Consider the following 56,497-nt stretch of genomic DNA (forward strand, 5'->3'; position numbering starts at 1 on the left):
GAATATGCGGGGCATGTCTGGGCCTACGATTTTGTCGAGGGGCGCACCCACGATGGTCGGAAATTCCGCATCCTCACTATCATCGACGAATTCAGCCGGGAGTGCCTGGCCCTGATCGTCGCTCGCAAGCTCAACCATGAGGATGTGCTGGCGGCCTTGGCGGAGCTGTTCTTCTGGCGTGGTCCGCCCGCCCATATTCGTTCGGACAACGGCAGCGAATTCATTGCTGGCGAGGTCCAGAAATGGCTCGGCAAGATCGGCGTAAAGACGCTCTATATTACGCCGGGCTCGCCTTGGGAGAACGGCTACAACGAGAGCTTCAACGGCTCGCTGCGCGACGAGCTGCTGAACGGCGAGATCTTCTACAGCCTCGTCGAGGCCAGGGTGCTGATCGAGGCCTGGCGGCGCCACTACAACACCATCCGGCCGCACAGCAGTCTCGGCTATCGCCCGCCGGCCCCCGAAACGACGACGCCGCCATGGCCGGCCTCCGGTTCCGCTTCGCTCCACCTCCGTCCGGCCATGGCGAAGGAAGCGATCATGCACTAACAATCAAGCCGGTCCACCCCGTGGGGGCTGCTCAACATGTTCGGCGTGTTGAAGCCGACACCACGCAATGTGTAGATCGGCGGGCCGCGGAAGGATTTGGCGACCGTGAAACCCGGTACCAGCGTTGCGATATCCGAAATTGTATTGATGTTCTGCTGTTTCAGCTGATCGCCACCTATGGCAGTGATCGAAAGCGCGATGTCTTGGGTGCGCTGACTGCGCTTCTGGGCCGTCACGACAATATCGCCAAACGTTGTCGCGTCCTGCGGCGGGGCCGCGACCTGTTCCGTTGACGCAGGCTGCTGCGATTCCGTCGGCGGGGTTTGCGCCATAGCTGGAACGCTAAGCGAAACAGTGGCGAGCAGCGCTGCTCGCAGCGCGCCCCTGCGGACGCGCGTAACCTCATACTTCATGAGCATCTCTCCCTTTCATGGTCATCCTCCGGAATTTTTTCTTTTATCCGTGCGAATCATTAAACGTCCGCCCGGTCAATTAATCAAGCGAAAATCGATGTCTCCTTTCCGTTTGAAGCAGGGAATGTTGGCACTTCCAACCGAACGCAAACAAGGCACCGTACGGTCAGCGCGTCAGCCGACGCCTGGACGATCGCGCTCTCTCAAATAGGTCTTGCCAACTCCGGCTTGATCAAAAGTGGAAGCTGATCCCGCCCGTGACGATGAGCGGGTTAATCTTGATCTTGGCGTCAGCGGGTGCCCCGCCGACAGTGCCCGTTGCGGTGGTATCAAGAATGACCTGCTTGGCATCGACGAAGAGTCCGAAGCGCTCGTTAATCATGGTTTCAGCGCCAGCCTGGAACGTTACGCCGACCGGGCTCTTTACCCGCAAGTTCTGCACGGCACCGTCCTTGTTATCCAGCACGATCGTGTAGTTGACGCCGGCCCCGACGTACGGAATGAACTTTGGCCCAAAGGCTGTGAGATGATACTGTATGGCCGCGACCGCAGGGCCATAAGTGATTTTCCCGAGGGTCAGGCCCTCAAGCGGCCCAGTGCCCTTCAAAGTAGCGGTAGGCGGTCCACCGATGGTCAGCGAAACGGATACGTTCGGATTGAAATAGTAGCCCGCCTCAAGTTCGGCAGTGAGGTTGTTTTTTGCCGTGACGCTTGCCCCGGGGATAGTCTGCCCGCCAACGCGGATCTTGGCGCTCTCGTCGTAGATCACGCCTGCTGGCCCCACACGGACGAACCAATGCTTGAACGAGGCCATGTCCTGGTCTTGCGCCATGGCGGGTTCGGCAACGCAAGCGCAAGCTAACGCCGCGCCTAGCAACCGTATCACTTTCATAAATAGTCCTTCCAACCACGCGATCAAATTGACTCCTCACAGGAGTGATCGAAATCCGAAATCTCAGCGGCGAGCCTCTCTCAATGCCTGCCAGCCGATCGCGAACAGCGCGATCATGACCAGGACTCCGAAGAGATAAGCCGGAGCGAGGGCGAGAAAACTGAATATATTCGCTTCACCAAAACGGTTGGCCGTGAAGTTAAGACCGCGGTTGGGCGCGAAGTTTCCGAAGAAATAGAACCCTGTATTGGACCAGCCATCGCATACCACGATGAGCCCCCAAATTCGGGCCCATTTGGGCGAAAAGGAGAGCAGAGGCAGGCAGAATGCAACTGCGATCACCATCAGGCCGTTCAACACCGGACCGGTATGGGCTCGGGCCCAGCCTTCAGCCGTCCCAGGAAGCTGGAAGCTCCAGTCAACACCGGGAAACACCGGAATGAGACCACCTATCAGGAACATCCAAAGGCCTAGTCCACCAACCAAGGCAGCGAATATCATGAGGACGCCATGTCCGATCATTCTCTTGCGAAGCGCTACGCGTTCATAGTCCGCTACCGGCGCGATGTCCGTCGCACCCGCTGTGGGCGCTGCCACCAGAGTTGCCATGACCTTCTCTCCTAGTCGTATCGTTTAGCTTGTACTTATGCTGCCCGGGCTACGGGCAGGACATGGAACTTGCCACCATGGAAGATGAGGGGCGGATTTTCATCGAAATAGGCGCTCTCGATAATACCGAAGAAGACAATGTGCGTACCTGCTTCGACAGATTTATCAACGCGGCACTCCAACGCCGCTAAAGCGCTCGAAAGGATGGGCAACCCGCGCTCGTCGCCCGCGATCCAGTCGCCATGACCGAAGCGTTCGTCGCCCTGAAGACCGCCTCTGCCTGCGAATATCTCGGCAACAGGCTGATGGTGTTCCGCCAGCAAGTTGACGGCGAAATGACCTGCTTCCTTGATCATCTGGCAGGTACCGGTGGCGGTGTTGACGCAGACCAGGATGGTCGGCGGCGCAGCGGAGACGGAACAGACGGCGGTGGCGGTGACGCCGCGACGTTCACCGTTGTGCGCGGTCGACACGATGCTCACGCCCGCAGCCAACCGGGACAGCGCCTGCTTAAACATTTGGTCGGGAACCATCGATTTATCCTCTCACTTCGGTGAGATTGCCCCCCAAAGGGGGGCAACCTATCACTTATTCTGCGGCGACAAGTTCCTCGGCATCGTTGGCGGGCGTGCCGAGCCGGGCCTGGATCCACGCCTGCACGCGCTCCGGGCTCGAAAAACAGTCCCACTGCTTCTCCGGGAAATTGAAGTTCTCCGTGAACTCATCGGCCAGTTTCGGATTCTGACTGACAGCCCCAATGAACTGGAGAAGATTGGGATCGAGGGTCGCGAGCGACGAAAGCATGTAGTTGGTCCAGCGCGTGGCGCTCAGCACGCGGTCGCGACGGCGGGCGTCGACCTTTTCCATGAAGCGCTCGTCGAGCACGTCATTGGCGACAATCTCTTCGCCCAGGATGATCGCCGCGTAAGAGGCCATGTTTGCCCCCTGCCCCAGGACCGGGTCGACGACGGCCTGCACATCGCCCAGCGCCACGGCGATCTTTCCGTTCGGCAGCTTGGCATAGCTGTTGCGCACAGTCGGCGTAACGCCACCCTGCAGAATGTCGAGCGGGCCATTGGCTAGATCGAACTCCTCGAGGTCAATACGCTCGTAGCAGGTTGGATAGTGCTTCTGGAGCTTCTCGAGCAGAAGTGCGATGAAGGCCTTGGGGTCGTCATCATATTTGGTCTTGGCGAGAATCTCGAGATCACCACCGATATGGTTCTCGATCACGAGCGCGTTGACCATGCCGTTGAAGGAGAGTGTCGGGATCTCGATCATCTCGCCGTGGCCGGGCGAGAAATACATTGTCACCGCACGGGTTTCGGGCTCGCGGATGCCTTTGAACAGGCCGACGCAGAGAGCGCGCTGCGGCCGATCGAACGGCGAGTAGGCCGGCTCGTGGGTGAACATTTGTCCAAACGGACCCTTGCCGGTGCAAACTACGAGGAGATCGAATTCATCGGCAATCGCGTCGAGGTCTTCGTGCGCGATCTGCCCATATTCGATGTCGCCGCCACGATCGATGAAGTCCTGCATGAGCTGGGGTTGATAAATGCGGTAATCGACCGCGCGGCTCGGCGCGACGAGGTCGCCATAGAACTGGAGCGGCTCGGGGGTGCCGATGTAATAATAATGCCCCTTGTAGCCGGCATCTGGCCAGTGGTTCACGCCCAGCTTGTCTTCGCGCTCTACGGTCACATGATGGTGCGCCACCGTGTTGAGCAGGCGCATGCCGGCATATTCTTCCGGGCGACGATCGGTGAACAGCTTAACCTCGACACCGTTCTTGAGAAGGTGCAGGCCCAGTTTGAGCCCCGCGGTGCCCGCGCCGATAATTCCGATCTTCTTGCTCATGCCATTCATCCTTTCCTGGGGTGAAGCTTTTCTTTTCTATTTATCGACCGAGCGGTCAGGCGTAAATGGTGCAAATCCACTAAGATATATGCGAAAGAGAATAAATGACTGATCGCATTGAAGCTTACGCCGCCTTTGCCCGCCTGATGGAATTGGGGAGTTTCTCCGCAGCCGGACGACAGCTTGGAATCTCCCAATCCACGGTCAGCAAACACGTTGCAGGCTTGGAAAACAGCCTTGGTGTTCAACTATTTACGAGAACCACACGGCGTATCAGTCCGACACCGGAGGCCGCTCGAATCTACGAACATGTGCAACATATGCTTGATGCCGTTGAGACCGCTCATGCTCTCGTCAAAGGCCAGCAACCCGAGGCCGCCGGACTTTTGCGGCTGGCCTTGCCCGAATCGCTGGGACGCACCCTCCTTTTCCCTCTGGTACGTTCATTCATGGCTGCCCATCCCTTGATTAGCGTCGATGCCGTGCTGAGCGACAATGTTAAGGACATCGTCGCGGAAGGACTGGAGCTTGCCGTTACCACGGCCGCGCCGACGGAAGGATCCCTGATCACTCGAACGCTTCGCGTATTTGAATGGGTGGTAGTGGCCTCGCCGGCCTATCTCGCCGCCTACGGCGCGCCCGAGAGCGCGATCGATTTGGAGGCCCATGAGATCGTTCGCTCCACCCGAAACGCCAGCGGCCGTCTGGAGTTCGATTCGGAAAATGGCCGACAGGTTGTGCAACTTTCGGGTCGTCTGTGTACTAACAGCGACGAGGCCGCCTACCAGGCTGCGGTGGCGGGTGACGGGATAGCCATCGTGCCATCCTGGCTGATTGCTGATGATGTCCGCGACAAGAAGATCAGGCGCCTGCTGCCGGATTATTATCTGCCGCCGATAACAGTGACGGTGATCTATCCGCAAACCCGCTTCTTGTCGCGACGGGCGCGCAGTTTCATCGACCATATTGCCGCCGCGGTCGCGAGCCAGCCCCGCGACCGTGCCCCGGTCCGTCGGTCTTTTCCATCCGTAATTAGCAGAACCGTGACCGACGGAGGTCAAGCCGACCGTTGATGCTCAGTGCGCGATGCACACGGACTTTACTTCGCTATATCCATCCAGCGAATGGATGCCGAAGTCGCGGCCGATCCCGGATTCCTTATAGCCTCCAAACGGCATATTGGGGTCGATCAGATTGTGGCAGTTGACCCAGACTGTGCCTGCCTTGATCCGCGGCACGTAGTCCATCGTCTTCTTGAGATCATTGGTCCACAAGGAAGCCGTGAGGCCCATCTCCGTGTCATTGGCCAGGCGGATCGCTTCGTCCTCGTCATCGAACGGCGTCACTGTCACCAGCGGCCCGAAGACTTCCTGCCTCGATATCGCCAGATGCGGCCCGGCACCGACAACGACGGTCGGCCGGATGTAGAAGCCGGCACGTTCCGGGCCGTCGCCGCCCGCGACGATCTCGGCGCCATCCTGGCGTGCGCGCGCCACATGCTCGAGGATCTTCGCACGGTGCTGGGCCGAAACGACCGGGTTGATTTGGGCTGCGGTATCGAGGCCGGGTCCCATTGTCATGCCGTCGACCGCTTCGGCGAGCGCCTTGATGAAGGGCTCGTAGATTGCGCGGGCAACGTAAAGGCGGGAGGATGCGGCGCAGACCTGCCCGTTATTGAAAAACCCTCCGAGGATGGCGCCCTGCACCGCCTGCTCGATCGGGGCATCCGCCAGGAAGATCGCGGGGTTTTTGCCGCCCAGCTCCAGCGACGTCCGCAGTAGCCGGTCCGACGCCGAGCGGGCGATCGCCTTGCCGGTAGCTGTAGAGCCGGTGAAGGTGATTTTAGCGACCAGCGGGTGGTCGACAAGTGCCTTGCCGGCCTTGCCGTCGCCGGTGATCACGTTGAGCACCCCGGCGGGAAGGCCCGCCTCTTTAGCCAGACTCGCAAGCCGCAGGCTCGTCAGAGGGGTGACCTCCGAAGGCTTGAGCACGACTGTGCAACCAGCCGCAAGCGCGGGCATGATCTTCCACAACCCGATCATCATGGGAAAATTCCAGGGCGCGATCGCCCCAACGACGCCGATGGGCTCGCGACGCGTGGACGCCGTGAAGCGCGCGCCGGGAATGGCGCCAATCGACACATCGAAGGTCTCGCCGGTGATCTTGGTGGTGAGCCCGGCCACATAGCGCATATAAGCCGGAGCACCGCCGACATCGACGAAACGCGAGATATTGATCGACTTGCCTTGGTTGAGCGTCTCGATCTGAGCGAGTTCCTCAGCATTGGATTCCACCAGATCCGCAAATCGCAGAAGCAGCCGCTCCCGCTCCGCGGGAGCAATGGCGGACCACACGCCGCTCTCAAACGCCTTATAGGCCGCGCGCACCGCCTGATCGACGTCATCAGTCGACGCATTGGCGACCGTGGCAATCGGCTCTCCGGTTGCCGGATCAAACACATTGATCCGTTCTTGGCTCGTTGCCGCCCGCCAGTCGCCATCGATGAACAGCCCATGATCATGACCAATGAATGCGGAGACCGCACCGAGCGGCGTCACATAGGATTGCGCAGTTGCCATGATAGTCTCTCCTTAAGCTGCATCTTTATCCGTGGATTTACCGATGCCCGGCGGCTCGATGGCACCGGGATGACCGACATCCGGCCACCATCGGCCAAATGGTCCCGCCGCATAGCGCCGGATGGCCGCGAGACCCGCCTCGCCGGTCTCGCGCAAATAGAAGATGGGTCCACCGCGATGACGGGGAAATCCATAACCATTGACATATACGACATCGACATCGCCCGGGCGCGCCGCGATTCCCTCTTTGACGATCTGCAAGCCTTCGGCAGCGGCTGCAAAGATGCACCGCTCGACGATTTCCTCCGGGTCGATGGAGCGCGGTGAAACGGCAAATTCCTTGCGCGCGGCCGCTACGATGTCAGCGACGTCGGCATTTTCGCCATCGACCTTGCCGCTCGCATATCGATAGAAACCAACGGCCGTTTTTCGGCCCAGGAACCCACATGAGACCAGGCCATCGTGCACGCGAAATGCCGCCGGCTCGTAAGCACCGGGCTCCATGGCCTGCCGGCCCTTATGGCCGATATCGATCCCGGACAGATCGGCGACCGCAAATGGCCCCATCGCCATGCCAAAGTCCGTAAGAGCTGTGTCGATCTGCGAAGGCGTTGCCCCCTCAAGCAGCAACAGCCCTGCCTCGCGATTATAGGCGCGGAGCATTCGGTTGCCGATGAAGCCGTGGCAGACACCTGCGACGACCGGAACCTTCCCCGTTCGACGAGCGAAAGCTAATGCGGTGGCCAATACCGTCGGATCGGTTTCCCGCCCGCGAACGATCTCCAGGAGTTTCATGACGTTGGCCGGGCTGAAATAGTGGAGCCCCAGGACCTGACTAGGTCGGCTCGTCACGGCCGCGATGGCGTCGATATCGAGATAGGAGGTATTTGTTGCAAGGATCGCGTCCGACCGCGCGATGGCATCAAGGCTCTTGAAGATGGCATCCTTGACATCCATCGTCTCGAAGGCTGCTTCGATGATAAGATCGGCATTCGCCAACAGGTCATAGCCCGTGGCGCCGGTGATGCTGTTACGGCGCTCGTCAGCCACGTCATTCGACAGACGATTTCGGGCTACGGCCTCGCCATAAGCTCTTGCGATGCGGTCCAGGCCGGCGCCGAGGGCGGCCTCCGTCTGTTCGACAAGGACGACCGGGATGCCGGCGTCTGCCACGCTCATTGCAATCCCCGCACCCATGGTGCCGGCGCCAATGACGCCGACGCGTTCAATAGAGCGCGGCGCTTCCGCCGGACCTTTTGCCGCTTCTCGTTCAGCGAAAAAGATGTGGCGTAAAGCTGCGGCCTGGGAGCCCGACCGCAGTTCGAGGAACCGCGCGCGCTCTTCAGCGACACCAACATCGTAGGGCGACTGCAGCGCTTTCGCGACGAGATCGATAGCGACACCTGGGGCGATGGCACCGCGGGATTTTTTCACGGTCTCCGCCTTCAACAGCGCCAGGTCCTCGATCGCATCGGGCGAGGGCTCCACATTCCGTTCCGACAAGCGCCGCTCATCCAGCGGCTGTCCCGCAAGGGACCGGGCGTGACCGAGGGCCGCGACGTCGATCGGCTGGTCGGCGATCCAGTCGATCAAGCCGGTCCGCAGCGCGCTCGCTGCATCGAGAGATTTGCCGGTGGCAACCATATCTGCGGCAAGCATTGGGTCGATCAGTCGCGGCAGACGCTGTGTCCCGCCGGCGCCTGGGACGATGCCGAGGGTCGTTTCGGGCAGCCCGAACCGCGCCCCCGCCTCGGCCAGTCGATAGTGGCAAGCAAGGGCGACCTCTAGGCCGCCGCCCAGTGCCTGCCCTGCGATCGCGGCGATGACAGGTTTTGCCGAAGCCTCGATGGTCTCGACCACCTCGGGAAGATGGGGCGGTTCGGGCGGTTTGCCGAACTCCCGAATGTCCGCGCCGGCAATGAAACTTGCACCGGCGCCTGTAAGGACGATGGCATCGACGTCATCGCTCGCACCGCGGGCGATCCCCTCGATCAGGCCGCGACGTTCGATTTTCGACAAGGCATTTACCGGAGGATTGTCGACCCTCAGAACAAGGATCCTGCCGATGATATCCTGATGAACGGGCATAGTGAATCAAGCGCCCAGCGTGTGGCCGGTCATGACCGTCAAGATCCCAGGCGCAAATGCGACCGCGTCAGCGCCAACGGCAGCATTTTCATCGCTTTTCATGGCGGTTTTGAAGCTGTCCGCATCAGCGAAATAGAGCTCAGCCAGGAGAAAATTGCCCTCCTCGCCCATCAATGTGCGGTCAATCCGCGTGACTTCAGTCTTCAACAGCCCGGGTATCTTATCGACCAACGGCAGATGGACGGAATCATAGTGAGCGAAGAATGCCGTCTCATCGGCCGGAATTTTATAGAGCGCCATCAGCTTATGCATGGTCCGGATTCTCCTGGGGAAATTACGCCTTAGGCCGCAAGTCGAGCACCCGCGTGGCCTTGCCACCGGATCGCACGAGCGAACCTGCCGGTTGGATATCGACCGCGACCGTGATGCCGATCATGGTCTTGATCCGTTCGGCGAGGCGCTTGCCATCACGCGCGCATTCGTTGTCGCCGATGCCCGCCCGCCCTTCGACAAGCAGTTTCACCTGATCCATCCGGCTCGGGCGTGTAATCTCGATCAGATAGTGGGGAGCAAGCGCAGCGCAGTTGAGAATATGTTCCTCGATCTGTGTCGGAAACACATTCACCCCCCGAATGATCATCATGTCGTCGGATCGACCGGTGATTTTTGCCATACGGCGCATCGTGCGCGATGTGCCCGGCAGGAGGCGGGTGAGATCACGCGTACGATAGCGGATGACGGGCATAGCCTCCTTGGTGAGGGAGGTGAAGACAAGCTCACCCTCCTCCCCGTCAGGGACGACCTGGCCCGTCGTCGGATCGATGATCTCCGGGTAGAAATGGTCCTCCCAGATCGTGGGACCGTCCTTTGACTCAGCACACTCCTGCGCTACGCCCGGTCCCATGATTTCTGACAGGCCGTAGATGTCCACCGCGCTGATGTTGAACGCCTGCTCAATCTCGGCGCGCATCGCTTCTGTCCACGGCTCAGCCCCGAAAATGCCGGTCTTGAGCGAAGTGGTTGCAGGATCGATGCCCTGTCGCCGGAACTCATCGAGGATCGACAGCATATAGCTGGGCGTCACCATGATCAGATCGGGGCGAAAGTCGCCGATCAGCTGGACCTGTTTTTCGGTCTGCCCTCCTGACATCGGAATAACGGCGCAACCGAGGGCCTCGGCGCCATAATGGGCACCAAGGCCGCCGGTGAAAAGCCCATAGCCATAGGCGATGTGGACCTTCATTCCCGGCCGTCCGCCGGCCGCATGGATCGAGCGCGCGACGACGCCGGACCAGATTTCGATATCTCGCCGGGTATAACCTACGACCGTGGGTCTGCCGGTTGTTCCTGAGGACGCGTGGATTCGCGAAAGTCTTTCCTGCGGAACGGCGAAAAATCCGAACGGATAGGCGTCGCGCAAATCGGCTTTGGTCGTAAACGGGAAGCGGGCAAGATCCTCGAGCGAGTGAAGGTCATCGGGATGAACGCCTGCGGCATCGAATTTCGCGCGATAGCGCGGATTTCCTTCATAGGCATGACGCACCGACCAGCGAAGTCGCTCGAGCTGAAGCGCGCGCAGCTCGTCGACAGAAGCGGTCTCAATAGGTTCAAGTGCAAGCGCGGTGGCCATTTTTCCTCTCCTTCTTCTCGGCGCTCAGACCGCGTTCATCGTCAGCAGATCATAGGTCGCAACCAGTTCGTCGTCCTGGTTCGTGACATCGACGTGCCAGCGAACCTCGCCCATCTCCGGGGTCTTGAGCGACTTGGATTTGGCCGTCAGGACAGCCTTCATGCTGTCCCCCGGCTTCAGGGGTTTGACGAAACGCAGCCCCTCGAGCCCGTAGTTGGCGAGCACCGGTCCGGGTGCGGGATCGACGAACAGGCCCGCAGCGAACGACAGAATGAGATAACCATGCGCCACGCGTCCGCCGAAGATCGGGCTTTTCGATGCCGCTTCCTCATCCATGTGCGCGTAGAAGGTGTCGCCCGTGAAGTGTGCGAAATGCTCGATGTCGTCGAGCGACACCGTCCTCGCCGCGGTTCGGATGCCGTAGCCCGGCTCGATCTCGCCAAATGTCAGCCGGAATGGATGGCGATCTCCTTCGACCGTCGGCGCGCCCGGCAGTTGCTGATGGATGGCTTGGGACAGCAGCGCCGGGCTGCCCTGCAGCGCGGTGCGCTGCATATAATGTTTTACGCCGCGAATGCCGCCCATTTCCTCGCCGCCGCCAGCCCGGCCAGGGCCACCGTGGACGAGGACAGGGAGGGGCGATCCGTGCCCGGTCGACTCTTTGGCGCAGTCCCGATCAAGGAAAAGGATGCGGCCATGCCAAGCGCCGCCGGCCAGGATCACGTCTTGAGCCACGGCGGGGTCGTGGGTCACGACCGAGAGCGCGAGCGAGCCCATGCCGCGATTTGCCAACGCAATCGCATCGTCGATACCGTCATAGGGCATCAGCGTCGAAACCGGGCCGAAGGCCTCGACTTCGTGGATGGCGGTAGCCTCCCAGGGCGTATCGGTTCGCAGCAGGATGGGCGAGATGAAGGCGCCTCCACCCAAGCCTTCGCCCGCAAGAGCAACCTCGTCGGGGTTTCCGAAGACGATTGGCGCCACCTTTGCCAGCTCGGCGATTCTTGAACGTACGTCGAGTAACTGGCCGCGACTGGCGAGAGCGCCCATCCGCACAGTTTCATCGCGCGGGTCGCCGACCTTGATCTTGGCGAGCCGCGCAGACAACGCTTCTTGCGCGGCGTCGATCAGGTTGGCGGGGACAAGGGCGCGGCGGATGGCGGTGCATTTCTGCCCAGCCTTCACTGTCATTTCCTTTGCCACTTCCTTGACGAACAAATCGAACTCGGGCGTGTCGGGTGTCGCGTCGGGACCGAGGATGGACGCGTTGAGAGAATCCCGCTCGGCCGTGAAACGTACCGACTCGCGTGCGATCACGGGGTGGCTTTGCAGTAGCATGGCCGTACGCGCCGAGCCGGTGAAGGCGACGACATCCTGAGCGGTCAGATACTCGAACAGGTCGCCGGTTTTGCCCGAGATGAGCTGCAGAGCGCCCGTAGGAAGAACGCCGGATTCAATCATGATCCGGAAGGCTGCCTCGGCGATATAACCCGTTGATTGGGCGGGCTTGACGATGGCCGGCACGCCGGCGAGCAGTGTGGGCCCGAGTTTCTCGAGCATTCCCCAGATCGGGAAATTGAAGGCGTTGATGTGAACGGCAACGCCCTGCAGTGACGTATAGACATGCTGCCCGACGAACGTCCCGGCGCGACCGAGCAATTCCGTGTCACCGTCGATCAGCAGCCGCTCATTCGGGAGTTCGCGCCGCCCCTTGGACGCATAGGCGAACAGCGTCCCTGCCCCGCCCTCGATGTCGATCCAGCTGTCCGAACGTGTCGCCCCGCTCGGGTAGGAAAGCTCGTAAAGCTCTTCCTTTCGCGCCATGACCGCCTGCGCCAGCGCCTTGAGCATCGCCGCGCGCTCATGGAAGGTCATTGCGCGCAGGGCGGGGCCACCGGTTGCCCGTGCAAAACGGAGCATGGCGCTGAAATCGATCCCGTCGCTCCCGACCTCGGCGACGACCTCGCCCGTGACGGCGGAAGCGACGGCTTCGAGGCCAGTCGAACTTGTGTACCAATGCCCTTCGGCGAAACTCTGAACGGCGCGAACGGTCATGACTCGAACTCCTTCTTGACCGTCAACGGCCCGTAAATGTTGGTTTGCGCTTTGCCGAAAAGGCCGCCACGCCCTCCGCATAGTCGTGGCTTTTGCCCAGGCGGCGCATGAGATCGCGCTCGTCGTCGAGCGCGGCATCGAGCGATTTCAGCGAGGATTCCCGCAGGGCTCGCTTGGTCGCGGCCAACCCCGAGGTAGGGCCGTTCGCAAAACGTTCGGCGAGGGTAGCGACTTCGGCGTCCAAGGCGTCGTCATCGACGCAGCGCCAGATGAGACCCCAGGCCTCAGCCTGCGCGGCTGAGAGCGGATCGCCGGTAAGCGCCAAACCCAGCGCACGGGCCTGCCCTACCAGCCGCGGCAGAACCCAGGTTCCACCCGAATCCGGAATGAGGCCGATATTGGCGAAGGACTGAATGAATTTGGCGCTGCGTGCTGCAATGACGATATCGCATGCCAATGCGATATTGGCGCCTGCGCCTGCCGCAACGCCGTTGACCGCGCAAATCACCGGCATGGGCAGGCCAGCGATGGTCCGGATCAGGGGTGCATAAAACCGCTCGACCGAGTCGCCCAGATCTACAGGCTCCGATCCGGGCGCAACAGCGCGGTCGCCCAGATCCTGCCCCGCGCAAAACCCTCGTCCCGCGCCGGTCAGCACCAGCGTTCGTATCGTATCGTCGCTGGCAACGATCCCCAAGGCGTCCGCAACCTCCTCATGCATTTGCACGGTGAAGCTGTTGAGGCGCTCGGGCCGGTTAAGCGTAAGGCGCGCGAGACCGTTCTGCGCTTCGAAAAGGATAGTTTGATAAGCCATGCATCCTCCGGCGGACATGCCGTCCTTAATTCATAGAATGGCCGGTCGAACAATTATTGGCAAGTCCCATTTGCATCGCTACGATGGAATCATGTTGAGCCGATGCCACACCCCTAAATCTCCCGCCGAATTGCTTGCCTGGCGCGTCGCGGTGCATCTGCTGTCGAAAGAGGGCACGGGCGCTGCCTGGGCGTTGACGCTTGAGGCCGCCGATGAGGGCATGAGCCGGGTTTCCATGCTGCTGACGCCCGCGATGCTGAACGGCCTTGGCACGGCTCATGGGGGAATGATTTTCTCGCTTGCCGACTCGGCGTTCGCCTACGCCTGTAATTCCCGCAACATCGCCGCCGTCGCGCAAAGCTGCGCCATCGCCTTTATCGATGCCGGACGTCCCGGCGAGCGACTCGTGGCCGAAGCGCACGAGATCGCGCTGCGTGGCCGGACGGGAAGCTACGTGATCACCGTAACGGGCGAGGACGGCCGCGTCGTCGCCACCATGCAGGGCCTCAGCCGATCACTTGGCAGGCCCGTAATCGAAGGACTGCATTTCAATGACTGACGCATTCATCTGTGACGCGGCCAGAACGCCGATCGGCCGATATGGTGGCGCTTTGGCGCAGGTTCGCGCCGATGACCTGGCTGCCATTCCGATTCGCGCGCTCAAGGAGCGTAATCCGCAGATCGACTGGAACGCCGTTGACGACGTCGTATTGGGCTGCGCCAATCAGGCTGGCGAAGACAATCGTGACGTTGCACGGATGGCAGCGCTCCTGGCCGGCCTCGGCGAAGGCGCTCCCGGCACCACGCTCAATCGTTTGTGTGGTTCAGGGCTCGATGCTGTCGCCTATGCCGCGCGTGCAATCCGGGCCGGCGAAGCCGACCTGATCGTCGCCGGCGGCGTCGAAAGCATGACGCGGGCGCCGTTCGTCAGCGGAAAAGCGCAAAGCGCTTATGCGCGCGAAGCGCAGATTTTCGACACGACCATAGGCTGGCGCTTCATCAACCCGCTGATGAAATCGCAATATGGTGTCGATTCTATGCCGGAGACTGCGCAGAATGTTGCGGACGATTTTCAGGTCTCGCGGGAGGACCAGGATCGGTTCGCCGTCGAAAGTCAAGCGCGCGCCGCGCGCGCGCAGGAAAACGGCCGACTCGCCCGGGAGATCGTTCCGGTGATCATCCCGCAAAAGAAGGGGGATGCGCTTGTGGTCGATCGCGATGAACATCCACGCGCGACAAGCATGGAGGCGTTGGCCAAGCTCAAACCCATCGTCCGCCCTGACGGCAGCGTGACCGCCGGGAATGCAAGCGGCGTCAATGACGGCGCGGCTGCACTACTGATCGCTTCTAAGGACGGTGTGCAGAAATATGGGCTCACACCGACTGCCCGCATCGTCGGCATGGCCGTAGTGGGGGTCCCTCCCCGGATCATGGGAATCGGACCAGCGCCCGCGACCAAGCGTCTCCTCGAGCGGACGGGAATAGCGTTGAAGGATATCGATGTCATCGAGCTCAACGAGGCGTTTGCCTCTCAGGGCCTCGCCGTGCTGCGACAGCTCGGCCTTCCCGACAATTCGGACCATGTCAACGCGAATGGCGGAGCAATTGCACTGGGGCATCCATTGGGGATGTCGGGCGCCCGCTTGGCGCAGTCGGCGGCGATAGAATTGGCGGATAAGGGCGCACGTTACGCGTTGTGCACCATGTGCATCGGCGTGGGTCAGGGCATTGCCATGCTACTCGCGCAACCTTGATCCAACTTATTAGTTGACCGAGTGGTCGATTAATAATATGCCGTTGCTCAAGGAGAACCCAAGCCATGTATACGACCGAATTGCAGAGGGCCGATCCCACCGTTCGTAGTGTTGAGTCGGCGGAACTGACGGCTGCTTTCGAAGCGCGGGTTGCGGCGGACGAATTCATCGAGCCCAAGGACTGGATGCCCGAAGCCTACCGGCGAACATTGATCCGTCAGATCTCACAGCACGCCCATAGCGAAATCGTGGGAATGTTGCCGGAGGGCAACTGGATCACCCGCGCTCCCTCACTGCGTCGTAAAGCCATCCTCCTCGCCAAGGTGCAGGACGAGGGCGGCCATGGCCTCTATCTTTATTCGGCCGCCGAGACACTGGGGGCAAGTCGCGCGGAGATGATCGATGCGCTCCATTCGGGGAAGGCGAAGTATAGCACGATCTTCAACTATCCCACGCCGACCTGGGCCGACATCGGCGCGATCGGGTGGCTGGTCGATGGCGCTGCGATCATGAACCAGGTTCCGCTCCAGCGGACCTCTTATGGCCCCTACGCTCGTGCCATGGTGCGGGTCTGCAAAGAGGAAAGCTTCCATCAGCGGCAGGGCTATGAAATCATGATGACGCTTGCGGCAGGTACGCCTGCACAGCGCCGCATGGCGCAAGACGCTCTCGACCGCTGGTGGTGGCCGGCCTTGATGATGTTCGGGCCGCCCGACGATCAGTCCCCGAATTCCGAACAATCGATGCGCTGGCGCATCAAGCGCGACACCAATGACGAACTGCGGCAGAAGTTCGTGGACGCGACGGTTCCGCAGGCGGAACTGATCGGTCTCACGATTCCGGATGCTGATCTCCGGTGGAACGAAGCGCGCGGCGCCTATGATTTCGGCGCCATCGAATGGGAGGAGTTCTTCGCCGTTGTTCGCGGCGAGGGCCCTTGCGCGAAGGAGCGCATCGAGGCGCGACGCAAGGCATGGGACGACGGTGCCTGGGTGCGTGATGCCGCCGACGCGCATGAAGTGAAGCGGCGCCAGCGCCTCGCAGCCTGATTGGAACACGATAATGAGTAATGACTGGCCTCTCTGGGAGGTTTTCGTTCGCGCGCGTGGCGGATTGTCCCATAAACATGTCGGTTCGGTGCATGCACCGGACGCCGAACTGGCTTTGCGCCATGCTCGAGACACCTATACCCGCCGTATGGAGGGGGTGAGCATCTGGACGGTGCGCTCGACCGACATTGTCGCATCCGATCCGGCTCAAGCGGGGCCCCTCTTCGCGCCGGCCGAGGACAAGGTCTATCGGCACCCGACTTTTTATGATCTGCCCGACGCTGTGAGGCATATGTGATGGACGACGCTGTGATCGCGCGCGAGGTGCACGCGGCCTACCTTGTCGGATTGGGCGATGACGCACTGATCCTGGGCCAGCGCCTCTCTGAATGGTGCGGGCATGCGCCCTCGGTCGAGGTCGACCTGTCGCTTGCCAATCTTGGCCTCGATCTGATCGGCCAAGGGACATTGTTGTTGTCGCGTGCGGCGGAGATCGAAAATGCGGGGCGGGATGCCGACGCCCTCGCCTTCCACCGGGACGAGCTCGACTTTCGCAACTGCCTGCTGGTCGAGCAACCCAATGGGGACTTTGCGCGCACGATGGCGCGGCAATTCCTTTTCTCGACGTTCCAGAACCTGTTCTATGGCGCATTGACCGCGTCCGCGGACGGTGAGCTTGCCGCGATCGCTGCAAAGGCGGTCAAAGAGACCGACTATCATGCCGGCCTCGCGCGCGAATGGGTTATTCGCCTGGGCGACGGCACGGAGGAAAGTCGTCGGCGCATGACCGACGGACTCGATTGGAACTGGCGCTTTGTCGACGAGCTGTTCACGAACGATCCGGTGGACGAAGCGATGATCGAGGCGGATATCGGCGTCGACCGCGGCGCGCTTCGTACGCCGTTCGACATCATCGTGGCACAAACCCTGGCGGAGGCCACATTGGACGCGCCGGCGCAGCACCGTCCCGTCAGTGGCGGCCGGCAGGGAAAGCATAGCGAACATCTCGGTCATCTGCTTGCCGTCATGCAGCATATTCCACGCAGCTTCCCCGATGCGCGCTGGTGACAACCCACAGGCGAGCTTCGAAGACCGGGTGCTCGACGTCCTCTCCGATGTACCCGATCCCGAGATCCCCGTGATCTCGGTGGTCGACCTCGGCATCGTCCGGTCGGTCGAATGTATGCCGCCGACGGTACTGCTGACGCCTACATATAGCGGTTGCCCCGCCACCCTCGTGATCGAGCAGGCCGTACGAACCGCCCTCGACGGCGCCGGTTTCCATGACGTTGGTATCCGGACGGTGCTATCGCCGCCGTGGACGACCGACTGGATCAGCGATGCCGGACGGGAAAAGCTCAGGGCCTATGGCATCGCACCGCCGCCGCGGGGCGCGGCGATGTCCTCCTTGCGCAACAAGGAGGCTGCTGCTTGTCCGAGATGCGGATCGACCGAAACACATGAAGTCAGCCGCTTCGGGTCGACCCCGTGCAAGGCGCTGTGGCAGTGCGAAAGCTGCCTCGAGCCGTTCGACCGCTTCAAATGCCATTGAGGAGAGACCCTTGTCCGCCGCATTCCACGAATTGACCGTCGCCGAGATCAGGCGCGAGACCGAGGACGCGGTCGCCGTGCGCCTGACTTTGCCCGCCGATTGCGGCGAAGCATTTGCGTTCACCCCGGGACAACATCTCACCTTGCGACGCCTCTTTGAAAATGACGACGTGCGACGTAACTATTCGATCTGCGCCGCGCCCGGCGAAGGTGAATTGTGGGTCGCTATCAAGCAGGTTCCCGGAGGACAATTCTCGTCCTGGGCAAACAGCAACCTCAAACAAGGCGACTTGCTCGAAGCCATGCCTCCGCATGGCAGCTTCACCTGGAAGTTCACGTCCGCCCGCCGAGCGCAATATCTCGGCATTGCCGCTGGCTCCGGTATCACGCCGATCCTGTCACTGATCAAGACGATGCTGGCAGAGGAGCCCGATAGTAGCTTCACATTGCTCTACGGTAATCGCCACAGCGGCTCAGTGATGTTTCTGGAGGAACTTGCCGCGCTCAAGAACAGGAATATGGGTCGCCTCCAGATCCATCACTTTCTGAGCGGCGAGGAAGAAGATATTGACCTGTTTAACGGTCGACTTGATGCGGCAAAGCTGGTCGACATTTTTGAGCGTCTGGTTGATCCTTCGACGATCGAGGCGGCATTTCTGTGTGGCCCGGGCGCGATGATGGACGCGGCGCAGGCAGCGCTCCTTGCTAAGGGCGTTCTCGCGTCCGCGATCCTGGCCGAACGTTTCACGGCGGACAGGCCTACAGGCAACGCGGAACAGCGCGCGGCTATGGAGCGCCAGTCGCAGGGCCGGACGGTCAGCGTTACGCTCGATGGACGCAAACGGTCGATCAGTTTCGATAGCGCCCGCGGGAGCATCCTCGAAAATGCGCGCGCCGCTGGCATGCCCGCTCCCTATGCCTGCAAGGCCGGCGTCTGTGCTACGTGCCGCGCCAAGCTCGTGACGGGCGACGTTCATATGGAAGCGAATTACGGTCTTTCACCCGATGAGATCGCCCAGGGCTATATCCTCACCTGCCAGGCCATGCCGCTTACCGACGATGTCTCAGTGAACTTCGACGCCTGACCATCTGCTTGGCCTCGCGCGCGCCCTCTGGCATAGGTCGGTGTGAATTTGGCTTTGGAGACATATGCGTGGCGAGGACACAAGCGGCAGATTATGACGACCGGCGCGAAGCGATCGTCGAAATAGCCGCGCGGCTGTACGGTGAAACGGGATTTCTGGGAAGCTCGATCGCAGATCTTGCCAGAGCGTCGGGAATTTCCAAGTCGCTCCTCTATCATTATTTCTCGTCCAAGGAGGACATCCTCTTCGAGATCATGATCGGCCATGTTGAGGCGCTGCGCGCTGCCGCTGATGATGTTTCGGGCCTGCCAGATTCAGCCGACCGCCTGAAGGCCCTGACGCACGGGTTCATGAAGCTCTACGCCAACGCGTCCGATCGACACAAGGTGCTCATCAATGATCTCGGCAAACTACCGATCGAGCGACGCTCGGCTATCATAGAGGCGGAAAGAAGGCTCCTCGATATTGTCGACAAGATCATAGCCGAACGCGCTAGCACACTTAGGGAAAATAAGGGGAAACGGCGTGCGCTAACCATGTTGTATTTCGGCATGATCAACTGGACCCACACATGGTTTGACCCTACCGGCCCGATCAACGGCGACGAACTTGCAGATATGGTCGTCGATCTTTTTCTGAAGGGTCTGCCAAATTGACCAGAAGAGAATTGCGAAAGTGCAAGGATGCGGCCGCTCCGCTGCTGGGCGTACCCGCCTCATCAGCCTCTGGAGGAGCATCCGCCGGGAGAGTGAGCAATGGCACCAGAAGCGTTTGTGCTGGAGCGTGATGCCCAGCAACGTATTATAGTTGCTACGGTTCGAGGCTTCTGGTCCCCCGCAACTGCAGACGACTATGTCGAAGCGATGGGGACCTTGATGGCGCAGGATCGCCAGAGCTACGGTCGAGCAAAGGCGCTAATCGACCGACGCTTATCCGTCGTGCAAACCTCAGAAACAGTGGAGCGACTGCGGTTCGGTGCTGCCAGAATATGCCAACCAGCGGATCGAATGGCGATAGTAGTTGAGTCGGCGCTGTTGAAGACTCAAATACTTCGGTCCTACGATCCGGGTAATGTGAACGTGTTCCTCTCAATGGAAAATGCGCGTGAATGGCTCTCCATCACCTGATATTAGTCGTTTGGTTGTCCGTTGAACCGCAGCCTTGCCGCGGCGCGATGCGTGCCTGCACCGGGCTTCCAAACCTTCTGTACGAAACCACCAGATTTCTCCTTTTGGCCGAATACAAATCGGAGACCGGTCAAACGTAGCTCGCGTCGGCCAATCGTTCTAACCAGCGGTAAGCCGGTTCATGTCCTGCAAAGAGGTTTGTCATTTCGGCGTCGAACATTGTGACCGGACCTTTGCCAGCAGTTCATCGTCCAGAGCCACAACTCTGAATTGTCGATCGGACCAGGAGCGTGTCACCACCTTGATCATTCCTCCGGTCGGTGCGCCCGGCAGCGCGATTGCGCCGCCGAGTTCCACCGAAACGACCTTAAAAGCGGACCGTAACCGAACCGCCGAACGTGCGTGGCGTACCGGCATATCGGATCACACTGTCCTGAAGGCCCTGCACACTGGTCCAATAGTATTTGTCAGTCAAATTCTTGACAAAGAAGCTCAGCTGATATTTCGTGTCGTTTGTCTCGATGCTGACATTTGCGTCGAAAACTGTGTACGGATCGATATGGAACGATGGGTCGCTGATGAGATCGCCCTGCTGTGAACTTGTATAGCGCCCAGAACCCGTAAGCCGCGCATTAAAATTGCTGCCGACGTCAAAGCCGTAGCTGATCACGCCATTGACTTGCACCTTCGGCGTGAACGCGAAGCCTTGGCCAGCGAAATCGCCTTGCCGACCATACTGGTCAAAGCCAAAATACTCGTCGATTTTCGACTTGATGTAGGTGCCACTCAGCCTGGCCGTTAGTCCCTCCAGAGGACTGACCGACACTTCACCCTCGATCCCATACAGATGAGATTTGGGTATGTTTACTATCCTGTTGAGATAGACGAAGATGATGTCCGGTACCGCACCGAACACCTGCTTATCCTTGTAATCATAATAGAAAGCCGACCCATTGATCGTCAGTCCGCTCGTCGGCGCTAGCTTGAAACCGGCCTCGAACGCGTCGACCCGCTCCTGCTTAGCCGGTGCATATTGGGTGGCAACGTTCGCGTCGATGTTTGGGAATGCACCGGATTTGAAACCGCGGGTGAAGGACGCGTAGAGCAGGCTGTGCCGGTCGATATGAAAGTCGAGACCTACCCGGCCGGCGAAATTGTCCTGCTTGAGCTGCTGATGTGCCAGTTCCTGTGCTGGGAAAGGCAAGGTTCCGCCACTTTGTATGACTGCTTCCAGGTCACCATTATAGGTCACGCAACCGCCGGGAGCCACATTTGACGGGATGCCGTTCGCGCGGAAGAAAACGTTCCAGACCGAAGCGATGCTGTTATCACCCTGATCGAGTGTGCAGCCTACGAACCGGGCCTTATCGCGGGTGTAGCGGGCGCCGAGAGTGAGCTCGAACTGCGGAGTTATCTTATATTGCGCCTGCCCGAAAACCGATGCGGTGTCGATCCTTTGCTGGATGGTATCGGCCCAGTCAGTGAAGCCGTAGAGCACGTCCTGCTGCTGGCCGAGCGTGCCGCCCTGCGCGGCCACCGTTTGCGCCGCCAGCTGGCGCAGCGGACCGATATTGGTGCCGACCGGACTCCAGTTGGAGTTATTTTCATTGGTCTTGTCATGCGCATAGAACGCGCCTGCGATCCAGTTCAGGCTGCTGGTCTTGCCACTCAGCCGGATTTCCTGTGAAAAGGAGCTGATCCTAGCCCTGTCGATCGAGATCGCATTGGGAATATCCCAACCGGATATATCCTGGCCCTGCTCCTGACGATAATGAGAGTAAGCGGTAAGTGCGGTTAGATCGACGTTGGGGGCAATCGTCCAGTTTGTGCGCAGCGACAGAGCAAACAGTTCGTTGTTGCGGCGATAGTTGTTGATCGGAACTGGATTATAGTGATTCCCGCCCTCGGTCCCTTGAAAGAAGAACGGCTTTGTTGTCCATTTTGCTTGGCTGGCGCCCGTTGGCGTGAAGGCTTGGTTAACGATCGAGTCACCGGGAAACCCGAGTCCGTCCAGGATTGAGGCGATGCTCGCCGAATTCGCCGGCGTGACGGCGACATTGACGGCCTTGGGGAAGACCAGAACGACCTGTCCGACTTGCGTGTCCGATTTGTCGCGCCACCAGTTGCCCGCTAGCAGGAACGAGAGATCGCTGGAAGGCTTCCACTGGAGCTGAAGACGCGCCCCTGCGCGGTCTACCTCGCCCAAGCGGCTGCCATCGGAAATATTCACCTGCCAGCCTTTGGTCGATCGTTCCGTAGCAAAGGAGAAACGGGCGTTGAGCGTATTTGTGATAGCGCCATTAATCGCGCCCTCGCTGTTGTAGCTGCCGTAGTTTCCCCCGCCGATTCTCAGATAGCCGCTACTTTCCGAGGTCGGCTTCATAGCGATATTATTTACCAGCCCACCGGTGGTATTACGGCCATAAAGTGTCCCCTGAGGCCCTTTCAGGATCTCGACGCGCTCCATGTCGAATGACGGACCGGCCGTCATTGCGGGGTAAGGGTATGATACCTCATCAAAGTAGATGCCGACAGGCGATGACGACGACGCATTGGGAGTATTGAAGCCCACTCCGCGGATCGTATAGATCGGGGCGCTGCGACTCGACGGTGCGACCGTGAAGCCTGGAACGAGCGCGGCAACACTCTTAACATCGGTAGCTCCGAGTGTTCGAAGCTGATCCCCGCTAAAGGCAGAAATCGAGATGCCGACATCTTGAGTCGACTGCGACCGCTTCTGCGCTGTTACGACGATGTCGCCGAATACGTCCTCTTGGCTTTGCTGCACCTGGGGCGGCGCAGCATCGGCGACCACTTGTGCCAAAGCAGTCCCGCTGGATGCGACGCAGGCAATGGCTGTCCCCGAAAGAATCAACGCACGCACACGCATGCATTTGGCATTTGATGCCATCATATATCCTCTCCCTGTTATAAGTTTCCAATTCTTCGCCAGATAGAATGGCGCGCTTTTAGTGGTTCTGTATTTCGTTAGGCGGCGTATTGCGCCGAAGACATGCGCCGTTCTTCGACTTCGAATATCGCCTTCTTCAGTATATCGGGGGTGACTTCGAACGGCTCATTCTTCATAAAAGGGAAATTACACGCGGCTTCCACGAGCATGACGAACGTCCCATCCCCGTCCTGTACGGTGATGCCGAGATCCGAGAGGGCACGGGGTAGGCCCAAGCGGGCGAGAAGCGTATCCACACGCTCCAACTCTGCCCCGTCCCCCTCGAGTTGCAAGTGAATCATCGTCCCGACGGCCACCATTTCGCCGTGAAGAAAGCGGTGCTCGATTGATGGTACAAGGGTTAGAGCCGAGGCGACCGCATGGGCGGCCGCCAGCCCACCACTTTCGAACCCGGTACCGCTCAGCAACGTGTTGGCTTCCACAACACGTTCGAAACTTTCATTGAGAATGCCGGATTTTACTGCAGCCACTGCGTTGTCTGCATGCTCAAAAATCGTTCTCGAGCATATTTCCGCAATGGTTGCGGCGGCGATTGTGATCCGTCCACCGACCATGGAACGCGCAGCCGCATTAGCGACGCAGGTCCGCGCCTCGTAGCCGGTCGCGAGGGCGTCCGCCATACCGGCAAGGAGGAACCGCACCGGCGCCTTCGCGATTATCGCTGTGTCTACTACGACCAAATCCGGGTTGCTGGGAAGGAATTCGACGTCTCTGAAAGCGCCTTCGGCCGTGTAGACCACGGCCGCTGCAGAGCAAGGCGCATCGGTAGACGCGAGTGTGGGGCAGACAATCAGGGGCACATTGATTCGGCGGGCAATGCATTTGGCGGCATCGATCACCTTCCCACCACCGATGGCAACGAGAACATCGATAGCTGCGGCCCGAAAGGTTGCCACCTGCGAATCGATTTCTTCGAACGAACACTGGCCGCCGAACGCAGAACGGACCGCCGCGATGTCAGCGGTGGCAAATGCGGCTTCGACCGTCTCGCCGATCGCGGGGGGAAGATCGCCTGGCAGCAAGAGCCCGGGCACCCGACCGCCGACCATCGGCAAATAAGTGTCGATATCTTCGAGTACGCCTGGTCCCTGCACATAGCGGTGTGCGCAGAAAAACACCTTGGTGCTATCCAGGGACTGCGCCCCGCCAAATATCTCTATCGCTGCCTTCCGCATGCCCCTCTCCCACGACATTTTTTTGTCTGCTTGTGATTGGCTTAGAAAATGAGACTCTTGTTGACTGCCTGCCCTGTCTCTCCACAGTAATTGATGTAGAGATCGAGGAACGAGAATACGTCCATGATATTCTCGAGATTGTCGTCGTCGTCGTAGAACTCGAGGGAGCCACCGACAAAGAACAGCGTCTTTGTGCCGGTATCACTCGTCAAAGTGTGAATGACGCCGGGATTCTCTTGAACGAAGTCTCCGGTGCGGGCGACCCAATCATATTCCTCATAGCGCCACGATCCTTCCAGCGTAAACGCGGACACGGGTCCGCGATGCCGATGGCGTCCAAGACCGCCCGGTCCTTTCGACCAAAGGATCGTGACGTAGAGGTTGTTACGAACATCAAAGCGTAGAGGCTTCAGCCAGACGTCTCCAACCCAAGGATGATAAAGGGAATCCGCCTCATTGATGTATAAGTCGGGAACGCCGAACTGTTCATGCCGGCCGAGGATCCGAAGTTCGTCGGCACTCATACCGGAGGCCGCAGTCAAAATCTGACTCTCCATTATCTAGTTCCCATTCCAATGTTTTGGTTTCTTCGGCGCTTTGATATCCGCCATTCGCCCTGATTTTCTCATCACGGGAAAGCTCCGTCTATCGCGAAGACTCGCTATTTTTGGCTTAGAATGCGGTAAAATCGGAGTATTTGCGATCGCGATGGTGGCCGATCACATGGAACACACCGGTAACGCGCGCTCGTAAGGGAACGCGACTTCGATTCCGGGTCCCGGCATATCCGACCTTACCGCATCAAAGCGGATCGTTGGTCCCGTAAGGGTCAAGCTATGCAGGACTCGGTAGCAGCTGCACGGGCGGTCCGTGCACGAGCCCCTTCGGCAGGATGGTAGCGCCAAATGCAGACTGGCGTGTGGCCCCTTGGACGGCGGACAAATTGAGAGTCAGATAGTCCGACTGGACTCGCGACGACACGCGCGCCAGCCGTGGTCCCCTAGATGCAACGAACTAACGGGCACATGATATGCAGCTTTAATGGGGCGCATTCGCCGGGCCGGGTCCGTTACCGAGAAAACGCGCGTTGAGGAAGCTTGCGAGCTTGGCGTGGGACACGATCCCCAGCTTCGCACGGATATTCCTCAGATGGTGATCCACGGTGAATACGGATCGTCCGGTAGTGCGGGCTATCTCCTTGTAACTCATTCCGCGCGAAACCAGCTCTGCGATCTTCCGTTCCGCTTTCGACAATGAGTGAAGAGCAGTCAAATCCGGAGGTGCCGCCTGCTCTCCAATGGATCGCGCTGCGCCTAGAATGGGGCCGAGAAATAGTTTCGAGATATCCTCGAAGAGGTCATATTGCCATGTCGCCCATTCCGGCTCGCCTCGCTTCACCCGATCCGCGCACAGCAAGGCAAAAGGCCCCGTTTCGTCATGAAGCGCATAAGCCATCTTCGTGCCGACGCCCGCCCGCACCAAGTCGGAGCGCAACCGCGTGCCAAAAGCCCTTTCCTCGCGGATGGACCTGAATACCACCGGCTTGGGAGAATTCCAGAGTTGCCGCATACCGTCTTCTGCATTGCTGACGATGATACCGCTCAGCGATGGGATCTCCTCCAGATCGCTAAGGCTCTCACTCTGACCAGGATGATAACGTTGCTCTTGCGGTGTCGCGAAACCCCCATCAACACGTTCCACGGCCAAGATTGTGCGAAGGCGATCGGCGGCAAGCATCCAGCAAGCTTTAGAATCGTCAAGGTAAAGGAGGAGCTCACTGGCAAGATCGCGCGCCAGCGGATAGCTCTTAGCGGTCTTGGTGTCGAGCAAAGCGCCACGAAGGCGACGCTGATTTGAATAGATGATTTCTTCTCGCGATAGCGTCATTACTCCTCTCCTATTTTTTTGTTCACTTCCCAAAACACGCGCGGGCTATACTGTCAGATAACCTCCATCGACGGGAATGGTCGCCCCCGTCACAAAGGATGCGCCATCCCCGCACAGAAATGAGGCGACTTTTGCGATTTCGACAGGTTCGCCGAAGCGCGCAAGCGGCGTCCGGCCCAGGATAGCGGCGGAGATAGCGGTATCCGCTTTCAATGGTGCAAGGAGCGGAGTGTCTATCCAGCCTGGCGCGACCGCGTTCACGCGAATGCCGTCAGGCGCATAGCTCTGCGCGAGCGACCGAGTGAGCTGAACGATCGCGCCTTTGCTGGCTGCATAGGCCGGGCGGTCGCCCGATCCGAAGGTGCTGTACATCGAAGCTATTAGGACCATGGCGCCCCCCTGCCCCATACGGGGCCGAGCGAGCGTGCATGCTCGCATGACCGCCGTCAGATTGATCGCCAAGACTTTGTCGAAAATTTCGGGTTCATGTTCGCGCTGCGCGACACTGATCCCTGCGGCAGGTATCAGATAGTCGACCGACTGCAGGGTGTCGAATGCGCCGCCCAGGGCGGCCTCGTCCGTCACATCCAGTTCCTTGAGCGAGATATTTTCGACGCCTGCCAGGACTGACTGGTCGGCGCGAAGGCCCCATCCATGCACATGCGCGCCCGCCTCTGCGAAAAAGCGGCCACAAGCCTCACCAATGCCCGAGGTAGCGCCAGTGATCACGATTGTCTTTCCGGAATGCGCGCCCTTGCCTGCATCATTCATATCTCACTCCTTAGTAGTTTCTGATCAGAACCATTGCCATTCATGTGAGGACGAAGTCCCGGACTTCGGCGGCAAACTCGGTCGGTCGTTCGACATTGGAAAGATGCGCTGCCTCGAGCATCTTGAGACTCGAACCCACAATGGACTCTTTGAGCTCGACGCTTCGCTGAGGCGGGGTGGCAGGGTCCAGTGCTCCGCCGATGATATACGTCCTAACAGGAATGAGGTGCGCCGTTTTACGGAGATCCATATCGCGAATGGCAGCGCAGCATCCCATGTAACCGTCAGGGTTGGTGGCCTGGAGCATCTCCGCTATCGGTTCGATCTCTGCGGCGTGGGTCTCTTGGAACCAGGGCGTAAACCAACGTGAGATCGACGCCTCGACCAACGGCGTTATCCCCTCCGTGCGGACGAGATTGATGCGGGCGTCCCAGTTTGCAGGCGGGCCCATGTAGGCTGCCGTGTTGGCAAGAACCAGCGTCCGAATGCGCTCCGATGCATGGATGCCGAGCCATTGCCCGGTCATCCCGCCCAGCGACAAGCCGCAGAAATCGATGGTTTGAATGGAGAGCGCATCGAGAAGTTCGATCACATCGCGCCCCAAGCGATCGAGCGAATAGGCTCCAACCGGCCCATCGGACGCACCATGGCCGCGCTGATCGTAGCGAAGCACGCGGAAGTCGACGCTCCAGGCCGCTATTTGTGGCGCCCACATTTGCATGTTCGTACCGAGCGAGTTCGAAAGGAGCAGGACGGGCGCATCCTCGGGTCCGTCTAGCCGGTAGGCGATATGCGTGCCATCGCCCATCGTGATTGTCTCGGTCATCAGATGCGCTCCAGGATGATGCCGATGCCCTGTCCGACGCCGATACACATGAAGGCGAGCGCAAAGCGTCCACGAGTGCGGTGAAGTTCTTCGACAGCTGACATTGTGATGCGTGCACCCGACATTCCGAGGGGATGGCCTAGTGCGATGGCACCCCCATTGGGATTGACACGTGCGTCGTTGATCGGATCGACACCGAGGTCTCGCAGAGTGGCGATGGCTTGGCTCGCAAAGGCTTCATTGAGCTCAATGATATCCATGTCCGCTATTGTGAGGCCCGTGCGCAAGAACAGCCGCTTCGCGGCCTCGACCGGCCCCACGCCCATGATCCGCGGCGCGACGCCGGCCGAGGCCATGGCGACGATCCGGGCGCGCGGGGTGAGGCCATAGCGCTTCGCGGCGGTCTCGGATGCGACCAGCATCGCGGCCGCGCCATCGTTGAGGCCGGATGCGTTGCCCGCCGTCACCGTGCCCCCGGGCTTCGCGACAGGCTTCAGCTTGACTAGCGCCTCTAGGCTCGTCGCCCGTGGATGCTCGTCCGCAGCGAACAGGATGGGCTCATCCTTCTTCTGAGGAACGGAAACGGCCACGATTTCCGCCTCGAGACGCCCCGAAGCCTGCGCGGCTGCCGCCTTTTCCTGGCTCCTGAGACTGAACAGATCCTGGTCCTCGCGACTGACGTTCCACTGTTCGGCGACATTTTCACCGGTCTGTGGCATCGTGTCGACACCATAAGCCGCTCTCATCGCAGGGTTGACGAAGCGCCAGCCAAGCGTCGTGTCCTCGATCTTCTGGTCGCGGCCGAAAGCGCTGTCCGCTTTGCCGAGGACATAGGGCGCGCGCGTCATGCTCTCCGCTCCGCCGGCAATGATGAAATCCGCGTCGCCTGATCGGATAGCTTGCGCGGCAATACCTACCGCATTGAGGCCCGAGCCACACAGCCGATTGACAGTCATACCCGGCACCGTTTCCGGCAGGCCGGCCAGCAACACCGCCATGCGCGCCAAATTGCGATTATCCTCGCCCGATTGGTTCGCGCAGCCGATGATCGTGTCATCTAACGCGCCCCAATCCGCACTGGGGTTCCGTTTGACCAGCGCCCGAATCGGCAGCGCGGCGAGATCGTCCGTGCGAACGTTGGCCAGGGAACCGTTCAACCGCCCGATCGGCGTGCGGATTGCGTCACAGATGAATGCCTGACTCATAGGGCGGCGACTTCGGCGATTGGAGCCTCGGTTTTAGCGCGAACCTCTTCCTCGCTGATACCGGGCGCCAGCTCGACAAGGCCGAGCACGGCGTTGGCCTTATCGACGCTGAGGACAGCCAGGTCGGTAATGATGAGGTCGACGACCTGACGGCCGGTCAGTGGCAGGCTGCAGGCATGAAGAAGTTTCGGACTGCCGTTCTTGGACACATGGTCCATGACGACGACCACACGCTTGACGCCCGCGACCAGGTCCATGGCGCCGCCCATACCCTTCATCATCTTCCCTGGAATGGTCCAGTTTGCGAGATCGCCATTGGCGGCAACCTCCATCGCGCCCAGCACCGCCATGTCGATATGGCCGCCACGAATCATCGCGAAGCTGTCTGCCGAAGAGAAGAAGCTGGACGTCGCGAGCGCGGTGATAGTCTGCTTGCCCGCATTGATAAGGTCGGGGTCCGCCTCTCCCTCGAAGGGGAAGGGCCCGATTCCCAGCATGCCATTCTCCGATTGGAGCGTCACATTAATGCCCGCAGGTACATAGTTGGCGACGAGGGTGGGTATGCCGATGCCGAGATTGACGTAGAAGCCGTCTTGCAGTTCCTTTGCCGCGCGGGCCGCCATTTCTTCCCGTGTCCAGCCCATCATACGATTTCCCTCTGGCGGGTCGTTAGCTTCTCGATCCGCTTCTCATTGATGGTGGCCGACACAATTCGATCGACATAGATGCCGGGCGTATGGACGCAGTCGGGATCGAAGCTGCCCGCCTCGACGATCTCCTCGACCTCGACGACAGTGACCTTGCCGGCTGTTGCCATGTTCGGATTGAAGTTGCGCGCAGTCTTGCGGAACATGAGATTGCCCGCCGGATCCGCTCGCCACGCCTTGATAATGGAGAGGTCGGCGCGCAGCCACGTCTCACGAACATAGTCTTGGCCTTCGAAGGTCTCGATGGGTTTGCCCTCAGCAACGATGGTCCCCACCCCGGTCTTAGTATAGAAAGCGGGAATGCCGGCGCCGCCGGCGCGGATGCGTTCGGCGAGCGTTCCCTGCGGGTTGAGCTCTAGCGCGAGCTCGCCGGAAAGGTACTGGCTTTCGAACAATTTGTTTTCGCCCACATAGGAGGCGATCATCTTGCGTATCTGCCGGCTTTCGAGCAGCATCCACAAGCCAAAGCCATCTGCGCCGGCGTTGTTCGAAATGACGGTGAGGTTCTGTACGCCTGACGCCCTTATTTCCGGGATCAAGCTTTCCGGATTGCCGGAGAGGCCAAAACCTCCAGACATGATCGTCATGCCGTCGAAGAGCAAGCCCTCAAGCGCCGCGGCTGGTGAAGTGTAGATTTTGGACGACATCTAGATTTGCAACCTTCCTAATGGGCTCGGCGTGCAGTTTAAGAGCCGGCAAACGACCGACTGGCCGGCATGATTTGCGGCCTGCTTCGCGTAAAAATGGGGCGGCGGTACCACGATCGGCGTATTCACGTGGATGCCGACGCCGATGCCGGAGGTCGCGCCAACAACGATCGCAGTCTTCATGGCGCCCGACTCAGCCAAGGTCGCCGCCAGCCACGGGTAGAACCGATCCGGTGATATAGCTTGCCTCGTCCGAGGCCAAGAACAGGATCGGCGCCACCTGCTCCTCTAAGGTTCCATATCGCTTCAGAAAACTCGAGCTCTTCACCTGTTCGACCACATCCGCCATCCAACCCTGCTCCGCGGCAGTGTCGCCGGCAGCATTGCGTGGAATCCGGCGCGGCGGGGCCTCGGTGCCCCCAGGTGCAGTCGCGACCACACGAATACCCCTGTCAGCATATTCCATTGCCAGCGAAAGGGTCAAAGCGTTGATACCGCCCTTGGCCGCCGAGTAGGGCACACGGTGTATCCCGCGTGTCGCATTGGACGAAACATTGACGATCGAGCCGCCCCCGGCTGCCAGCATATAGGGCAGCACCGCATGGCAGCACCATAAGGTCGGCAGTAGCGATCGACGGATCTCGGCCTCGATCTGCGGAGGTTCGAACTCGGCGTAAGGCCGCATGCGGATCGCTCCACCGACATTGTTGACAAGGACATCGATCCCGCCAAACTTATCCGCTGCGGCGGCTATCGCTTGTGTCGCCCCTTCATAGGTTTCAAGGTCAGCGCAGAAACCGGTCGCCTCACCCGTCGCTCGGCTCGCCACCTCAGTCACGAAATCAGCTCGATCGACGAACAACACCCGCCCGCCCTCAGCCGCCATGCGCTCGGCGACCGCCTGCCCAATGCCCTGGGCAGCGCCCGTTACGACGATGGCTTTGCCGGCGAATCGACCGTGGAAGATCATGCCACCACCGTCTCGCTTGGCGTGAATTTTTCGTAATGGAAATGTGCGGGCGTCACGCCCTTGTCGCGAAGGAAAATGCGCACGGCCTCGACCATCGGCGGCGGGCCGCAAAGATAGATGTCGCTATCGCCACCGTTTAGATGTGCATCGCTTAGATGCTGGGTTACATACCCCTTCAGGGGATGGTTGCTTGCCTCTTCGGCAACGCAACCTGCCCAACTGAACGTCGGCAGTCGCTCGGCGAGGGACTCAATGCGCGCCGTTTCAACGAGGTCACCATCGGTCGTCACCCCGTAGATGAGATGGATAGGCTGCGTGCAACCCCGATCGGCCAGCACTTCCAGCATTGAGAGCAAAGGGGCAAGACCCGTTCCGCCCGCGAGCATGAGAATGGGCCGCTCAACTGGACGAAGGAAGAAACTCCCGTTGGGTCCGACGAAGCTCATGCGCTGTCCGATCGCCGCTTCCCGCGACAGCCATCCACTCATGAGGCCGCCCGGCACATTGCGGATAAGAAAGCGCGCCTCTTTGGATCCTGGGGCGGTACTAAAGGAATACGCCCTGCTCTGCGACGTTCCCGGTACATTGAGGCTCACATATTGCCCCGGCAGAAAGTGGAGGGCGCTCACATCGTCGAGCGTCACCCCAAGGAGGAAGGTCGAATTCGAGATGCCTTCTACCAAGCTGACCGTGCCCGCATGTTCGGCTGGTTTCACCTTGCAGGCTGACGATGGCACTGGGACAGCCAAGACACAGTCGCTCGAGGGTCGCATCTGGCAAGTCAGGACCATCCGCTCTGCCGCTTCATCCTTGCTCAGCGCATCCTCGACATAGTCGTCCCCCAGGTCATACTCGCCCTCTTCGCACCGGCATTTGCATGTCCCGCAAACACCGTCCGAACAATCCATCGGCAAGTTGATCTTGTGTCGATACGCCGCGTCCAGCACACTCTCAGCCGGCTTGCAGTCGATAAAGCGCGTAGCGCCGTCCTCGAAATTGAGTGCGATACGATAATCCATACGACCTCTCCAGGCTGTGCTTTAGATGTGGTAGATGTCGATAACCTGCCGGATATAGTCGTTCTTCAGGATGATCTTCTTCCGCCGGATGAGCGGCGCAGCATCACCTGTTTCGAGCGTGTAGTATGATGTACCGAAGAAGCTTTCGGTTACTTTGTAACGATGGCTCAGCGTGTGCCAATTGAACCGTAGGTCTATCTCGCCGACACGCTCCGCAATTATCTCAATATTTGAGATATTGTGGCTTGTCCGCGGCTCGGGAGTGCTCGCGCCCGATCGCTCGGTCTTGATGCGGAATATTCGGTCCTCCAGACCATCCCTGTCGGGGTAATATACGAGGGAGATGTGCTGCTGGGGATCCTCCACCAGTCTGTCATCATCATCCCATGCTGGCATCCAGAATTCGACGTGCGGTGAATAGCAGGTCAGCCACTCATCCCACTCGCGATCATCAAGAAGGCGAGCCTCCCGATAGAGGAAACTCGTGATGTCGTCGCGCGTCAGGTTGTGCTCGAGTAGCGCGGTCATGCCGCCACTCCCAACAGGGGCGAGACTTTGCCGCCGCGGTCGCCATCGCCGCCGTCACCGGCCAGCGCTTTGATCAGGGTTTTCGCCCAATATTCATGTTGCCGTACGAAAAGGCCCTCGTCCTCGCTCCGCTGACCGCTGAGGGTCGGCTTCAGCCCCATGGCTAGAGCATTGTCGTCGGCCCCCTCCACCCAGTGGACAGCCCCCCGGCTTAGATCGTTCCAAAGATTACCGGCTCCTTCATAAGCCGACTGACAGGCCCGAAACTCCTCCAGATCGTCGGGGGTGCCCATGCCGCTCACGTTGAAGAAGTCTTCATATTGCCGGATGCGAAGAGCACGTTCGTCCGAACTTTCTCCCTTGGGTGCGAAACAGTAGATAGTGACCTCGGTCTTATTGACGCTTATGGGACGCACCACTCGGATCTGGGTGGAGAACTGGTCCATCAAATAGACATTAGGATAGAGGCCCAGGTTTCGCGTCTGCGATACGATGAACTCAGCGCGCTCGCTGCCTAGACGCTTTTCCAGTTCCCCACGGTGGGCGTAAATGGGGCGAACCTCCGGGTTGAGGGTTTTGGTCCACAAGAGGATGTGACCATTATCAAAGGCGTAAACGCCGCCCTGGCTCTTGGACCAACCATTGGCATCGACTGTCCGGGTGCCGGCTGCCTCATAGTTGCGCCGTCCCATGGTGGCGGAATAATTCCAGTGGACGGAGCTGACGTGATAACCATCAGCCCCATTTTCCATCTGGAGCTTCCAGTTGCCCTCAAAGACATAGGATGAACTACCACGTAGAACTTCAAGTCCCTTAGGTGCCTGGTCAACTATCTGGTCAATGATGACGCGGGTCGACCCCAAATATTCTTCGATAGGTTGAACATCGTGATTCAGGCTCCCGAAGAGGAAGCCGCGATAGTTCGCAAACTGAGCGAGTCGTGTCAGATCGTGCGAACCATCGGTGTTGAAGCTCGCCGGGTAGTCGCCGGTCTTGCCATCCTTCACCTTGAGGAGCTTGCCGTTATTGCTAAAGGTCCAACCATGGAACGGACAGGTGAAACTGCCCTTGTTGCCATGCTTGCGGCGGCACAGAGTTGCCCCGCGGTGTGCGCAGGCATTGACCAGGCCGTGCAGTTCACCGCCTTTGTCCCGCGTGATGACGATTGGCTGGCGGCCGATAAACGTCGTGAAATAGTCATTGGACTCAGGAATCTGGCTCTCATGGGCGAGGAACACCCAATTGCCTTCGAAGATGTGCTTCATCTCAAGTTCAAACAGATCCTCATCCGTGAAGATGTCACGGCGACAGCGAAAGATACCGCGCTCCTTGTCCTCGATCACTGCGGTTTCGAGCCGCTCACGCATAATGTTCGACATGCAACTGTCTCCTATCCTAGCGGGCTCGTCATGCCGCGGCGCGGGTGCGGGCGGAGAAACCTTCCTCTCCCTGCCCGGCCGCACGCTGAAGCTCGAAATCAAACGCGATATAAGCGATCTCGCCCTGACGGTTGGGCACAGGGAGAAGCCCCTCGCGCGTGGCGAACGCAAAGTCGTCGGCTGCGAACGGATCATCCCCGAAATTGATCTGAGTGGTCAGCTTCCTGTAGCCAGGCGCTTCGATGAAAAAATGGACATGCGCCGGGCGATTACCGTGACGACCAAGTGCCTTCAGCAGCCTGTCGGCCGGGCCATCGGGCGGTACGGAATAGCCTTGCGGCATCTTGGACTGGAAGGCGTAGCGGCCATCCCCGTCCAGTTTGATCCGCGCGCGATTGTTGAAAGGAGTCTGCTCGCGAGTCGGGTCGAAGTGGGAGTACCAGCCTTGCGAATTGGCGTGCCACACATGCAGGATCGCATCCTTGACCGGCTCACCATCAGGTCCGCGCACCTGGCCGTTCATACGCAGCGTTTCAGTGTCGTCAGCGTCCTTCGTGAGGTTCGCCTCACCTTCAACAAGCGGCGCTCCAGCAACATAGAGCGGACCCTCGATCGTACGGGGCGTGCCGCCCGTAAGGCCCTTTTCTTTGTCCTTAGCGTCGAGAAACAGGTCGATGAAGTGCTCTAGGCCAACACCTGGAACTATCAGCCCGAACTCGGACGCGCCTTGCGAGAGGAAATTGACCGCGCCCCAGAACTCGCTCTCGCTGATATCGTGGCGCACGATGATCTCGGCGGTCGCCTCGAGTATGTCGCGCAAGATAGTTTTGAGCCGGGGATTTCCGCCTTCCTGATCCTGGCCGGTCGCCCGATCCAGGAGGGTCTGGACCTCGGAGGTCTTTACAAAGCTCGCATCCATCCAATTCTCTCCTCGCAATTATAGCGCACGGCGCAGTTAACGGTCGTCCTCATGCAGCGAGGACGGATGGCGACAGAGCGCCGTGATTTTCATCGTCATGAAGGGGTACAGGGGAAGGGTGATGAGCAAGTCATGCAACTCGGCGTTGCTCGCGACATCGAAGATGCTCACATTCGCGTATTGACCTACCGTGCGCCAGATATGACGCCAAGTGCCTACCTTCTGAAACTCCTGGAAGCGCGCCTTCTCGGCGGCCTTGAGTCGATCCGCCTCGTCCCGATCGAAACCAAGCGGGATGTTCACGTCCATTTCCACCATGAAGAGCATGTTCTGTCCCCTTTCCTATCCGACCGCGTGGAGCACGGGAGCAGTGCGATCGCGCCGGAAATGGGAGACCTTCTCCTCGTCGAGGTTAATCCCGAGGCCTGGCCCCTGTGGGACGTGCAGTTCGAAATCGCGGTAGAGGAGCGGTTGTTCGAGCAGTTCCTCAGTGAGAAGCAAGGGACCGAACAATTCCGAGCCCCAGTCCAAGCGAGGGAATGTGGCGAATAGATGCGCCGAGGCCGCCGTGCCAACCGAGGCCTCGAGCATCGTACCACCGTAAAGACCGATCCCGGCGGCGTCGGCGATCGCGCCGACACGCTGCGCCGGCAGGAGGCCACCCGACTGGGCAATCTTCACTGCGAATATCTTGGCAGCATCTTTGGACGCGACCGTGTACGCGGATTCAGGGCCATGAAGGCTTTCATCGGCCATGATAGGAATGGAGTGACGGGCGGAAAGCCGCGTCATCGCGGCAGTGGCGTAGCGCCCGACAGGCTGCTCGACGAGATCGGCGCCGGCCTCACTGAGCAGGCCCATTCCGGTATCGGCCTGAATTTCCGTCCAGCCTTGATTGACATCGACGCGGACGCTGGCGCGATCACCGAGGGCTTGTTTGATCGCCGCGACATGAGCGACATCCTCGCGAACCGAGCGCTTGCCGATCTTAAGCTTGAAGATCGCGTGGCGGCGCGCCTCCAGCATCTCCTCGGCTTCTTCGATATCGCGCGCGGTATCGCCGCTCGCCAATGTCCATGCGACTGGAAAGCTGTCGCGGACGCGTCCGCCGCCTAACAATGCCGACACCGGGACACCGAGACGCTTTCCCTCAAGGTCGAGAAGGGCGGTTTCGACCGCGCATTTGGCGATGTGATTGCCCGAAACGAGCCTACCGATCATCGCCATGGTGGCACCGACACCGGTCAAGCCGGTCTCTAGTAATAGCGGCTTGATGTAAGTATCGATGACGACCTTTATGCTTTCAGGGCTTTCGTCACAATAGCTGGCACCCCCTATAGTAGTGCCTTCGCCAATTCCTTCAAGACCATCCGAAGTATGGATTCTGACGAGGACGATAGACTGGTGATGCATAGTTGCCATCGCCAGAATATGCGGTCGGATGGTCGGAAGATCGACGATGCACGTTTCGATACCTTTTACGGCGATCATCGCCCAAATCATCCTTTCAACCGGCTCTCCATTTTCGGTGATATGGATTGTTGTCAGCGGTCGCAAAGACAATTAGGGTCTGGCCTTCATACCTTGGGGGTATCTTATGGACCTGCGCCAGCTCCGATATTTCGTTGCGGTCGCTGAAGAGCGGAATTTCAATCGTGCCGCCGAACGACTTCATATCGCGCAGCCGCCGTTGAGCAGGGCTATTCAGATCCTGGAGGGGGAAGTCGGCACCGAATTGCTGGACCGATCAAGCCGTCCTCTCAAACTGACCGCCACAGGACGTCTGCTGCTCGATCAAGCTTCGCAGATCCTCAGCCGGATGGACGGCCTGCGCGCCATGATGCAGCTCGCCGCCGCGACGGAGAAGCGGCATTTCACTATGGGATTCGTAGCTTCGACAATCTACGCGCGCTTACCGCAACTTATTCGCGGCTTTAGGGCAGCAGCGCCGGATGTCGAACTGTCTCTTGTAGAGATGGTGAGCCTGGACCAGATCGCCGCCTTGAAGGATGGCCGAATTGATGTCGGCTTCGGGCGGGTGCGGTTTGGTGATGAGTCTGTGCAGAGGACTGTTCTTCGAGAAGAGAATCTCGTCGTCGCGCTGCCTGCGGGCCATCGCTTGGCGGACGAGGCGGGCGCCCTCTCGCTGCATGATATTCAATCTGAGCCACTCATCCTCTATCCTCGCGAACCACGCCCTAGCTACGCCGATCAAGTGCTGGGCTTGTTCGCGGACCATGGTATTCGTCCGAAGGTGGCCCATGAAGCACGTGAGTTGCAGATTGCGATTGGCTTGGTTGCGGCGGAAGAGGGATTGTCCGTCGTTCCGGAGTCGGTGAAGAAGTCTCGCGTCGACGACGTGGTGTATCGCGAGATCCAAGAACATGGTGTCTCGCCCATCATCATGAGCCACAGGATCGGGGATAGATCGCCGGAGTTGCTGACGATGGCCCATGTGATCTCGATGCACTATGCCCTATGGGGCTATCAAGTGCCCGAAGCGCTTGGCCATCTCGTATAGCTGCCTGCTATCCGCACTTATTCATCGGCCGATCGTACTCCAACAGCACTCTCCGCGGATGAGTCCAGCAGGAGCGACGGGAGCGAGATCGTACGGCATGGCGAGAGTCCTCTTGCATCAGAAGCCCGCCCCCCCATGTTAGAGGCGGCGAACAGACCTTCTTGTGTTGAAGGCTGCTTGCATGAATGATTCCTCAGCCGGGTTGCCGGAAGAACCGGGCTCCGTGGCCGTTCCTATCCTGAAGGACAAGGATCGCCGGAGAGATTCCCTTTTACGTATCAAGACGGTGAAGGCGCGGACAGGCCTCTCGATAGCCACTATCTATCGACGAGAGAGCAAAGGCTCTTTTCCCAAGCGAACGCAAATCGGTCTGGGATGTGTCGGCTGGTACGAAAGCGACATCGAGGACTTCGTCGCTGATCCGCTCAACTACCGTCGTCCCTGACCACCAGCATTAACGGCGCGGGAAGGCTTCGAGAGATCATATCGGCCCAAACCTGGAGGAGTGCCGCACGCGGTTTGAAATAGCGTGCGCGATTATATGCCCATTCCGATGCCGACATGCCTTCCGGCACATGCGCGAGGATCATGTCGATGATCATTCGATCCCCGTCCCGCTCAAGCTCTGCGGCGCGCTCGTTCATGAGCGTGGAAAAGGCCGTTCGCCATCCGTGAGGAACCATCCGGCCCTTGAACCTGCCCCCACCCATGCGCTTGTAGAGCGAGCTCAGCGCGGAGTCCGTCATTGGCTCGCGCCAAGATTTGGCGTGTGGAAAGAGATATCTGCATTTGCCGGTGATGATCCGCAGCGCCCGAAGCGTGTCCACGGCCTGTGTCGACAGGGGTACGTCATGACCAAATGCCTCATTGCCCTTGTCCTCTACCTCAAGTTTCATCCGCTCGGACGAGATGCGCCAGACCGGTCGTTCACAGGGCGCGTCCGGGTGCGCCCAGTCGATCCCATCGAACTCGTCCCAGGTCGCGGCGCGCAGCACACCGATCCGAACCTGGGTCAGCGCGAGTAGTCGGGAAGCGAGTTTGACGAACAGCCCGCCGGTCGATCGGTCGACGGTCAGCTGGAGATCCAGCAACGTCGAAAGGCTCGTCAGTGCTGGCATGCGGCGACCGCGCGGTGTTGGCTTGAGGGCCTCGCGAATGTCGTCTATTTCGTGGATTGCTTCACGTCCGACGAGCTTTTCGCCCTTGGCGCGATTGATGATGGAGCGAATGTAGCCGCGGACGCGCTTGGCGGTCTCGATCGATCCCCGATTCTCAATCTTGCGCAATGCGTGGAGGACCATTGATCCATCGACGCTGGCGATCGGCACAGAGCCAAAGCAGGGATAGATGTCGTTCTCCAGCCGGTTTTTGATCCGCTTGGCGTTGGCAGGCGACCAGAGGGGCGATTGCTCCTCGAGCCAGATCTCTGCCATCTTCTTGAAGGTCGCCTCTGTCGCGGAAATCCGCGTCTGCTTCTCGCGCTTGGCTTCGACCACGGGATCTTTGCCGGCGCGAATGAGCCTGCGGGCATCCTCGTGAAGGGCCCGGGCATCTGCCAAGCCCATATCGGGGAAACGCCCCAGCGTGAGCAGCCTCTCCTTTCCGCCAAAATCATATTTGTAGCGCCAGGATTTCGTCCCGCTGCTGGCAACCAGCAGATAGAGGCCCTGCCGATCGGCAAGTTTATAGGGTTTGTTGCGCGGGTGGGCCGCGCTGATCGCTGCGTGAGTGAGAGTCATCGATACCCCGTTTTCGGATCTCGATACCCCGCCAAATACCCCCTGATTCGCGAGAAGCTATGATGCTGCATGAGAAGACATGAGAAGAAGAGTGGTCAGGAAGTCCTTGAAAACAAGGACTTCCTGATATCACATGTAGCGCATGCGCTGAAGGGGTGGTGGGCCGGCAGCGCCTAAAATTGGTGGTTAACTTATTGAAATAAAGATATTTTTTCTGCGCGTCTTACATCTATGCCCGCAATTATGCCCGCAGCCAAGGATAGTCCCGCAAAAACTGATTTTCTCCTTATTTAACAGATGCTTATTTCAATTTTCTTTTCCTCCTCCCATTCATGGCGCGTTGCGTTCAGCTAGGTTGCGAGATTGGTTGGTCGAGCTTTGTGGCTGCTAGCCATATTCTTGGTTCTCGGCAGAGCATCGCGCAGCTGTTGTATCAGTGCAAGGAGACGTTTGCATTTCGGAATCAGTTCGATGTGCGTTTTGCTTGACCGCACTTATACCCTTGCCGTATCTTGATTTTTATCGGAAAATATGCTACGCGCGCTCGCTGTCCGCTGAAGACAGCGAGGCGAATTTTTCACTCGTTATTTCAACGGTATAGTTTGTCGTTACCTGTACGTTCATTGACCGGAAACTGTTACGCACGTATCTGAGGAAGCATGATGCAGGTAGGCCATTATGATGTTCTGGAGCGGCAGCGCGAAAAGCAGCGTTCGCGCGACCAGGATGATCGCGACCTGCGCAGCGGCGCAGTTTCGATGGATCAACTTGCGCATCAAAACGGATTCTTCGATGGCCTGCCGATCCGCCGCGCCCGGATAGGTCGGCGTGGTTCCGTCGCTATTTGACGAACGGTCATCTCCCGCCTCGGGCGGTACTCGACATAGCAAAAATCCTCGGCGATGATGACCGCGCATTCGTCGTGGGCGGTCAGGCACTAAACCTCTGGGCGGAATATTATTCGGAACATGCGGCCGAACTTCTGGAATTCAGACCCTACACGTCGAAGGATATCGATTATTTCGGACAGCGAGTCGTGGCTGAAAAGCTGGCCGCAGGGCTTGGCGGGAGCATAGACGCCCCATCACCCGACGATACCACGTTCCAGACGGCCATCGTGCATGCGACTGTACAGGGCATCGATATCTATATCGACTTCCTTTCCCACGTCAAAGGCGTCCAACGCGGCCTTGAGGCGGGCGTCGTAGATCTCATCCTGCCCTACGATCATGAAGGTGAAGAGGCGGAACTGGCCATCCGGCTCATGCACCCCCTCCATTGCCTTCAAAGCCGTGTGGCAAACGTAATCGATCTTGGACGCAATGACGGCACTTCGCGCCGCCAGCTTGCAGCGGCACCTATTGTGCTTCGGGAGTATATCACACAGAGCCTCGCTGAAGGGGAGGAACGCGAGGCGATCGACATCCTGCGAGCACTGTTCGAATATCTTCGATCAGATATCAATGGACGCAAAGCACACCGGGTGCTCCGCTATGATCCCATCAACATATTGCGTCATTTCATCGGCGATGAGCGGCTCGATGCACGCTGGCGGGAAAAGAGCCTTGCAGGCATGATTGCGCAGCTGGAAGGCAAGCGCACATTCCTCGGCCGCGTGTTGACTGCACTGCGGCGAGCGGACAGCGAATCGTATCCATCCGGCGAGACGCGCCTTGTCGTGAGGTAGGGGCCTGCTCTTAAGAACGCTCTCGAGAGCACGCTTAGGAGCAGTGGATGCGGCAGATCACGGTGATGACCGGGCCGGAACGGCGGCGGCGCTGGAGCGACGAGGAACGGCTCCAGATTTTGGCAGAAGCCTTTGCGCCTGGGGCCAGCGTTTTGGCTGTGGCGCGGCGGCACGATATTTCCACGGCGCGCATTTACACGTGGCGCAACAAGCTGCGGCAGCCGCCCGCTCTGACGGAGTTCGCCGAGGCGGTGGTTGACGATGGCGAACAGCAGAATGCGCACCAGGCCGCAATGCCGGTGATCATCGTGGATCTTGGTGGCAAAGGGCGCGTGAGCATATCTGCGTCGGCACCAGCTGCCTTGGTGTCGGCAGCGCTCAAGGCCCTGCGATGATCCCAGCTGGCGCGCGGGTGTGGATTGCGATGGGCCACACAGATATGCGGCGCGGCATGCAGAGCTTGGCAGCAATGGTGCAGCAAAGCTTCTCGCGAGACCCATTTGCCGGCGATCTTTGGGTCTTTCGCGGGCGCAGCGGGGCGCTTGTGAAGATAATCTGGCACGACGGCCTCGGGATGTCGTTATATTCGAAGCGATTGGAACGAGGGAAGTTTATTTGGCCCGCCGCGAAGGACGGCATGGTGTCGCTGACGAGCTCACAGCTGGCCTGTCTGCTCGACGGAGTGGACTGGCGGAACCCGCAATATAGCTGGCGCCCACAGAGCGCAGGATAGGCGCAGATTTTCTCGGCGGAGGCTGCATTTTCCGCTTCATCCGGGAGGTTTTCTATGATTCCATCCAAGTTGTGGACGCCGCCATTTCGCCCCTGCCTGACGATATCGAAGCGCTCAAGGCGTTGGTACGGCGCAGTGCGCAGCGCGCCGATGAAGCCGAACAGCGGGCCACGAGCGCTGAAGCCGAACTGGCCAATGCCCGTGCCCGGGAGAGCGCCACCGAGGCGTTGATCTCGCACTACAAGTTGCAGATCGCCAAGCTCAGGCGCGAGCAGTACGGCCCCAGCGCCGAACGCACCCGCCGGCTTCTTGCGCAGATGGAGTTTGAGCTCGAAGATTTGGAGGCCGACGCCGCCGAAGATGATCTGGCCGCCGAGACCGCCGCGACAAAGGCGACGAACGTCACCGCTTTTGAGCGCAACAGGCCGGTTAGAAAACCGTTCCCCGACCATTTGCCCCGCGACCGCGTCGTCGTTCCGGCGCCCTGTTCCTGTCCGGCCTGTGGCGGCATGCGCCTGTCGAAGCTGGGCGAGGATGTAACCGAGACGCTGGAGGTAATCCCGCGTGCCTGGAAGGTCATCCAGACCGTACGCGAGAAGTTCTCCTGCCGTGACTGCGAGAAGATCACGCAGCCGCCCGCGCCATTCCATGTCGTGCCGCGTGGCTGGGCAGGGCCAAGCTTCCTCGCCATGCTGCTGTTCGAGAAGTATGGGCAGCACCAGCCGCTCAACCGCCAGGCGGAGCGCTTCGCTCGCGAAGGCGTGCCGCTGAGCGTCTCCACGCTTGCCGATCAGGTTGGTGCGGCGTCCTTCGCCTTGATGCCCATCTTTCGGCTGATCGAGGCCCATGTCTTTGCCGCCGAGCGCGTGCATGGCGACGATACCACCGTGCCGGTCATGGCCAAGGGCAAGACCGATACCGGTAGATTATGGGATTATGTCCGGGATGACCGCCCGTTCGGCGGCGCCGATCCGCCGGCGGTGGTTTTCTATTATTCGCGCGACCGGCGCGGGGAACATCCCCAGGCGCACCTCGCGTCCTGGTCCGGGATTCTGCAGGCTGATGCCTATGCGGGCTATTTCGAGCTGTACGCTCCCAACCGCCAGCCTGGTCTCATCCTGGAGGCAGGATGCTTTGCTCACGCGCGCAGGAAGTTCTTCGAACTTGCTGACGTCGAGGGCGCTGCGCGCAAGAAGAGCCGCGGCGAGCGGACTGGCCCGATCTATCCGATTGCGCTGGAGGCGGTGCAGAAGCTGGACGCCCTGTTCGACGTTGAGCGCGGTATCAACGGCAAGACACCAGCGGAGCGGCTTGCCGCCCGTCAGGAGTTGAGCGCGCCACTGATCGCCGAACTGCACGACTGGTTGAACGCCCAACTCGCCAAGCTGTCGCGTAACCATGATCTCGCCAAGGCTATCAACTATATGCTCCGGCGCTGGGACTCCTTCACCCGCTTCCTCGTCGATGGCAGGGTATGCCTCACGAACAACGCAGCGGAACGGGCGCTACGCTGTGTGCCACTCGGGCGGAAAGCATGGCTATTTTGCGGCTCCGATCGCGGCGGTCAGCGCGCCGCCATCATGTTTTCACTCATTCAAAGCTGTCGCCTCAACGACCTCGATCCCCAGGCTTGGCTCGCCGACGTCCTTGCCCGCATCGCCGGTCATCCGGCTAATCGGCTTGGCGATCTGCTCCCATGGAATTGGAAACCAACAGCGTTGAAGCTGGAGCCGTGATCTCATAGCATCACGGCATGGAATTTGACCCGCAACCCGAACTGATTGAATCCTCTCTCTGCCGGTCCATCGAACAGGCGGGCGTACGGCTGACCATCAACATCGTGCGGCTCGCCACCGAACGTGGTTGGTCCCTCGAGGTCGTCAACGAGCACGGCACCTCGACGGTCTGGGACAATCTATTCCCCACCGACCGCGATGCCGATGCTGCATTCCGCGATGTGCTCGCTCAAGAAGGCGTCGAGGCCTTCCTCGGCAAGTAAGATGCCAAATCCCCCAGCAAACCGTCAGTAGCCGCGGTCCTCACCGGATGCGTACGGCGCTCTTAAGAGCGTACAATCTCAAGACAATCAGCCTGCGACGACGTCATGTGATCCTGATTGGTTCGACACAACGCGCCGCATATGGCTGAGCATGTTTGTCCCTCTAATGTTCGGCATGGACCTTCTGCACGATCAAATCCTTTCAATCGCCAGCGCCAGCCCCATACCCACACCGATGCATAAAGTTGCCAACCCCTTCTTCCCGCCAGTTGCCTCCAACTGATGGACAAGGGTCATAGCAAGGCGCGCGCCTGACATCCCGAGCGGATGGCCAAGCGCGATCGCCCCCCCATTTGCATTAACATGTGTTGCATCGTCCGGAAGCCCGAGTCCACGCATCACGGCAAGCCCTTGGCTGGCAAAGGCCTCGTTCAGCTCGATTGCATCAAAATCGTCGATGCTCAGTCCAAGCTGCGCCATCAGCTTGGTCGATGCAGGAAGCGGCCCTATCCCCATGATGCGCGGCTCCACGCCAGCAGACGCCATACCTAGGATGCGGGCGCGTGGGGTCAGTCCATGTACCTTCACCGCTGCTTCGCTCGCAACAATCATTGCTGCTGCGCCATCATTGATACCCGAAGCATTGCCGGCCGTGACCGTGCCGTCAGGCCCGAAAAGTGGCTTCAGCTTCTCCAGTACCTCTGCTGTCGTGCCCGCGCGCGGATGTTCGTCAACGGCGACTTGGAGAGTTTCGCCCTTCTTGCGCCCTGGCACGGTCACGGCCACAATTTCCTCACCCAGAAATCCGCTCGCCTGAGCTGCTGCCGCCCGCTGCTGGCTTCTTAGGGCAAAAGCATCCTGGTCGGCGCGACTGATTCCATATTGCTTAGCCACATTTTCGCCTGTTTGCGGCATGGTCTCGGTGCCATACAGGCCCTCAAGCGCCGGGTTGACGAAACGCCAGCCCATTGTCGTATCCTCGACCTTCTGCGAGCGGCCAAAAGCCGCATCCGACTTACCCATGACAAAAGGCGCTCGAGTCATGCTTTCAACACCACCTGCAAGCGCAAGCTCCATCTCGCCAGAACGGATCGCGCGAGCCGCCGAGCCCACCGCTTCAAGCCCCGACGCGCAAAGGCGATTGAGCGTCACGCCTGGGACGGTGTGCGGAAGGCCCGCGAGCAACAGGCTCATGCGCGCAACATTGCGATTATCTTCGCCCGACTGGTTGGCACAACCGTAATATACTTCTTCGATAGCCGAAGGATCCAGGCCGCTGTTCCGCGCCAGCAAGGCCTTTATCGGCAATGCTCCCAGATCGTCAGCCCGCACATTGGCAAGAATGCCTCCGTAGCGCCCGATGGGCGTGCGAACAGCATCGCAGATGAATGCTTCTGTCATGACTTTCCTTGCGCGATAATTTTGGAATTAAGGGACATCATGATCAAGCTGACGTCAGACATTGGCGATCACGACGGATCGCACATTGAGGTAAGCATCAAGCGCTTCGGAACCACCTTCCGTACCGTAGCCGGAATCCTTCAAACCACCGAACGGCAACTCAGCCGATGTCGCGGCCGGGGTGTTGATCCACAACATGCCAACCTCCACCCGACGAGCCAGAAGGTCTGCATTCGCGAGCGACCGGGTGAAAGCATACCCTGCAAGCCCGAATGAAAGGCGATTGGCTTCAACGATCGCCTCGCCCAAGGTCTCGAAACCGCGAACGCCGGCAACCGGACCGAAAGGTTCGTCGTTGAACAGTCGCGCATCCAACGGGACGTCTGAGAGAATTGTTGGCTCCCAGAAGTTACCGGTTTCACCTATTCGGCTTCCACCCGCAAGCAGATGGGCGCCGCGCATGATCGCATCGTCTTGAAACTCGGCCATAGCGGAAAGGCGGCGCGCATTGGCAAGCGGACCCATCTGAATTCCTTCAGCGGTGCCGTCTCCCACCTTTATTTCCTGCGCAACGCTGACCAGAGCCTTTTCAAACTGAGGCTTCACACCATTTTGCACCAGAAACCGTGTGGGTGAAATACAGACCTGCCCGGCATTGCGGAATTTCGCACTGCCGATGCTCCTGGCGGCCAGCTCGACGTCGGCATCGTCACACACGATGACAGGGGCATGGCCGCCCAGTTCCATCGAGACGCGCTTCATATGCTGACCGGCCAGACCAGCCAGAAGCTTGCCGACAGGCGTCGAGCCGGTGAAGGTGATCTTGCGGATGATCGGGCTGGCGATCAGATATTCCGAAATTTCTGCGGGATCGCCGAACACCAGCCCCAGCACGCCATCGGGCAGTCCAGCATCCTGAAACGCGCGGATCAGCGCGGCGGGACTGGCCGGGGTTTCTTCCGGCGCCTTGACGATCATGGAGCAGCCGGTGGCCAGACCTGCCGCAATCTTTCGCACGACCTGATTGATCGGGAAATTCCAGGGCGTGAAAGCGGCGACCGGTCCGACGGGATCCTTCACCACCATCTGCCGTATCGAAAGATTGCTGCGGTGCGGGACGAGACGACCGTAGACGCGGAACCCCTCTTCGGCGAACCATTCAATGATGTCCGCTGATGCGAGCGCTTCGCCGCGCGCTTCGGTCAGGGGTTTGCCCTGTTCCAATGTCATCATCATCGCAATGTCGTCGGCTCGCTCGCGCATCAGCGCTGCGGCCTTGCGCATGATGACGCTGCGCGCGGCTGGCGTGAAGTCACGCCATATCACAAAGCCACGATCTGCTGCATCCAACGCCCGGTCGAGGTCTGCGCGGCTGGCATAGGCGACCCTGCCGATCTCCTTGCCAGTGGCCGGATTTTCGACAGCCAGGGTGCGGCCGTCGGCGGCATCCTGCCAGACGTTGTCGATGAACAATTGGGTGTCGGGATATGTCATTCAAAATCCTCCAAAGGCACTTGGCGTCCGCTCAAAGCGAAAAGCCGCCGTCTACGGCCATGGCCTGCCCAGTGACATGTGGCGCGCTGGCCAGGAATACGGCAAGTTGCCCCATATCCTCCGGCGTCTGCGCTTCGCCCTGTGGCAACAGCGCCGACTGGTGCCGTTCCCACGACTGTTCTTCGCTTTCGCCCTCTTGCGCCCAGCGGCCCGACAGGCCCGTGTCGCCGCGCCACATGCCGGTCCCCACGATACCGGGACATAAGGCGTTTACGGTAATCCCTTCGCGCGCGACTTCCTTGGCAAAGGCATTGGTAAAGCCGATGACGCCGAATTTGGATGCGGTGTAATGGGCAAGGTCTGGAAAACCGATCTTGCCCGCGATGGACGAAGTATTGATGATACGCCCGGAACCGCCCTTGCGCATCAGCGCCAGTTCGGCCTGGCAGCACAGGAATACGCCGCGCAGATTGATCGTCATCAGGTCGTCCCACTGCTGAACCGTCAATTCGGCCACCGACCCCAGGCTGACGATACCGGCATTGTTGACCGCGATATCCAGTTTGCCAAAGTCACGTTCTACGGTCGCGATCATGGCCTGCACACTGGCGGGATCGCGCACATCGACCGTGATGGCCGCGCTGCGCCGACCCAGCTTCTCTATCTCGGCAGCGGTGCCGCCAGCAAGGTCGGCGTCGAAATCGGCGACCAATACATCGGCGCCCGCTTTCGCCAGGCTCATGGCGATGCCTGCGCCAATGCCACGGCCGCCCCCGACGATCAGGGCGATTTTGCCATCAAGGCTGAACTGGCTGTTGGTCATGTCAGGATATCCTCATTTTCTTGTTGGAAATCTGGGTGTTGCGTTACCGTTCCGTTGGCGCGGAGAGCAGTGATCCGATCATCGTCGAGGCCGAGCAGGTCACGCAGCACCATATGGCTATGTTGGCCCAGCATCGGCGGCGGCGCGCGATATTGGACGGGGGTGTCCGATAGCTTGAGCGGGCTGGCCACCATTTCGAAGGCCGCATTTTGCGGATGCGGTACCTGGACCTTCATGCTGCGGGCGATCACCTGGGGTTCTTCGAGCGCCTGCGCGATAGAGTTGATCGCTCCTACCGGCACACGCGCCGCATGGATGCGGGCGACCCATTCGTCAGCGGTCGCACTGGCGAGATGTTCGCTCAACAGGCCGTCCAACTGCTCACGATGCGCGATGCGATCCGCATTGGTGATGAAGCGCGGGTCAGCCGACAGGTCCGGCAGCCCGATCGCGCGACATAATGCCACAAATTGCTGATCGTTGCCGCAGGCGATGATGAAGTCGCGATCACTGGCACGAAACACCTGATAAGGCACGATGTTCGCGTGGGCGTTGCCATACCGCCCCGGCACCTTGCCCGACGAAAGATAGTTCATCGTCTGGTTGGCGAGCGTCGCGACCTGCACGTCCAGCAACGCCATGTCGCAATGCTGGCCGCGCCCGGTCGTCTGCCGCGCGATCAACGCCGCCTGGATCGCGATGGTCGCATAGAGCCCGGTCATCAGGTCCGCCACCGCAACGCCAACCTTTTGCGGCCCGCCGCCCGGTCGGTCGTCCCGTTCGCCGGTGATGCTCATCAGCCCGGCCAAACCCTGGATGATGAAATCATAGCCGGGCTCTGCCGCGCGCGGTCCATCCTGTCCAAAGCCGGTGATGGAACAATAAACGAGCCTGGGATTGATCGCGGCGAGACTTTGATAATCGAGGCCGTAACGGTCTAGCGATCCGACCTTGTAATTTTCAATGAGAACATCGGATTTCCGCGCCAATTCGTGCACCAGATCCTGACCTTCCGGCGTGGAAATGTCGATCGCGACGGACATTTTGCCGCGATTGGCGGCCAGATAATAGGCCGCCTCGGTCGTTGCGTCGCCTGCATCGTCCTTCATCCAGGGTGGCCCCCAGGATCGGGTATCATCGCCATTGCCGGGCCGTTCGACCTTGATGACCTCCGCACCCAGATCGGCCAGGATCTGGCCACACCATGGACCTGCCAGAACCCGACTCAGGTCCAGCACGCGTATGCCGTCTAATGCACCCACGTTCATTCCTTCACCCGACCGGGCTGTTCGTCGTTAAGCAACGAAAGCCCCAGCGTGGCACGACGGCGCAGCCAGGGGCCGGCCCGATAGCGAGGGTCGCCTGACAGGGCATGGATGCGCGTCAATATTGTCAATATCTTGTCGGCCCCCAGGCTGTCGCCCCAACTGAGCGGCCCCTTCGGATAGCCAAGGCCGATCCGCACAGCGTCATCGATGTCCCGTGGGCTGGCGATGCGTTGCTGCGCAATCTCGCAGGCCAGGTTCACCACCATGGCCAGTACACGCTGGGCAACGAAGCCAGTGCTGTCGCCGATGAACGTGACCGTGCCGCCATCGCGCGTCAATACCGTCCGCGCAGCGTCCGCGAAGCGCGCGTCAAGCGCTGGCGTCCCCATCAAAGTTCGATGCGTCCCCACCCCTGTAAAAAGATCGATCCCGACGGTACGGGTCGGATCGTATCCTAGCCGCAGTGCCGCCGATGTGGCATCTTCGCCAAGCGGTGCCATGAGGATGAGCGAACCGCTTTGCGGGGAATCGTCATGATCCACCGCCCCTCCACAGGCGCGGACCAACGCCGCCAGATCGGCAGTATCAAAATCCGCACTGGGCGCAATCCAGACGGCTGGTAAGTCGGCGGCCTCAATACCGGGTGTCACCTGAGTAGAGGTAGAATACGCGGCGGCGGCACCGTAATTGTAAAATCCACGGCCGGTCTTGCGCCCTAATTCCCGTGCGACAACCCGTTGTTCCGCGATGTAGGAGGGCTTGTAGCGGGGATCGCTGTAAAATTGCTCGAAGATCGCACGAGTCGCGGGATGCGAGACATCGAGGCCGGTGAGGTCGAACAGCTCGAACGGCCCCATGCGGAAGCCTACCGCATCGCGCAGGATCGCATCGACCTGAGCGAAGGATGCCACTCCTTCCTCGACGATACGCAACGCTTCGGTGCCATAGGCACGGCCAGCGTGGTTGATGATGAACCCCGGCGTGTCCTTTACCACGACGCCGCGATGACCCAGCTTTTTGGCCAGGTCCGACAGTGCTTGCGTCGTACCTTCGCTGGTGGCGAAACCGGGTATGATTTCCACGACGCGCATCAACGGGACCGGGTTGAAGAAGTGGAAGCCCGCCACGCGTTCGGGATGGCGACACTCGACGGCGATTGCAGTGACGGACAGCGACGACGTGTTGGTCGCCAATATGGCGTCAGCAGAAACCACGTCTTCAAGCTGCGCGATCAACTGCTGCTTTGCATCCAGCCTTTCGACGATCGCTTCGATGACGAGGCCGCAATCCTTAAGCGCGGCAATATCAGGTTCTGGTGAAAGACGCGCCATCGCGGTCTGCGCCGCATCGGGTTCCATCTTGCCCTTGGCCACGAGCTTGTCGAAAGTCGCACGCAACCCTTCGCATGCAGCAGCAGCCGCGCCTTCGCGTGCATCGAACAACCGCACCTTGATGCCCGCTGCTGCGGCGATTTGGGCAATACCTGCGCCCATGACGCCTGTACCCACGATGCCGACCGTATCTATCCGACTGTTCATTTCAAAACCCCGTAAATTGCGGCCTGCGCTTTTCCATGAAGGCGGCCGCACCCTCTTTCTGGTCTTTCGTGTCGAAGAGGAGCTGAAACGCCTTGCGCTCGAGCATCAATGCGCTTTCCAGGGGGAGATCGGCGCCAGCCAGCATCACTTCCTTGATCTGTCGCACCGCCATCGGCGGCATGCAGGCGATGTCGACTGCGATCTCCATGGCGCGATCGATCGTCTGCGCATCATCTACCACCTCGCTTACGAGGCCGATCCGCAAGCCCTCCTCCGCGCCGACCATGCAGCCGGTCAGCGCCATGCGCATGGCCTGAAACTTGCCGACGGCGCGGATCAGGCGCTGCGTCCCGCCTGCGCCGGGCATCACGCCTACTTTGACCTCCGGCTGCGCGAAACGGGCCGAGCGCCCCGCAACGATGATGTCGCAATGCATCGCCAACTCGCATCCACCGCCAAGGGCAAATCCGTTGACCGCCGCGACGATGGCTACGGGACAGGACGCGATTGCCCCCCAAAGCTGCTCGACCTTGCGCTGGATCATTTCCACCGGGGTGGCGTTGGCCATTTCGCCGATATCGGCACCCGCCACGAATATGTCCGGCCCGCCCGTCAGGACGATGGCCCGGACATCGGATATGCCAGACAGTCTGTGGAAGATGTCCGCCAGTTCGCGTCTGATCTTGAGGTTCAACGCATTCTTTGCCTCGGGCCGATCAATGCGTATCACTGCTACGCCGTCATCGCGTATTTCAAGATGGATTTCGGGTTTCGCCGTGATTGTCATGATCCTCTACCATCTTGCAAATTCCGCACAGCGGAACTATATTTCATCACCAGAATGAATATAGGCGTTGCAGCGAGATTGTAAAGTTTCGGCACTTGCGAAGGTAATATCGTTTATTATCAGTATATTAGGTAGGATTCCGCATTTTTCACAATCCGCGAGCGAAATCATAGTTCCGCACAGCGGAACATAGTACCGCATTATTGACAAAATAAATCGGAGGGTTACGATGAACACCACAAAGCTGGCAACGGCGCAGTTGAATGACCCGAAAAAGCTGGGAAACGCGCTCGACGAATCAGGCACGAACAGCGTTGGCGGCATGGAAGAGGAGAATGAAAATGACGGCGAAAAAGATCGAAACTTTGTTACAGCCTTAGCGCGGGGGGTGGAATTGCTCCGTTGCTTCACGCCTTCTCAAAGCCTGCTGGGTAACCAGGATCTGGCTGCCAAGACGGGCCTGGCCAAGGCGACGGTTTCGCGTCTCACCTATACTCTCGCCCAATTGGGCTGCCTCAAGCGGCAACCGTCGTCAGGCAAATATCATCTGGATGTCGGCGTACTCGCCTTTGGCTACCAAATGCTGTCGAACCTTTCGATCAGGGCGGTGGCGCATCCTTTCATGGAGGATCTGGCGAAACATGCCCAGACCACTGTGGCGATGGCGGCACGGGACCGGTTGCAGATGGTCTATCTGGATGTGGTTCACGGTCAGGCGAACATGACCATGCGTCGCCAAGTCGGATCCTATCTGCCGCTGCATCTTAGTTCGATGGGGCGCGCATGCCTGGCCGCGATGCCGGAGAAGGAACGTGAGTTCCTGCTCAACCATATTCGTGAGCGTCACGACACCGATTGGCGTGAAATCCGTCGTGGCCTCGATCGCGCGTTCCGCGACTATGAAGATTATGGCTATTGCCTGTCCATCGGCGAATGGACGCGTGATGTAAATTCCGTGGCGGTTCCCCTGATCCATCCGGAACATGGCGTTTTGGCCTTCAATTGCGGTGGCCCCAGCTTTCAGCTGCCCAGAGAGAAGCTGGAAGAGGACATCGGCCCCCGGCTCAAGCTGATGGTGGCGCAGATACAATCCGTGGGACGGTAAGGCCCGTCCCACCCGAGTTTTAAGAGCGTCTCCCATAGGCGGCGCCAGGAGAGAAGATGATAAGAGATCAGGATACGCTGGACTTCCTCGTCACCACGGTCGGTCGATTTGTGGACGAAGTTCTGATCCCGCATGAAAATGAAGTCGCCGAGACGGACGAGATCCCAGAGACCGTCATTGCGGCCATGCGGGAACTGGGCCTGTTCGGCCTGACGATTCCTGAGGAATTCGGCGGCCTGGGCGTGACGATGGAGGAGGAAGTCCGCATCGTATTCGAGCTGGGTCGCGCCTCCCCCGCCTTCCGCTCCTATATCGGGACCAACAACGGCATCGGGTCGCTCGGCATCCTGATCGACGGCACCCAGGCGCAGAAGGAGCAATATCTGCCACGGCTGGCCAGCGGCGAATATCTTAGCGCCTTTTGCCTGACGGAACCCGATGCCGGATCGGACGCTGCATCGCTCAAGACCAGCGCGGTTCTGGACGGTGACCATTATATCCTCAACGGGACCAAGCGGTACATAACCAACGCCCCCCATGCCGGGATTTTCAGCGTAATGGCCCGGACGGACCCCGCCAACAAACGAGCAAGCGGTATCAGCGCCTTCATCGTCGAGCGAGGCACTCCCGGCCTTTCACTCGGCAAGCCCGACCATAAAATGGGCCAAAAGGGTGCGCATACCTGCGACGTCGTTTTCGAAGATGTGCGCGTCCCCCGGTCACAGTTGATCGGCGGCGTCGAAGGCGTCGGTTTCAAGACTGCGATGAAAGTCCTCGACAAGGGTCGCCTGCATATCGCTGCCCTGGCCGTGGGCGCTGCCGAACGCATGCTGGCTGACACGTTGCGCTATGCGATGGACCGCCGCCAGTTTGGAAGGCCCATCGCTGAACATCAGTTGATCCAGGCGATGCTGGCGGACAGCAAGGCCGAAATTTACGCCGCGCGATGCATGGTTCTGGACGCGGCGCAGCGGCGCGATGCTGGCCAGCCGATCAGCACCGAGGCATCCTGCGCCAAGATGTTTTCCACCGAAATGTGCGGCCGGGTCGCCGATCGTTGCGTCCAGATCCATGGCGGTGCCGGGTATGTCAGCGAATATGCGATCGAACGCTTCTATCGCGATGTGCGCCTGTTCCGCATCTACGAAGGAACGACGCAGATCCAGCAGATCATCATCGCCAAGAATATGATGGCGGAGGCCGGCTGACGCGGCGCCCCACCCGGATGCCGCGCACGGCGGCAAAGACATTCGAAGATTAAAATAACTGGAGGATCGAAATGGCTACTTCTCCCAACGCCACAGCTACGTCCGAAATCGAACTGGATGCGGTGGTCGTAGGCGCCGGATTTGGCGGCATCTACGCGCTTAAAAAATTGCGCGACGAACATGGTTTGCATGTCCTGGCGTTCGACAAGGCCGGTGGCGTTGGCGGAACCTGGTACTGGAACCGCTATCCCGGTGCGTTGTCGGATTCGGAATCGCACGTCTATTGTTATTCCTGGGACAAGGCATTGTATCAGGAATGGGAATTCAAGACCAAATATGTGCCGCAGGCCGAAGTCCTCTCCTATCTTCAAAGCGTGGTCGAACGCCATGACCTGATGAAGGACATCCGGCTCGAAACCGGCATCACATCGGCCGTGTTCGATGATGCCCGGCGCAAATGGGTCGTGACGACGGACGCCGGCGAAACCTATCTCGCAAAATATTTTATTACCGCCCTGGGATTGCTGGCCGCCACCAACATTCCCGACATTCCAGGCCTCGCAAGCTTTGAAGGTGAAGTCTATCACACGTCGCGCTGGCAACCGGAAACCAGCTTCGAAGGCAAGCGGGTCGGCGTGATCGGCACGGGATCGACCGGCGTGCAATTCATCACTGCGGTGGCGCCCCAGGTCAGGCACCTGACCGTGTTCCAGCGGTCGCCGCAATATTCGGTGCCGATCGGCAATGGCCCGATCAGCAAGGAAGAACTGGCCGACATCCATCGTGATTTCGATGCGATCTGGGATCAGGTGCGCGGTTCGGCCCTGGCGTTCGGCTTCGAGGAAAGCGACATCGGGACGTTCAGCGTTTCGGACGAGGAGCGAAAGGCGATCTTCGACCGGGCCTGGAAGAAGGGCGGCGGCTTCCGCTTCATGTTCGAGACGTTCAACGACATTGCCACGAACGAAGCGGCAAACAAGGCGGCGCAGGATTATATCCGCGGCAAAATCGACGAGATCGTCAAGGATCCCGAAACCGCCCGCAAGCTGAAACCCAAGGATCTCCACGCCAAGCGCCCCCTGTGCGACAGCGGCTATTATGAGATATTCAATCGCGACAATGTGACCCTGGTCCATGTGGGATCGGAAGAAACACCGATCGAAAGGATCACGTCAACCGGCGTGGTCACGTCCGATGGTGTCGAACATGAACTCGACATGCTGGTCTTTGCGACCGGGTTCGATGCGGTCGATGGTAATTACAAGCGCATGGAATTGCGCGGTCGCAACGGCATGCTGATTCAGGATCACTGGAAGGCCGGCCCAACCAGCTACATGGCCGTGGCGACCGCGAATTTCCCCAACATGTTCATGGTCCTTGGCCCCAACGGTCCCTTCACCAACCTGCCCCCATCGATCGAGGCCGAAGTGGAGTGGATCGCCGACACGATCGGTTACATGGAAGATAACGCCATCGCCACACTGGAGCCGCAGCCGCAGGCGGAAGAAGCCTGGGTCCAGACATGCGAGGATATCGCCAACCAGACCTTGTTCCCCAAGGCTGAATCCTGGATCTTTGGCGCGAACATTCCGGGGAAGAAGAACACCATCTATTTCTACATGGGCGGCCTTGCGGCCTATCGCGAGGCGCTGAAACAAGTCACGCAGGATGGATTTCGCGGCTTTATCCTCGAAAAAACGAGCGAAAATCAGCCTGCATAGACATAAGCCGGGCAGGATGGGGCAGATGTTGCACGCATGATAGGCATCATCCGCCCCCGCGCCGGATCAACACGCCGGACGAAAGACGATCGTCGCAAGATCGCTTGAGCCATGATGCTCTCGCCCCGCGTGGCCTCTTTAGGAGAGTGACCATGAAATCGATCGCGTTTCTCGCGAGCATGACGGCTGCCATCACTTTGGCTGGCGGCACATATGCGCAGACCCCACCATCGTCGGGCGATCCCGCCGACACCCAACTCCCCGGCACGGCCTTGCCGCAACCGGAAACCGAAGATGGGAAGGCCGTAGGCCCTCAGATGACCACAGGCATATTGGGGGACTGGGGCGGCTTGCGGTCGCAACTATATGAGGATGGCCTCGATTTTCAGGTCGCCTATGGCAATGAACTGGCCTGGAACCCGCGCGGCGGGTCGCACCGGGACGTGACCGTGATCGGCCAAGCCATCGTAGGAATGACGGCTGACATGGACAAGATTGCGGGGGTGGAAGGCGGCCTTGCCAAGGTCGCCCTCTTTTACCGCCATGGTCCCAGCCTGACGGTCAACGCTGACCTCGTCATGCTCCAGCAGGTGCAGGAGGCTTATGGGCGGGGTGAGATCGTCCGGTTGGTCGAGGCCTGGTATCAACAGTCCTTCGACGCCGACCGTTTCCGGCTGAAGATAGGCCGCATGCCCGCCAACTCCGAATTTGCGGCTTTTTCCTGCGATTTCCAGAATTTGTCATTCTGCGCGTCGCCACAGGGCAATTTCAACAGCGGCATCAACTACTGGTTTTCCGCGCCCGGTAGCAATTGGGCCGCGGTTGGCCGCTACAATCTGGGCGCTGACCGGAAGCAGGGCTATGTGCAGATCGGCGGCTATCTGGTCGATCCCGACAATGTAAATCCGACCAAGGGCTTCAACCTCGGCTTTTCCGGTACGACTGGCATATTGCTGCCGTTCGAGGCTGCGTGGACGCCGACATTCGATGGCGACAAGCCGGGCTATTACAAGCTGGGCGGGTGGGTCGAAACGTCGCGAACGAACGATCTGGTGCGCGACAGCAACGGCCAACTCATCGCGATTTCGGGCAATGAGGGCAAAGCATATCGTGGCCGCCACGGCGTCTATTTCGAAATGGCGCAACAACTTACCGCTTCGCCCGGCGGGCTGGACAAGCAAGGGCTATCGATGTTTTTCAACATCACCCAACTCGATCGCAAGACCAGCCTGATCGACAATCAGATCGCCTTGGGCATGACCCAGACCGGCACTTTCGCCGGGCGTCCAAACGACCAGATTGCCTTTGCCATCGCGCGCACCCATATCAACAGCCGCATGCGCACTACCGACCGGATCGCCGTCGAGGACGGCTTGCTCCCCGGCATCAGGCAATCGGAATATCTCGCCGAATTGGA

General features: G+C 59.7%; 58 protein-coding genes (2 of these 58 cut by a window edge). 23 read left to right on the plus strand and 35 right to left on the minus strand.

The genetic code is table 11. The annotated features are described in order from the left end of the window. The gene (locus AEB_RS12040) for an IS3 family transposase (RefSeq protein WP_119083377.1) occupies positions 1 to 549 on the plus strand; it begins 623 nt to the left of the window's first position. Within the gene, positions 1 to 549 belong to an annotated coding region that runs on past the window's edge; the region does not span the whole gene. Here AEB_RS12040 and AEB_RS12045 read toward each other — a convergent pair. The 5 genes from AEB_RS12045 to styA all read right to left on the minus strand — a co-directional run bounded on the left by AEB_RS12045 (position 546) and on the right by styA (position 4,320). Then, complete coding sequence (locus AEB_RS12045; protein ID WP_172593077.1) at positions 546 to 962, minus strand: TonB-dependent receptor plug domain-containing protein; 417 nt, start codon at positions 960 to 962, stop codon at positions 546 to 548. The genes AEB_RS12040 and AEB_RS12045 overlap by 4 nt on opposite strands. Positions 963 to 1,194: 232 nt before the next feature. After that, positions 1,195 to 1,881 (minus strand): OmpW/AlkL family protein, encoded by a 687-nt coding sequence (locus AEB_RS12050; protein WP_145985300.1) that lies wholly within the window; start codon positions 1,879 to 1,881, stop codon positions 1,195 to 1,197. Positions 1,882 to 1,917: 36 nt separating this feature from the next. Then, positions 1,918 to 2,463, minus strand: coding sequence for a styrene-oxide isomerase StyC (gene styC, locus AEB_RS12055; RefSeq protein WP_231958699.1), 546 nt, complete (start codon positions 2,461 to 2,463; stop codon positions 1,918 to 1,920). Between the two features lie 35 nt (positions 2,464 to 2,498). Beyond that, positions 2,499 to 2,996: a flavin reductase family protein gene (locus AEB_RS12060; RefSeq protein WP_119083380.1), complete on the minus strand. Its 498-nt coding sequence runs from the start codon at positions 2,994 to 2,996 to the stop codon at positions 2,499 to 2,501. A gap of 55 nt (positions 2,997 to 3,051) precedes the next feature. Then, complete coding sequence (styA, locus tag AEB_RS12065; RefSeq protein ID WP_119084612.1) at positions 3,052 to 4,320, minus strand: styrene monooxygenase subunit StyA; 1,269 nt, start codon at positions 4,318 to 4,320, stop codon at positions 3,052 to 3,054. 104 nt (positions 4,321 to 4,424) lie between these two features. Here styA and AEB_RS12070 point away from each other — a divergent pair, with 104 nt between their 5' ends. Then, a complete protein-coding gene (locus tag AEB_RS12070; RefSeq protein ID WP_119083381.1) occupies positions 4,425 to 5,393 on the plus strand; it encodes a LysR family transcriptional regulator in 969 nt (322 codons plus the stop codon). A 3-nt stretch (positions 5,394 to 5,396) separates the two neighbouring features. Here the strand turns inward: AEB_RS12070 and AEB_RS12075 are convergent, their stop codons facing one another. From AEB_RS12075 to paaG, 6 genes are read right to left on the minus strand one after another with little or no spacing between them, the layout of a single operon-like run. Continuing rightward, positions 5,397 to 6,899 carry an aldehyde dehydrogenase family protein gene (locus AEB_RS12075; RefSeq protein ID WP_119083382.1) on the minus strand — a complete coding sequence of 501 codons (1,503 nt, stop codon included), beginning with the start codon at positions 6,897 to 6,899 and terminating at the stop codon, positions 5,397 to 5,399. Positions 6,900 to 6,911: 12 nt separating this feature from the next. Further along, positions 6,912 to 8,987: a 3-hydroxyacyl-CoA dehydrogenase NAD-binding domain-containing protein gene (locus AEB_RS12080; protein ID WP_119083383.1), complete on the minus strand. Its 2,076-nt coding sequence runs from the start codon at positions 8,985 to 8,987 to the stop codon at positions 6,912 to 6,914. A 6-nt stretch (positions 8,988 to 8,993) separates the two neighbouring features. Continuing rightward, positions 8,994 to 9,299 (minus strand): EthD family reductase, encoded by a 306-nt coding sequence (locus AEB_RS12085; RefSeq protein ID WP_119083384.1) that lies wholly within the window; start codon positions 9,297 to 9,299, stop codon positions 8,994 to 8,996. A gap of 22 nt (positions 9,300 to 9,321) precedes the next feature. Next, positions 9,322 to 10,617, minus strand: coding sequence for a phenylacetate--CoA ligase PaaK (gene paaK / locus AEB_RS12090; RefSeq protein WP_119083385.1), 1,296 nt, complete (start codon positions 10,615 to 10,617; stop codon positions 9,322 to 9,324). A gap of 24 nt (positions 10,618 to 10,641) precedes the next feature. Further along, a complete protein-coding gene (gene paaZ, locus AEB_RS12095) occupies positions 10,642 to 12,672 on the minus strand; it encodes a phenylacetic acid degradation bifunctional protein PaaZ (RefSeq protein WP_119083386.1) in 2,031 nt (676 codons plus the stop codon). Between the two features lie 22 nt (positions 12,673 to 12,694). After that, on the minus strand, positions 12,695 to 13,486 hold the full coding sequence (gene paaG, locus AEB_RS12100) for a 2-(1,2-epoxy-1,2-dihydrophenyl)acetyl-CoA isomerase PaaG (RefSeq protein ID WP_119083387.1): 792 nt from the start codon (positions 13,484 to 13,486) through the stop codon (positions 12,695 to 12,697). A gap of 37 nt (positions 13,487 to 13,523) precedes the next feature. Between paaG and paaI the strand changes: the two genes are divergently transcribed. From paaI to AEB_RS12145, 9 genes are all read left to right on the plus strand, one after another. Continuing rightward, on the plus strand, positions 13,524 to 14,045 hold the full coding sequence (gene paaI, locus AEB_RS12105) for a hydroxyphenylacetyl-CoA thioesterase PaaI (protein ID WP_231958700.1): 522 nt from the start codon (positions 13,524 to 13,526) through the stop codon (positions 14,043 to 14,045). Continuing rightward, positions 14,038 to 15,240: a 3-oxoadipyl-CoA thiolase gene (gene pcaF / locus AEB_RS12110; protein WP_119083388.1), complete on the plus strand. Its 1,203-nt coding sequence runs from the start codon at positions 14,038 to 14,040 to the stop codon at positions 15,238 to 15,240. The genes paaI and pcaF (AEB_RS12110) overlap by 8 nt, the downstream gene beginning before the upstream one ends. Positions 15,241 to 15,305: 65 nt before the next feature. Continuing rightward, entirely contained in the window at positions 15,306 to 16,289 is a 984-nt protein-coding gene (gene paaA / locus AEB_RS12115; RefSeq protein WP_119083389.1) for a 1,2-phenylacetyl-CoA epoxidase subunit PaaA, read from the plus strand. Between the two features lie 13 nt (positions 16,290 to 16,302). Then, on the plus strand, positions 16,303 to 16,587 hold the full coding sequence (gene paaB, locus AEB_RS12120; protein ID WP_021224670.1) for a 1,2-phenylacetyl-CoA epoxidase subunit PaaB: 285 nt from the start codon (positions 16,303 to 16,305) through the stop codon (positions 16,585 to 16,587). Continuing rightward, positions 16,587 to 17,357 carry a 1,2-phenylacetyl-CoA epoxidase subunit PaaC gene (paaC, locus tag AEB_RS12125; RefSeq protein WP_119083390.1) on the plus strand — a complete coding sequence of 257 codons (771 nt, stop codon included), beginning with the start codon at positions 16,587 to 16,589 and terminating at the stop codon, positions 17,355 to 17,357. Before paaB ends, paaC begins: the two co-directional genes overlap by 1 nt. Next, positions 17,344 to 17,841, plus strand: a complete 498-nt coding sequence (paaD, locus tag AEB_RS12130; protein WP_119083391.1) for a 1,2-phenylacetyl-CoA epoxidase subunit PaaD — start codon at positions 17,344 to 17,346, stop codon at positions 17,839 to 17,841. Before paaC ends, paaD begins: the two co-directional genes overlap by 14 nt. Before the next feature lie 10 nt (positions 17,842 to 17,851). Then, on the plus strand, positions 17,852 to 18,925 hold the full coding sequence (gene paaE, locus AEB_RS12135) for a 1,2-phenylacetyl-CoA epoxidase subunit PaaE (protein WP_119083392.1): 1,074 nt from the start codon (positions 17,852 to 17,854) through the stop codon (positions 18,923 to 18,925). A 68-nt stretch (positions 18,926 to 18,993) separates the two neighbouring features. Further along, positions 18,994 to 19,581 carry a TetR/AcrR family transcriptional regulator gene (locus AEB_RS12140; RefSeq protein ID WP_119083393.1) on the plus strand — a complete coding sequence of 196 codons (588 nt, stop codon included), beginning with the start codon at positions 18,994 to 18,996 and terminating at the stop codon, positions 19,579 to 19,581. 99 nt (positions 19,582 to 19,680) lie between these two features. After that, the gene (locus tag AEB_RS12145) at positions 19,681 to 20,052 is read left to right on the plus strand and encodes an STAS/SEC14 domain-containing protein (protein ID WP_119083394.1); all 372 of its coding nucleotides are present in this window, start codon (positions 19,681 to 19,683) and stop codon (positions 20,050 to 20,052) included. Between the two features lie 367 nt (positions 20,053 to 20,419). On the opposite strand, the gene AEB_RS12150 is transcribed toward AEB_RS12145, so the two are convergent. The 17 genes from AEB_RS12150 to AEB_RS12225 form a co-directional block, all read right to left on the minus strand. Next, positions 20,420 to 22,966: a TonB-dependent receptor gene (locus tag AEB_RS12150; protein WP_119083395.1), complete on the minus strand. Its 2,547-nt coding sequence runs from the start codon at positions 22,964 to 22,966 to the stop codon at positions 20,420 to 20,422. Between the two features lie 74 nt (positions 22,967 to 23,040). Then, entirely contained in the window at positions 23,041 to 24,198 is a 1,158-nt protein-coding gene (locus AEB_RS12155; protein WP_172593080.1) for a glycerol dehydrogenase, read from the minus strand. Between the two features lie 41 nt (positions 24,199 to 24,239). Continuing rightward, positions 24,240 to 24,755: a 2,4'-dihydroxyacetophenone dioxygenase family protein gene (locus AEB_RS12160; RefSeq protein ID WP_119083397.1), complete on the minus strand. Its 516-nt coding sequence runs from the start codon at positions 24,753 to 24,755 to the stop codon at positions 24,240 to 24,242. Positions 24,756 to 25,236: 481 nt separating this feature from the next. After that, positions 25,237 to 26,085: a helix-turn-helix transcriptional regulator gene (locus AEB_RS12165; RefSeq protein WP_119083398.1), complete on the minus strand. Its 849-nt coding sequence runs from the start codon at positions 26,083 to 26,085 to the stop codon at positions 25,237 to 25,239. A gap of 45 nt (positions 26,086 to 26,130) precedes the next feature. Continuing rightward, entirely contained in the window at positions 26,131 to 26,856 is a 726-nt protein-coding gene (locus tag AEB_RS12170) for an SDR family NAD(P)-dependent oxidoreductase (protein WP_119083399.1), read from the minus strand. A 40-nt stretch (positions 26,857 to 26,896) separates the two neighbouring features. Then, a complete protein-coding gene (pcaD, locus tag AEB_RS12175) occupies positions 26,897 to 27,682 on the minus strand; it encodes a 3-oxoadipate enol-lactonase (protein ID WP_119083400.1) in 786 nt (261 codons plus the stop codon). Continuing rightward, on the minus strand, positions 27,682 to 28,887 hold the full coding sequence (gene pcaF, locus AEB_RS12180) for a 3-oxoadipyl-CoA thiolase (protein WP_119083401.1): 1,206 nt from the start codon (positions 28,885 to 28,887) through the stop codon (positions 27,682 to 27,684). Before pcaF (AEB_RS12180) ends, pcaD begins: the two co-directional genes overlap by 1 nt. Beyond that, positions 28,884 to 29,531 carry a 3-oxoacid CoA-transferase subunit B gene (locus AEB_RS12185; protein ID WP_119083402.1) on the minus strand — a complete coding sequence of 216 codons (648 nt, stop codon included), beginning with the start codon at positions 29,529 to 29,531 and terminating at the stop codon, positions 28,884 to 28,886. Before AEB_RS12185 ends, pcaF (AEB_RS12180) begins: the two co-directional genes overlap by 4 nt. Then, positions 29,531 to 30,241 carry a CoA transferase subunit A gene (locus AEB_RS12190; protein ID WP_119083403.1) on the minus strand — a complete coding sequence of 237 codons (711 nt, stop codon included), beginning with the start codon at positions 30,239 to 30,241 and terminating at the stop codon, positions 29,531 to 29,533. Before AEB_RS12190 ends, AEB_RS12185 begins: the two co-directional genes overlap by 1 nt. Next, positions 30,242 to 30,424: a hypothetical protein gene (locus AEB_RS18080; RefSeq protein ID WP_145985301.1), complete on the minus strand. Its 183-nt coding sequence runs from the start codon at positions 30,422 to 30,424 to the stop codon at positions 30,242 to 30,244. It abuts the gene before it with no gap. Positions 30,425 to 30,434: 10 nt separating this feature from the next. Beyond that, positions 30,435 to 31,211 (minus strand): benzoate diol dehydrogenase BenD, encoded by a 777-nt coding sequence (benD, locus tag AEB_RS12195; RefSeq protein ID WP_119083404.1) that lies wholly within the window; start codon positions 31,209 to 31,211, stop codon positions 30,435 to 30,437. Further along, positions 31,208 to 32,230: a benzoate 1,2-dioxygenase electron transfer component BenC gene (gene benC / locus AEB_RS12200; RefSeq protein ID WP_119083405.1), complete on the minus strand. Its 1,023-nt coding sequence runs from the start codon at positions 32,228 to 32,230 to the stop codon at positions 31,208 to 31,210. Before benC ends, benD begins: the two co-directional genes overlap by 4 nt. A 21-nt stretch (positions 32,231 to 32,251) precedes the next feature. Next, complete coding sequence (gene benB, locus AEB_RS12205) at positions 32,252 to 32,758, minus strand: benzoate 1,2-dioxygenase small subunit (protein WP_119083406.1); 507 nt, start codon at positions 32,756 to 32,758, stop codon at positions 32,252 to 32,254. Then, complete coding sequence (locus AEB_RS12210) at positions 32,755 to 34,137, minus strand: Rieske 2Fe-2S domain-containing protein (protein WP_119083407.1); 1,383 nt, start codon at positions 34,135 to 34,137, stop codon at positions 32,755 to 32,757. Before AEB_RS12210 ends, benB begins: the two co-directional genes overlap by 4 nt. A gap of 28 nt (positions 34,138 to 34,165) precedes the next feature. Continuing rightward, entirely contained in the window at positions 34,166 to 35,056 is an 891-nt protein-coding gene (locus AEB_RS12215; RefSeq protein ID WP_119083408.1) for a dioxygenase family protein, read from the minus strand. A 36-nt stretch (positions 35,057 to 35,092) separates the two neighbouring features. Beyond that, positions 35,093 to 35,383, minus strand: coding sequence for a muconolactone Delta-isomerase (gene catC / locus AEB_RS12220; RefSeq protein ID WP_119083409.1), 291 nt, complete (start codon positions 35,381 to 35,383; stop codon positions 35,093 to 35,095). A 15-nt stretch (positions 35,384 to 35,398) separates the two neighbouring features. After that, complete coding sequence (locus tag AEB_RS12225; protein ID WP_119084614.1) at positions 35,399 to 36,547, minus strand: muconate/chloromuconate family cycloisomerase; 1,149 nt, start codon at positions 36,545 to 36,547, stop codon at positions 35,399 to 35,401. A 106-nt stretch (positions 36,548 to 36,653) separates the two neighbouring features. On the opposite strand from AEB_RS12225, the gene AEB_RS12230 reads away from it, so the two are divergent. Continuing rightward, a complete protein-coding gene (locus AEB_RS12230) occupies positions 36,654 to 37,577 on the plus strand; it encodes a LysR family transcriptional regulator (protein WP_119083410.1) in 924 nt (307 codons plus the stop codon). 181 nt (positions 37,578 to 37,758) lie between these two features. Continuing rightward, complete coding sequence (locus AEB_RS12235) at positions 37,759 to 38,022, plus strand: helix-turn-helix transcriptional regulator (RefSeq protein WP_119083411.1); 264 nt, start codon at positions 37,759 to 37,761, stop codon at positions 38,020 to 38,022. Here AEB_RS12235 and AEB_RS12240 read toward each other — a convergent pair. After that, a complete protein-coding gene (locus tag AEB_RS12240; protein ID WP_119083412.1) occupies positions 38,003 to 39,316 on the minus strand; it encodes a tyrosine-type recombinase/integrase in 1,314 nt (437 codons plus the stop codon). The two genes, AEB_RS12235 and AEB_RS12240, sit on opposite strands and share 20 nt — an antisense overlap. 659 nt (positions 39,317 to 39,975) lie before the next feature. On the opposite strand from AEB_RS12240, the gene AEB_RS12245 reads away from it, so the two are divergent. From AEB_RS12245 to AEB_RS12270, 6 genes are all read left to right on the plus strand, one after another. After that, a complete protein-coding gene (locus AEB_RS12245) occupies positions 39,976 to 40,164 on the plus strand; it encodes a hypothetical protein (protein ID WP_119083413.1) in 189 nt (62 codons plus the stop codon). Next, positions 40,161 to 41,003, plus strand: coding sequence for a hypothetical protein (locus AEB_RS12250; RefSeq protein WP_145985302.1), 843 nt, complete (start codon positions 40,161 to 40,163; stop codon positions 41,001 to 41,003). The genes AEB_RS12245 and AEB_RS12250 overlap by 4 nt, the downstream gene beginning before the upstream one ends. Positions 41,004 to 41,050: 47 nt before the next feature. Then, the gene (tnpA, locus tag AEB_RS12255; RefSeq protein ID WP_062788688.1) at positions 41,051 to 41,398 is read left to right on the plus strand and encodes an IS66-like element accessory protein TnpA; all 348 of its coding nucleotides are present in this window, start codon (positions 41,051 to 41,053) and stop codon (positions 41,396 to 41,398) included. Positions 41,399 to 41,472: 74 nt separating this feature from the next. Continuing rightward, a complete protein-coding gene (gene tnpB, locus AEB_RS12260) occupies positions 41,473 to 41,736 on the plus strand; it encodes an IS66 family insertion sequence element accessory protein TnpB (protein ID WP_231958987.1) in 264 nt (87 codons plus the stop codon). 71 nt (positions 41,737 to 41,807) lie between these two features. Further along, positions 41,808 to 43,472: an IS66 family transposase gene (gene tnpC / locus AEB_RS12265; protein ID WP_172593081.1), complete on the plus strand. Its 1,665-nt coding sequence runs from the start codon at positions 41,808 to 41,810 to the stop codon at positions 43,470 to 43,472. Positions 43,473 to 43,489: 17 nt separating this feature from the next. After that, on the plus strand, positions 43,490 to 43,735 hold the full coding sequence (locus AEB_RS12270; protein WP_019052496.1) for a hypothetical protein: 246 nt from the start codon (positions 43,490 to 43,492) through the stop codon (positions 43,733 to 43,735). Between the two features lie 192 nt (positions 43,736 to 43,927). Here AEB_RS12270 and pcaF (AEB_RS12275) read toward each other — a convergent pair whose 3' ends face one another. From pcaF (AEB_RS12275) to AEB_RS12300, 6 genes are read right to left on the minus strand one after another with little or no spacing between them, the layout of a single operon-like run. Next, complete coding sequence (gene pcaF / locus AEB_RS12275) at positions 43,928 to 45,136, minus strand: 3-oxoadipyl-CoA thiolase (RefSeq protein ID WP_119083416.1); 1,209 nt, start codon at positions 45,134 to 45,136, stop codon at positions 43,928 to 43,930. 54 nt (positions 45,137 to 45,190) lie between these two features. Next, positions 45,191 to 46,630: an NAD-dependent succinate-semialdehyde dehydrogenase gene (locus AEB_RS12280; RefSeq protein WP_119083417.1), complete on the minus strand. Its 1,440-nt coding sequence runs from the start codon at positions 46,628 to 46,630 to the stop codon at positions 45,191 to 45,193. Positions 46,631 to 46,661: 31 nt separating this feature from the next. Next, entirely contained in the window at positions 46,662 to 47,453 is a 792-nt protein-coding gene (locus AEB_RS12285; protein ID WP_119083418.1) for an SDR family NAD(P)-dependent oxidoreductase, read from the minus strand. Continuing rightward, entirely contained in the window at positions 47,450 to 48,721 is a 1,272-nt protein-coding gene (locus AEB_RS12290) for a CaiB/BaiF CoA transferase family protein (protein WP_197714420.1), read from the minus strand. The genes AEB_RS12285 and AEB_RS12290 overlap by 4 nt, the downstream gene beginning before the upstream one ends. Then, positions 48,718 to 50,259: a 3-hydroxyacyl-CoA dehydrogenase gene (locus AEB_RS12295; RefSeq protein ID WP_119083419.1), complete on the minus strand. Its 1,542-nt coding sequence runs from the start codon at positions 50,257 to 50,259 to the stop codon at positions 48,718 to 48,720. Before AEB_RS12295 ends, AEB_RS12290 begins: the two co-directional genes overlap by 4 nt. A 1-nt stretch (position 50,260) precedes the next feature. Then, the gene (locus tag AEB_RS12300) at positions 50,261 to 51,046 is read right to left on the minus strand and encodes an enoyl-CoA hydratase (protein ID WP_119083420.1); all 786 of its coding nucleotides are present in this window, start codon (positions 51,044 to 51,046) and stop codon (positions 50,261 to 50,263) included. Between the two features lie 229 nt (positions 51,047 to 51,275). Here AEB_RS12300 and AEB_RS12305 point away from each other — a divergent pair, with 229 nt between their 5' ends. The 4 genes from AEB_RS12305 to AEB_RS12320 form a co-directional block, all read left to right on the plus strand. After that, positions 51,276 to 52,151, plus strand: a complete 876-nt coding sequence (locus tag AEB_RS12305) for an IclR family transcriptional regulator (RefSeq protein WP_197714422.1) — start codon at positions 51,276 to 51,278, stop codon at positions 52,149 to 52,151. 56 nt (positions 52,152 to 52,207) lie between these two features. After that, on the plus strand, positions 52,208 to 53,359 hold the full coding sequence (locus AEB_RS12310; protein ID WP_119083421.1) for an acyl-CoA dehydrogenase family protein: 1,152 nt from the start codon (positions 52,208 to 52,210) through the stop codon (positions 53,357 to 53,359). A 71-nt stretch (positions 53,360 to 53,430) separates the two neighbouring features. Continuing rightward, on the plus strand, positions 53,431 to 55,080 hold the full coding sequence (locus tag AEB_RS12315; RefSeq protein ID WP_119083422.1) for a flavin-containing monooxygenase: 1,650 nt from the start codon (positions 53,431 to 53,433) through the stop codon (positions 55,078 to 55,080). Positions 55,081 to 55,232: 152 nt separating this feature from the next. Next, positions 55,233 to 56,497, plus strand: partial view of a carbohydrate porin gene (locus AEB_RS12320; protein WP_119083423.1) — the 5' portion only. 127 nt of this gene lie beyond the right edge of the window; 1,265 of the gene's 1,392 nt are visible here — the first part of the coding sequence; it begins with the start codon at positions 55,233 to 55,235; its stop codon lies beyond the right edge, outside the window.

Origin of the sequence: Altererythrobacter sp. B11, assembly GCF_003569745.1 — a bacterium.
Classification (GTDB): Bacteria; Pseudomonadota; Alphaproteobacteria; order Sphingomonadales; family Sphingomonadaceae; genus Croceibacterium_C.

Coding starts and splice junctions, on each gene's coding strand:
- AEB_RS12310 (WP_119083421.1), top strand. CDS start 52,208: ATGATAAGAGATCAGGATACGCTGGACTTCCTCGTCACCACGGTCGGT.
- AEB_RS12070 (WP_119083381.1), top strand. CDS start 4,425: ATGACTGATCGCATTGAAGCTTACGCCGCCTTTGCCCGCCTGATGGAA.
- tnpB (WP_231958987.1), top strand. CDS start 41,473: ATGGTGCAGCAAAGCTTCTCGCGAGACCCATTTGCCGGCGATCTTTGG.
- catC (WP_119083409.1), bottom strand. CDS start 35,383: ATGCTCTTCATGGTGGAAATGGACGTGAACATCCCGCTTGGTTTCGAT.
- paaD (WP_119083391.1), top strand. CDS start 17,344: ATGCGCGCTGGTGACAACCCACAGGCGAGCTTCGAAGACCGGGTGCTC.
- paaI (WP_231958700.1), top strand. CDS start 13,524: ATGGCCGGTCGAACAATTATTGGCAAGTCCCATTTGCATCGCTACGAT.
- AEB_RS12315 (WP_119083422.1), top strand. CDS start 53,431: ATGGCTACTTCTCCCAACGCCACAGCTACGTCCGAAATCGAACTGGAT.
- AEB_RS12230 (WP_119083410.1), top strand. CDS start 36,654: ATGGACCTGCGCCAGCTCCGATATTTCGTTGCGGTCGCTGAAGAGCGG.
- paaK (WP_119083385.1), bottom strand. CDS start 10,617: ATGGCCACCGCGCTTGCACTTGAACCTATTGAGACCGCTTCTGTCGAC.
- AEB_RS12295 (WP_119083419.1), bottom strand. CDS start 50,259: ATGAACAGTCGGATAGATACGGTCGGCATCGTGGGTACAGGCGTCATG.
- AEB_RS12160 (WP_119083397.1), bottom strand. CDS start 24,755: ATGGAGAGTCAGATTTTGACTGCGGCCTCCGGTATGAGTGCCGACGAA.
- styA (WP_119084612.1), bottom strand. CDS start 4,320: ATGAGCAAGAAGATCGGAATTATCGGCGCGGGCACCGCGGGGCTCAAA.
- AEB_RS12075 (WP_119083382.1), bottom strand. CDS start 6,899: ATGGCAACTGCGCAATCCTATGTGACGCCGCTCGGTGCGGTCTCCGCA.
- AEB_RS12085 (WP_119083384.1), bottom strand. CDS start 9,299: ATGCATAAGCTGATGGCGCTCTATAAAATTCCGGCCGATGAGACGGCA.
- pcaF (WP_119083388.1), top strand. CDS start 14,038: ATGACTGACGCATTCATCTGTGACGCGGCCAGAACGCCGATCGGCCGA.
- AEB_RS12155 (WP_172593080.1), bottom strand. CDS start 24,198: ATGCGGAAGGCAGCGATAGAGATATTTGGCGGGGCGCAGTCCCTGGAT.
- pcaD (WP_119083400.1), bottom strand. CDS start 27,682: ATGACCGAGACAATCACGATGGGCGATGGCACGCATATCGCCTACCGG.
- AEB_RS12165 (WP_119083398.1), bottom strand. CDS start 26,085: ATGACGCTATCGCGAGAAGAAATCATCTATTCAAATCAGCGTCGCCTT.
- AEB_RS12045 (WP_172593077.1), bottom strand. CDS start 962: ATGAAGTATGAGGTTACGCGCGTCCGCAGGGGCGCGCTGCGAGCAGCG.
- AEB_RS12285 (WP_119083418.1), bottom strand. CDS start 47,453: ATGACCAACAGCCAGTTCAGCCTTGATGGCAAAATCGCCCTGATCGTC.
- AEB_RS18080 (WP_145985301.1), bottom strand. CDS start 30,424: ATGAAGACTGCGATCGTTGTTGGCGCGACCTCCGGCATCGGCGTCGGC.
- AEB_RS12185 (WP_119083402.1), bottom strand. CDS start 29,531: ATGGGCTGGACACGGGAAGAAATGGCGGCCCGCGCGGCAAAGGAACTG.
- benC (WP_119083405.1), bottom strand. CDS start 32,230: ATGGATTATCGTATCGCACTCAATTTCGAGGACGGCGCTACGCGCTTT.
- AEB_RS12170 (WP_119083399.1), bottom strand. CDS start 26,856: ATGAATGATGCAGGCAAGGGCGCGCATTCCGGAAAGACAATCGTGATC.
- paaZ (WP_119083386.1), bottom strand. CDS start 12,672: ATGACCGTTCGCGCCGTTCAGAGTTTCGCCGAAGGGCATTGGTACACA.
- AEB_RS12280 (WP_119083417.1), bottom strand. CDS start 46,630: ATGACATATCCCGACACCCAATTGTTCATCGACAACGTCTGGCAGGAT.
- pcaF (WP_119083401.1), bottom strand. CDS start 28,887: ATGAGTCAGGCATTCATCTGTGACGCAATCCGCACGCCGATCGGGCGG.
- paaC (WP_119083390.1), top strand. CDS start 16,587: ATGGACGACGCTGTGATCGCGCGCGAGGTGCACGCGGCCTACCTTGTC.
- styC (WP_231958699.1), bottom strand. CDS start 2,463: ATGGCAACTCTGGTGGCAGCGCCCACAGCGGGTGCGACGGACATCGCG.
- paaB (WP_021224670.1), top strand. CDS start 16,303: ATGAGTAATGACTGGCCTCTCTGGGAGGTTTTCGTTCGCGCGCGTGGC.
- AEB_RS12300 (WP_119083420.1), bottom strand. CDS start 51,046: ATGACAATCACGGCGAAACCCGAAATCCATCTTGAAATACGCGATGAC.
- AEB_RS12190 (WP_119083403.1), bottom strand. CDS start 30,241: ATGTCGTCCAAAATCTACACTTCACCAGCCGCGGCGCTTGAGGGCTTG.
- AEB_RS12290 (WP_197714420.1), bottom strand. CDS start 48,721: ATGAACGTGGGTGCATTAGACGGCATACGCGTGCTGGACCTGAGTCGG.
- AEB_RS12215 (WP_119083408.1), bottom strand. CDS start 35,056: ATGGATGCGAGCTTTGTAAAGACCTCCGAGGTCCAGACCCTCCTGGAT.
- paaA (WP_119083389.1), top strand. CDS start 15,306: ATGTATACGACCGAATTGCAGAGGGCCGATCCCACCGTTCGTAGTGTT.
- pcaF (WP_119083416.1), bottom strand. CDS start 45,136: ATGACAGAAGCATTCATCTGCGATGCTGTTCGCACGCCCATCGGGCGC.
- AEB_RS12145 (WP_119083394.1), top strand. CDS start 19,681: ATGGCACCAGAAGCGTTTGTGCTGGAGCGTGATGCCCAGCAACGTATT.
- paaG (WP_119083387.1), bottom strand. CDS start 13,486: ATGGCTTATCAAACTATCCTTTTCGAAGCGCAGAACGGTCTCGCGCGC.
- benD (WP_119083404.1), bottom strand. CDS start 31,211: ATGATCTTCCACGGTCGATTCGCCGGCAAAGCCATCGTCGTAACGGGC.
- benB (WP_119083406.1), bottom strand. CDS start 32,758: ATGACCGCGCTACTCGAGCACAACCTGACGCGCGACGACATCACGAGT.
- AEB_RS12150 (WP_119083395.1), bottom strand. CDS start 22,966: ATGATGGCATCAAATGCCAAATGCATGCGTGTGCGTGCGTTGATTCTT.
- tnpA (WP_062788688.1), top strand. CDS start 41,051: ATGCGGCAGATCACGGTGATGACCGGGCCGGAACGGCGGCGGCGCTGG.
- AEB_RS12235 (WP_119083411.1), top strand. CDS start 37,759: ATGAATGATTCCTCAGCCGGGTTGCCGGAAGAACCGGGCTCCGTGGCC.
- AEB_RS12270 (WP_019052496.1), top strand. CDS start 43,490: ATGGAATTTGACCCGCAACCCGAACTGATTGAATCCTCTCTCTGCCGG.
- AEB_RS12060 (WP_119083380.1), bottom strand. CDS start 2,996: ATGGTTCCCGACCAAATGTTTAAGCAGGCGCTGTCCCGGTTGGCTGCG.
- AEB_RS12245 (WP_119083413.1), top strand. CDS start 39,976: ATGATGCAGGTAGGCCATTATGATGTTCTGGAGCGGCAGCGCGAAAAG.
- AEB_RS12305 (WP_197714422.1), top strand. CDS start 51,276: ATGAACACCACAAAGCTGGCAACGGCGCAGTTGAATGACCCGAAAAAG.
- AEB_RS12240 (WP_119083412.1), bottom strand. CDS start 39,316: ATGACTCTCACTCACGCAGCGATCAGCGCGGCCCACCCGCGCAACAAA.
- AEB_RS12210 (WP_119083407.1), bottom strand. CDS start 34,137: ATGTCGAACATTATGCGTGAGCGGCTCGAAACCGCAGTGATCGAGGAC.
- AEB_RS12080 (WP_119083383.1), bottom strand. CDS start 8,987: ATGCCCGTTCATCAGGATATCATCGGCAGGATCCTTGTTCTGAGGGTC.
- AEB_RS12225 (WP_119084614.1), bottom strand. CDS start 36,547: ATGATCGCCGTAAAAGGTATCGAAACGTGCATCGTCGATCTTCCGACC.